The organism is Rossellomorea aquimaris, from assembly GCF_000935355.1.
GTDB classification, from domain to species: domain Bacteria; phylum Bacillota; class Bacilli; order Bacillales; family Bacillaceae_B; genus Rossellomorea; species Rossellomorea aquimaris_B.
Map to the genome: position 1 here is coordinate 113,838 of NZ_JXZC01000003.1, position 57,671 is coordinate 171,508.

Below are 57,671 nucleotides of genomic sequence, written 5' to 3' on the forward strand. Positions count from 1 at the left end.
TGGAGATATACGATTGGTCAAGATTGGTTTTTAGTACGTTTATCATTAGTTTACTTGTTATTTCGATTGTTTTATTGGTTCAGAGAAATTGGAACAGCATGGTGAATGGGTTTACCATTACTCTTTTTTCATGTATTTCTATTATTATTTCTGGAATCAATTTCATTATCATTGGGTACATAGCGGATGAATTAAATATGGCAGGAGACATTGCTTCTTTTTATATGTTTCTTGTGGTTTTAGGGCTGAGCATACTAAATTTGTTTATTTATTTTAAAAAGAAGAAGGATTCGGTTGAATAGAGGGTTTCAGGATGTCAGGTACTGCGGCCCAAAGGGATCCATGGTACCTGTCCCTTTGGTGCCTTAATGAACAATAAACCACAAAAGCTGAAGATCATAAGGCGATCTTCAGCTTCTTTTCATAAGGATACCTAATTCCTAGGTGCCCCTGGAGGATAATAGTACGGCGGGACCTTTAGCCAGCCTCTTTTGCGCATCGCGGTTTTCAGTTCGAATCCGAACACCATTTTTTCTGCCTGGAATCGTGCCCACATGAGACCGATATCATTGCGGATGCTTTGGCTAGTGTTGGTGGCACACATTACAATGTTCGTTGCAATTTTAATGGAGATAAAGTTTGCGATTTCTTCATCTGTCATTTTGGCCCCCAGGGGAATACTGTTTGGATCAGATTTAGGCCTTGGTTCTGACGTTTGCGAAAGGGGGATGCCTTCATCGACCATGAATTTTTGAAGTATTTTCAATTGGTGTTCCCCAAGGTCCTTTGATTTGTTGATTAGCTGGATCAATTCGTTGTCTGTCGTTGTATTTAATGCAGCTTCAAGGACGGGTACTTCTTCTGCAAGGGCAGTGTAATAGAGCCAACATCCCATTGCTTCACCGATATGTGGAGGTGTCTTTGGTTCTGTATCAAAAGTGGTTCTCAGGTAATCAAAAGCGGTTTCAAAGATATTCTGCATTCATTGTCATCCTTTTTTTAGTACCATTGTTGCCAATCTTCATCCTTTTAATCTGTTGGTCTGGATCTGAGTAAATGAAACAAAACCCGTCTTGGTGCATAAAAGGTAGCCGGTGCCTGTCCCCGAATAAAAGGAAGGGGGCTTATCTTGAAATGGATAAGCCTCTTTTCTTATCAAGACCGTTTTCTCGTCTTCCAAAACACCACCAAACCTAATAAAAACGGAAGAATGAATTGGATCGGAATATGAAGATAGTAGGGTACGAGCTTCAATCCCACGTATAGATGCTCGGCGATGTCACCGCTTCGATGGAGTGAGAACAGGTAGACTGATCCCATTAAGACGAGGACATGCCAATTCTTGTGCTTTATGTCGAATAATTGGGTGAGAACAACCCGTGCTGCGTAGATGAATACAGATACTTTTATAAAACCTCCTCCTAATAATAATAGGTAGGTGAAGATTTCCATATGCTCAATGACGTCTAAATAAGTGACCAGCTCCATTGCTTTCACAAAAGGGAAATAGTAGGTGTTGGCAAATGGAGCGTGAAGGATCCCGATCACGAGCTCCATGGTGATCATGATGATGAATCCGGCCGTGACAATCGGGATCCATACGACTTTGTGAATCTTTTCTCTATTGGCAATGAAAGGGAGCAGTACAAGAAATACCACGAGTTCTCCATACGGGAATGTCAGTCCTGTCGGGAAAATCATACTCTTGATCGGCTTCCATCCGTGGGAGAAGAGAGGCAGGAGGTACCTTGCCTGGAATTCTTCCGAGAAGAAACCGAGTAGCCATAATCCAACGAGTATGACAAAGGAAAAGAAGGTCATGATGACAGCGCTTCTGGCAATCGATTCAATCCCGAGCATCACACAATAACCGACAACAAGGAGAAACGGGATGGTGGCAATCCAGTTTGGGGCATCGGGATAAAGGATCTGTGTTGTGAAAAAGGCAAAGTCATTCGTTACCCTTGCTGCGATGTATAGAAAGTAAAAGCTGAAGATGATAGCCATGATCTTGGCCAAAAAGGAACCGAACCCCATCTCCAAAAGGGGAACAAATTCCTTCCATGAACTCTTCTTCACGATAAGGAGATAGAAGTAGAATAAGATGATGCCAAATACCATTTCTATTGAAACGGCCAATATGCTGTCTTCCATGGCGGCAAAGTTCAGACCGACCACGATGGTGCTCCCAGTCAGAAAGAGAAGCATCATGGAACATAATTCAAGCGTGGACATGGAAACCTTATTCATGTCTTCCACCCTCCTCTGTCTTATTGTTTAATGTGTCCGAACCGGACGAATTGGACATCGACATGTGTGTCCACGTTCACTTTCGATAGAAAATCCTTCTCATTGCGCTTCTCTTTCCAAACCTTAGGCTTCTGACGGTAGAGGGCATCCTTCAGCCCAAGCACGTCTGTACCGTCTTCCTGAGACTTATTGATGACGGCATGCATGTCGGCTTTGATTTTTTTCTCTATCTGAGATTCCAGTGATTTTTTAAAAGAGAGGTTTGTAAAATCCTTTCCGCACCCTATTTGCTCAAGGTTCCCTTTGATCTTCACCTTTAAGTGGAATGAAAGTGGATCCTTGGCTGTTTTTAGGGATGAGGAAGTAGTGATGGTTTCAATCGTGATTTCATTATCTGAATCTGCACATGGTGCCGAGATGTTGACGACCTGGTCCATTCCTTTCATAAGAGCCAATGTATTGCTTTCTTCATTCGTTAAGTAGGAATGAAGCTTCTCTCCTTTAAACGTCGCAAACCCTTCAAGGGAAATATGGGAGGCAGGGGAGAAACGTTCAATATTCCCCTTCGTCATCCCTTGCTCGATGTCGCCATGGATCTCTACATAAGGAATGATGATATCCGACGTATGGTCTGATAAATAACTTAGGATGCGCTCCGATGACGTGTTCACGAGATTTCCCCAGACGGCTTTTGAATTTCTCAGCATCGTATTGGTATACAGGGCGGTCAGTTTCTCCTGGGGTGTGAACAAGGTTAAAAAAGATTCGGGACTATCATCTTTGACGATGATGGTGTTAATGCTTGCCGGAACACGGGGATTGCGGACAAGGAAGTCCAATGTTTCATTCAAGCCCTCTCCTTTCACAAGCTTTTCGCCCAGGGTGACAACTTGCAGAGTATCAAGAATCGGTTCCTTCAAGCTTTCTTTTTTAATTTTTTCGATGGCTTCGGGTATGGTTTTGCCGTTCTGGGTGTAGGTGAAACCGCCTGTCGGATCCACCGAATTCTTCTGGTTGGCAGAAGGGTTAAAGATTTGCAAGGTAACGGCATATTGTCCATCTATTTGATCAATTCCAAGACCAGACACCAATTCAACTTCATTTAATTGGTTGGATTTGATATACCCGACGACAATCGTTCCCAATAAGATAAACAAAATCGAGATGAGACGCAGTTTGGATAGATTCACGAGTCATTCTCCTTTTTCGGCTGACCTTCCATATCTTCTTCTTTATGAAAACCAGGGATGTTATGGTTGATTTCAGGCATCGGCTTCCGGATGAAGACATCCTTATCCATGTCCTGACGTGAAAAGGGAGAAATCGGCGCAAAGTATGGAACCGAGAACGATCTCAGGTAGCAGAGATGGACCAAGAGTAGTAACGTGAATAAGGCGATCCCGTATAATCCAAGCAGGGCTCCGATCAAGATCAAACTGATTTTAATGATCCGGACAGAATAGTTTAAAGAAGCGATCGGGATGATACTTGAAAAGATGAACGATATACTGATGATGACCAGGGTGACAGGCTGAACAAGCTGTGCTTCCACTGATGCCTGACCGAAAACGATGGCACCAAACAGCGAGATGGTGATGACGAGGTTCTGTGGAAGACGGCTTGATCCTTCATAAATGGCGTCTGTCAAACTTAATACAAGTAGGGTCTCAAAAACGGTGGGAAACGGTACAGCTTGCTGCTGTGCAGTGAAACCCACCAATAAATTCACCGGTAAGAGACCTTTGTGGAAGGTCGTGAAGGCCACATATAAGCCGGGTATGTATAGAGATAACCAGAAGAAAATAAACCGCAATGGACGCACATATTTCGTCGCTTCGCTGCTCAAATAATAATCATCCGGCGACTGGAAGAACTGAATGAGCACAGCCGGCGCAATCAGAACGAACGGGGTTCCGTCCACCACGATGCACACCCTACCCTCGAGGATTTCCGCCGCCGCTACATCCGGCCTGTCAGAGTTCAAGATCAACGGGAAAAGCGATTTCGAATCTTTTGTCAGGTACTCGGTAATATAATTGGAACCGATGACAGAATCATAGGGCATTTCGTCCAGCTTGTTCTGAATGCTGGATAAAATGTCGGCATCGACCAAGTGCTCCAAGTACACAAGCGTGACAGACGTATTGGTGATCTTCCCGTAGGTTTGGGTCTGAACCTTCAGTGTCGGATTTTTAATGTATTTCCGAATCAGGGCCACATTTCCGCTGCGACTTTCGGTAAAGCCAATGTCCGGTCCCTGAACGGTCCGTTGTCCCTTCGGATTGGAAAGAGACCTTTCCTCCCATTTGGAGGTGTCTGCGGTGAGGACGTCAGCCTGTCCGTCGAAGAGGATGATGGTGGCCCCGTTCACCAGCTTATCGATGACTTTCCCTGTCTCTGTGACAATCTTCAAATCACTGACTTGAAGGACCTCTTGCACCAAAAAAGGAAAGAAACGGTCCTTTTCCTCAGGCACAGGTTTCTGGAGCATAGGCTCGATGATATGTTCCTGGATGGACATGGTATCCACGATGTTTTCTATGTATAGGAGGCAGGCAGACAGTTGGCCGTCACCAGGTAGCTTAATATACCGGGTTTTAACATCGGAGCTGTCTCCGAAGGATGCGAGAAGCTCAGAGACTCTGTTTTCTAAAGTATTCATTACGCTCACCCTTTTGGTAGTGTCAATAGGATAGTATGCGCGTAAAGGGGAGAGGTCATTCTTAAGGTGAACGAAATATGGGGTGGGGAGGGATTTCGACCGATAAAACCAAAATTTCGTCCATAAATGATTTCGACGCCAATAAATCCACATGAAAACGCATACCCAATCCCCCATTCGTGCACCCTTAGGACATATGTCCTTTCACAAATATCCGTCCTCCTATTTAATAGAACAAAGAATAGGAGGATGAACGATGAAAGGTGCTATATTTGCTCTGTTTGGTGGACTTTGTATCACCATGCAGGGGATTTTCAATGCCAGGATGAGTGACGCGATCGGCGGGTGGCATACGACTTCGATGGTTCACCTTGTGGCCTTTACGATTGCGATGACGATATATATGAAAGTAAGGGATGGAAAAGGAAAGAGCTTCAGGCAGGTGCCGTTCCTGTATCTGATCGGGGGATCGTTTGGTGTGATCGTCGTGTTCTCGGAACTGACGGCGATTCACATGATCGGCCCGGCAGCGGCGATTGCCATCCTGCTTGTGGCACAGATCGGGACAGCCTTCCTCATTGAATCACAGGGATGGTTCGGGGAGAAGAAAATCCCGGTTACGCCGAGGCAGGTTGTGGGGCTCTCGATGATGCTTGCAGGCGTCGTCCTTTTCCAATTGTAGAAAAAGGAGATGTACGATGAGAGAAATACAAGGGGGTTCTCCCAACCATTATATACATCAATTCGAGCTTGAGGAGTTATTCCCGGCGGATTTCAGAAAGCATATCAAGGTGTATGACTTTGAAAAAGGGGACAATCTTTTTTCCACGGGGGAAGAACTCGACGAACTGTACTTCCTCATGGAGGGGAAAATCAAGATCTTCACCCATACACCGGAAGGAAAACTGTTAATCAACCGGTTCAAGCGTCCCCTTGCCCTGATCGGGGATGTGGAATATTCGAAGGGTACGGCGGTCCTCAATTCGGTGGAAGCCGTGACGGACGGGGTGTTCCTATCGGTTCCGTTCACGGATCTCGCAAGGCTTGAGAAGGAGCATCCGGCGATCATGCGGTTCCTCTTTGATACAGTGGCGCACAAGTTTTACACGGAGTCCCATATCACGAGCATGCACATGCTGTATCCTGTCGAAGTACGCCTGGCAAGCTACTTGCTGTCCATTTCAGAAGCGGGTGAGGGGACCATGTTCCATCAGGAAATGCATACGTCCAACCTCATGGAGCTCGCTGAATGGATTGGAACGAGCTACCGCCATCTGAACCGGGTACTGAAGAAGATGGCGACGGATGATCTCATCGAACGGGTCAACGGATCCATCACCATCAAAGATCTTGATAAACTCAGCATCCTTGCGAAAGGAAACATCTATGAATAAGGAGGGTCTCATATGATCGGAATCGGACTCGCCATCATGGCAGGAATCCTGATCAGTTTACAAAATGTATTCAATGCACGCGTCAGTGAAAAAACAGGCCCATGGGCCACGACGAGCCTCGTCCTTGGCCTCGGTCTTGTCTGTTCACTGCCGGTTTTTTATACAATGGAAGACAAAAGCCTGCTGGACTTCAGCGGGGTCAATCCCGTCTTTCTGTTCAGCGGGGTATTCGGAGTCGGCATCGTGTTCTTCCTGATGAGGGGAGTCACGTTGATCGGACCGGCGTATGCGATCTCCATCGCGCTTATTTCTCAAATCACCATTGCATTCATTGTCAACACAGGTGGCTGGTTCGGTTTTGAACCTTCTGCCCTTTCCTGGGAGAAGATTCTTGGGATCGGATTGTTGATCGGCGGGGTGTTGGTTTATAAGTTGGAGAAGCGGACGGAAGAGAAAGCGGATGACATACGAGAGAGTGTGGGAGCGTGAAGGTTTACGCTTCAGAAAAGAGGTGACTCCTTAGACAAGGGAGTCACCTCTTTTTTATTTCTCAAAACAGGTTTAGAACCTATTCTAAGCCTGTTTTTTATAAAAGCTTTTTTATTCAGCACTGGTCAAATCGTTCATTTCTTGACATTCAGGATGTGATGGATCGATTCTTGGCACATCTTTTGATAATAATCGTGCAGGGTTTCATCATCCCTCATCAGCCATTGAATCAGGCTGCCGTCAATCATGGCACGGATACTTTTGGCTGCTTGTTGGATCTCCTCTACATGAAAGACATCTTCTTCGATTCCCTGTTGGATAATAGATTCGCCGATGGACCAGCAGTTTTCATAAAACCTCTGGTTGATTTCTTTGTAGCGGTCATCGTTCTTGATTTGAGATAGGAAGTCCAGGTACACCCGGTAGAATGTTTTATTTTCAGCGGGACTGATGAATACCTGATTGAGATAGGCATCCAGCTTCTCAAGGGCTGTATCTTTTTCCTGGATGGATTCAGCTTCTTTTTCATAGATTCTGGTTGTGAGCCATTCGAAAAGATTGGCGAATACATCCGCTTTATTTTTGAAATAGTAGTTGGTTACGCCTTTACTCACATCGGCGTAATCGGCGATATCCTGCAAGGTCACGGATTCATATCCTTTTTCCGTTGCGGCTTGAAAGGCGGCTTTTAGTATTTGTTTGCGTCGTTGCTCAGCTTTTTTAGCCATCGTAACATCGAACCTCCATTTGAATCTTGTCCTTATTATACTAAAGAAGAATGATTTTATAAACTGACCAGACAAAATAAATTGACCGGTCAGTATAAAATATACTATGATGAACGTAATCAAATCGAAAGGGGAATGATTCAAATGTCGAAATCATTTAAAGCTCTTGTTGTGAATAAAACCGAGGAAGACTTCTCAGTGAACGTTGAATCACTGTCAATGGATGACCTGCCGGAAGGAGATGTGACCATACGGGTCCATTATTCCAGTGTGAACTATAAAGACGGGTTAGCGAGCATTCCGAAGGGGAATATCGTGAAATCATATCCGTTTGTACCAGGGATTGACCTGGCCGGGGTTGTCACGTCATCAGGAGATCCCCGTTATAAAGAGGGTGACAAGGTGATTGTGACCAGCTATGAATTAGGTGTTTCCCATTACGGTGGTTACAGTGAATATGCAAGGGTCCCTGCAGATTGGGTGGTCCCATTGCCGGAACAGTTGACCATGAAGGAAGCCATGGCCTTCGGAACGGCAGGATTTACTGCAGCCCTTTCAATCCATCAATTAGAGAAGAACGGATTGACTCCTGAAGACGGTCCCGTTTTAGTGACCGGGGCGACAGGAGGCGTCGGAAGTATGGCGGTTTCCATACTTGCGAAACGGAATTATGACGTCATCGCCAGTACGGGGAAAGAATCCGAACATGAGTACCTAAGGAAATTGGGGGCGAAAGAAATCATTTCCCGTGAAGACGTCACGCCCGAGAAGATCCGTCCGATGGGAAAACAACGCTGGGCCGGGGCCGTCGATCCTGTAGGCGGTAAAACATTGGCAGCCGTATTGAGCCATACACAGTACGGAGGATCCGTCGCCGTCAGCGGATTGACCGGGGGAGGGGACGTTCCGACAACGGTATTCCCGTTCATATTGAGAGGCGTGAACTTATTGGGGATCGATTCGGTTTATTGCCCAAAAGACTTGAGAGTCACGTTATGGGATCGCATGGCCACAGACTTGAAGCCTGATGGATTAAATGACATTCAGAATGAAGTTTCATTCAATGAGCTTCCTCAGACCTTATCCGATATTCTTGCAGGGAAGGCAAGAGGGAGAACGGTTGTAAATATTTTAGAATAAGAAGTAATATGAATGATCTAGTGTTTCGATTTATTATGTAAGGGGCGGACCTCGCTGATACCGCGACATGTGTAAAGAAATTTTTAAAACGCCTCCTCCCTACAGGGAAGAGGCGTTTTCGTTTCGATTATGACAACCACGTTCCAATTTCTTCACCCATTTTGACGGGGCCAGTTTTACCGTTAAAGCTGAACGTAACTTTTGGAACGCAAAGCACCACTGTCGAGCCAAATGAGAAGTACCCATACGGATCTCCCCGATGAACGACATTTGCCTCATTCGTCCGTACGATCGAATTCACATTCAGAGCACCAACCATGACATGGGCAAGAGGGGATCCTGCCACATCGAAACGGGAGACGAGGCGGTAATTCCGGGTGAGGGGACGGAGACCATGCTTAAGTCCCAGTTCGTTCACGGGAGCGGCATCTTTTCCAAGCGTGTAGACTTCCTCCACTGTCGCATCGATCGGAACGTGGACCCGGTGGTAATCGGTCGGACTTAGGTAAAAGATGAGAACCTGACCGCCGGCATATGGTGCTGCTTTCTCTGATGATCCCAACAGTTCTTCCACCGTGTAATTCTGCCCCTTGACCATGAATGTGCTCTCCGAGGTCAAGTGGTCGACAACGGATAAATATCCGTCGCACGGACTGACGAATGCATTTGCTGCGTCAGGGATCGGACGCGCGCCAGGTTTCAATTCCCTTGTGAAAATGTCATGAAGGGTGCCGTAATCACGGAGCCCCCGGGTTGCTTCCTCCATGTTCAGCTTATACATTTTGGCAAAAGAGCCGATGAACGGTTTGCTCACCTTTGATTGAGCAAACCTCCGTAATCCTTTTGCGATGATGGGATGGCCATTTAATTCGAATACTTTTCTATAAAATTTAGTTCTAATCATTTATTTTCACTTCCTTAGGGTCTGGTATTAGCATTTGTATCAGAGAAATCCTATCGTTTTCTTCCGTCGGTCTGTTCGATTTGAATTTACTCAGAAGCTCGTTCATGCCTTCATTCAACTCTTTGAGCTCGTCGGGTGTCAGGTAAAGATCCAACTGATGATATCCGAACGAATCCACGGAGGGATCCTGATTATCCAGGAGATAGCTTCTGGCCTGTCCTGTAACGGAAGAAAGGAAGGTCATGAATAATTTTAAATGTTCTTCACCTGTCAGCTGCCCCAGCTCTTCCACGGACATATATGGGCTGTCTTCCTGTATGGCATAGGTTTTTTCCACTGCACCCCGAATCTTCCGCTCGTGGATGACATAGATGATCTCACTTTTCGTCAAACGATTTAAATGGCGGTAAAGTGTGGCCTGTGGGACATCCGCCATCCATTCCTTCAGCTCATGTACAGTGGCTGCCCCCTTAGATAGATGCTGTATAATCCGCATCCGGATGGGGTGAAGGATCAAGTCTGTATTTAGATTGGTCATTAGGTTCAATCCTTTTTATTATTGTTATTGATATTGATAATAATAGAATGAGGGTTGATTGTCAAATGAAGAATGGTAAAAATGGGGGTGGGGAATATACCCAAGGTGATAACCTCACTAATAAAAGTCCCACCCAAAACGTGTGAATCGTCTCGGGGGAGACCAGGTTATGATATGGGCTACCGAAAATCATGATGCATGAATGTCATGATTGGCCAATGTGATTTTCTTTGAGCCACTGCAGGATTTTCTCTGAAATGACCTCACTATTTTTGTCCAGCATCATAAGGTGGGAGTTGCCATCAATGCCTTCTTCCGTCAGTCGAATAAGCTCTGCCTTCCCCTTGTAGCCGCTGATTAAATCGACCGTTTCCTGCACTGCTTCCATTCTGGATACTTGATTGCGGGATTCAAGGTAGTCCCCGTATACGCCGAGATAAGGGATGTCAGCGAAAACTTCCTTCACTTCTTCCGGGTCCGTCGGAGATCCCACAGGCTCAATGGCGATGATGCCTTCGACCAGGTCCGGACGCTGTCTGGCCACTTCGTATCCAATTTCTCCCCCCATGGAATGAACAAGCAGGATGGATGGTCCGGTTCTTTCTAATAAGGCAATCATATTCCCGACTTCCTGCTGGTCGGCACGGGATCCTCCACCGGCTTTTACTCCTGTCGCTTCACCGGCAGATGTGTCTTTGATCTGCATCGGGATCGATTCATAGAATTCATGGAAATAGTCTGCCGGAAATTGTCCATCTGGATATGGGGTGGCAGGTGCAGAGCCGAGACCCCATCGTGGCCAGATGCTTTCTGAATCCCAGCGAGATAAGGATGCCAAAGCTTCTTCCTCCGTTAATCCAGCACTCGATAGATCATGTGTGTCGACGGTATAAACAGGATGGCCTGCGTCTGCGAAGGAATAGGCCCACCCGTTTTCACCATCCGGGGTGCTTTCATAGATGTTGGCTCCGAGGCCCAATCCAGGGATCATGACAACGGGGGCTTTCTTAGAATTCTTCGGGATGAAGGAGTGAATGTAGGATTGCTTGTCAACTTGATTTCCTGCGAAGAAATCGTTCATTTCCGCAAGCTGCAAAGATCCAGAGCTCATAGTCTCAGATGCTTGAGCTTCTTTTACCCTTTCTGTGACGGGATGAATGGCTGTCAGAAGTAGGACACCGGTCGCAAGTACTCCAATGGTTTTTTTCATTTTTATCTCCTCCAACTACTATTTGCTGCGCCGTTTTTTCGGCGAGTCATCATTATAGAGGAATAATATGGCTAAAGTATGAATGAAATTTTAACAAAAAATGAAGTCTCCTGCAGGGCCAAATAGTAAAGATGCGGGGGTATCTGCTATACTTAAATGGATTTTGTAAGAAGGGAAGCGATGATGGATGGCAACGATGAAGGATGTGGCCAAGAAGGCAGGAGTGGCGGTCGGTACTGTATCAAGATTTGTAAATAATAAAGGCGGTATCAAGGAATCGACGAGGAAGAAGGTTGAAAAGGCCATCGCTGAACTGAATTTTCAGCCAAATGAAGCGGCAAGGAATTTCAAGACTCAGCAGTCCAAGACGATTGCATTGATCATCCCTACTATCTGGCATCCCTTTTATTCAGAGTTTGCTTACCATGTGGAGAGGGAGTTTTCACAAAAGGGATATAAGACACTCCTTTGCAATTCACAAAATGATGCGGAACGTGAGATCAACTATATAACGATGCTGGAGAAAAATAAGATTGATGGGATTGTGGCGATCACGTATAGCAAGGTGATCGATCAATATATTTCCAGTACCTTGCCCCTTGTCAGTATCGACCGGCACTTTACGGAAGATGTAGTCACAATTTCCAGTGACAACTATGCAGGGGGACAGCTGGCAGCGCAAGTGCTTGTTGATAGAGGGTGTCAGCACTGCGCTTATATGGGAAGTGTTTCAGAGATAGAGAATGAATCCATGCTGAGGAGTAAAGGGTTTCAAGAATATTTAGAGAAACAGCGTACAAAGACTACTTTTTTAATATTGAATGAACCGGTAGAAGACCTGGAAAGAGAGATTCGACAATTTCTTGACGTTCATCCTTACATAGACGGGGTTTTTGCTATGAATGATAAATGGGCAGCTATTGTGATGAATGTACTGAAAGAAATGGGGCGTCAGGTGCCCGAAGATGTCCAAGTGATCGGATACGATGGGGCCAGAATGAGCAAGGATGCTCTCCTCACGCATTCTACGATCCGGCAGCCGATTGAAGAGATGGCCAAAAGGTCTGTGACAGAGCTTCTAAATATCATTGCCGGAAGTAAAGTCAATTCCAAAGTGGTTCTGCCTGTAAACTATTTTGAAGGTAATTCTACAAAAAAGCCTTGACTAAGAGATAAAACCATTTTAAAATAAGCATCAGAAAACGTTTTCATTTAAAATGCTTGTGAGAAGCATTTTAATTTTAGAACATTTTTGAAACGTTTCAAAAATGTTTGTTTACATGAATATATTTTTTATTATAAATTTGAAACGTTTCAAATTTAGATATTCGTTCATTTGGATGAGAAACATAGTAAAAAGGGGGAGAAAAAATGGCCAGGGATGTTAAAAAAGTAGCTGGAGAAGTGCTGAACGCATTAGGTGGAAAAGAGAATATTCAAAGCATGGCCCATTGTGCAACAAGACTGAGAGTAGTTCTAAAAGAGGATGATCACCTGCAGAAGGAGACAATCGAGAACATAGAAGGAGTGAATGGGTACTTTTATCAAAACGGGCAGCATCAAGTCATTCTCGGAACGGGGTTTGTCAATAAGGTATATGATGAGCTGACGAAGCAGGGGATTGAAGAAGGTGATTATAAAGAGGCAGCAAACAAGAAGCTCTCTCCACTTCAACAGGTGGTCCGCTCACTGGCGGATATTTTCATCCCGATTATTCCCGTATTGATTGCGACGGGTCTATTGATGGGGCTCAGAGGATTATTGATCAACGGTTTCGGGATGGAATTAACGGATGAATGGGTCATTTTATCTCAAGTCCTCACGGATACGGCATTTGTGTTTATTCCGGTATTGGTGACATGGTCAGCCATGAAGAAGTTTGGGGGGACACCGGTCATCGGGATTGTTCTCGGGTTGATGCTGGTTGCGCCGCAATTACCAGACAAGTGGGCCGTTTCCTTTGGGGATGTTGAACCATTAGTCCTTTCATTTTTTGGTTTGGACTTGACGATTACTGGGATGCAGAGTTCCATTCTGCCTGCTGTGTTCATCGGTTGGTTAGCTGCAAGGTTGGAGCGATTCTTTCGTAAATGGGTCCCTGAAATGCTCGATCTAATCGTGACTCCATTTTTGACATTACTTACTTCATTAATTCTCGGTCTTGTGTTAGTGGGTCCTTTTATCTTAACCGTCGAGAATATATTAACGGACATCATCATGTATTTCTTCGAGCTGCCCCTGGGATTGGGAGGTTTGATTTACGGGGGAGCAATACAATTCCTTGCCATTACAGGCATGCACCACACGATTGTACCTGTCACGGTTAAAATGGTTGCTGAAACAGGCTATGACATTATTAACCCGATTGGTACTGCAGCCATTGCGGGTCAAGCAGGAGCAGGTTTAGCGGTGGTTCTGTCCATTAAAGATCGCATCAAGCGCTCAACCATGCTGGGTTCTGTTTTTCCTGCATTCTTTGGCATCACGGAACCCGTCATGTTTGCTATTAATCTACCGAAGGGCTCACCATTCTTGTATGGATGTTTAGGTGGGGCAGTCGGTGGAGGACTCGCATCGATTTTAGGAATTGCAGCAGCCGGGACGGGATCTTCCATGATACCTGGGATGCTGCTTTATATCGGGGATGGACTGTTCCTCTATATCCTTGTCATGCTCGTGGCCTTATCGACCTCTTTCATTGTAACGAAATTCGCTTATCGAGAGAAAAAAGCAGAAACGAAATAAATAAAACGAAGGATGGGGGGAGGAATAAGACCCTTCCTTTCTTATTTTCATACTAAAGGAGTCAGTACAATCATGTTGGATTTTTCAAATAGAAGAAACAGATTCGTTAGGATGGATGAGGTATCGGATACCTTTCTGACAGAGCTTGACGCAATGGCTAAAGGAGATGCTTTTTATCCCAGGTATCATATCGCCCCTCACCACGGATTGCTCAATGATCCCAATGGATTATATCAGCATCAAGGAGAGCACCATTTCTTTTATCAATGGTTCCCTCTGGGTCCTGTCCATGGATTGAAGCATTGGTATCACGTGTCTACGAAGGATTTCGTTCATTATACGGATCATGGGGTCGCTCTCTATCCGGATCAGGACTATGATTCCCATGGCTGCTACTCTGGAAGCAGCTTTCAGCTCGATGATCAAGTCTACCTGTACTACACAGGGAATCGAATGGTGCAGGACGGGGTGTTCGAACAAACGCAATGCTACGCCACGGTGGAGAAAAATGGGGGAATCGTGAAAAAGGGCGTGATCGTCAATCGGGATCCCAAGAAGCATACCCACCATTTCCGCGACCCTATTCTTTTCAGCAGGGGCAGTGATCATTATATGCTGGTTGGTGCTGAAACCATTGAGGGAGATGGAACGATAGCAGTGTATCATGGGAAATCCCTCGAAGAATTCTCCTATGCTGGGGATGTAGAACTCGGATTGGGGATGCCCTTCGGTTATATGTGGGAGTGCCCGAATTATTATGAGACAGAAGACAAGGGCGTACTCATCTTTTCCCCGCAGGGTGTAACATCGGAAACTAAATATGATTTGAAAAATGTGTTCTCAGTCGTGTATATCGTTGGAGATCCACTGGATGTAACAGACATGACATTCCATCATAATGGGTTCATCGAGATGGATAAAGGGTTCGACTTTTATGCTCCTCAAACGTATTTAGATGATCAAGGGAGAAGGATCCTCCTGGGATGGTTGGGCAATTCGAAAAGCGAGTATCCAACCGACCGGAACGGATGGGCACATATGCTGACCATCCCGCGGGTCTTAACGATCCATGGCAATAAAGTTCGACAGGAGCCTGTCGAGGAGTTAAGAAGATTGAGGAGGTCTTCCCGAGAAGTGAAGGGATCAATGGAGTTAAACAGCTCGTCATTTGAACTGGAAGGGGACCTCGAAGACAGCTTTCAAATCATCATTTCGAATGATGAGGGTGATACATTGATGTTTTCTTCAGATGGTCAGGAGTACTGTCTTGATCGTTCCAATACAACGCATGTATATGCTGAAAAGTATGGAACGAAACGATATGCCCTCCGTCAAACCGGTCTATCCCAAAAAATCAGGATGTACGTAGACGCATCCAGTATCGAGATTTTCTGTGATGAGGGGGAAACGGTCTTTACCAGCAGGTTCTTTATCGACCAGATTACCAGCCTATCCGTTAGCGGGGTCATGGGGACACTTTACGACTTATCATCTATCAGTCTCGTTAAAAAGGGTGAAGCCAATGAGGACGGTGCTATGTATGAATAAGAAAGAAGGTGTCATATGTTTAGGAGAGTCACTGGTTGATTTCATTCCCATGGACAAGGAGAATACCATTTATCAAAAGTGCCCCGGTGGAGCTCCTGCCAATGTGGCGGTTGGAGTTTCGAGATTGGGTGGCAAATCCTCCTTCTTAGGGAAGGTCGGTGATGACCTCCTTGGAAGATTTTTACGGGACGTACTGAATGATTATCATGTTGAAACATCGTCGATGATTTTGACAAAAGAAGCGAGAACCGGTGCTGTATTCGTCACTCTTTCCGAGACTGGGGAGAGGAGTTTTGAATTCTATATTCAACCAAGTGCAGATCAATTGCTGAAAGACACCGAGGTTAATGAAGAGCCCTTTATGGAACATGCCATTCTCCATCTCGGCTCCATTTCCACGATTCACGAAACGGCCAGGAAGGCAACGATGAAAGCCGTACATTTGGCTAAAGACAATGGAATGCTCGTGTCCTATGACCCGAATCTACGGATGAACTTATGGGAAAGTGAGCAACAAGCACGTGACATCATTCATTCCATGCTGAATCATACGAATATACTGAAGATTTCCGAGGAAGAATTAGCATTTCTGACTGGCCGGGAAGAGGTCCTGGCTGGTATTGAAGCCCTAATGCAATATGAGATTGATCTTATCTTCGTCACCCTGGGATCTGATGGCAGCTATGTATTCCGGGGTAATGAATATGTAAAGGTCCCGGCGATGAGAATCGAGGTTGTTGATACAACGGGGGCGGGGGATGCGTATATGTCCGGAGTATTATATCAGTTGAATCAATGGGATAAGGACCTTGAAGCTCTTACCAAAGAGGATTTAGAGAGGATCGCCAGGTTTGCGAGTGTTTCGGGGGCGCTAGCAATCTCTACTAAAGGAGCGATGACGGCCCTGCCTGAGATCGGGGATATCGAGAGGTCTTTGAGTGAGGGGCATTAGAGCCTTTTTAAGGTATATGAAATGTATAGTTTAGAAGAGTTGTGTTTAAGCAGCTCGTTTGAAGCACGTTGAGTACCCACAACGGTTTATTGTTGTAAGGATATAGCGCTTGTTGAATGGATTACGAAACTTATGACCCTAAAAAAATTAATAAATGCTCCTTTCTCGAAAAATCTTTACAACTGTCACATCAAAAAGCACGCCTCACCCTTAAATGGAGAGGCGTGCTTTTTATATCTCTAGTTTCTTAAATCAAACCGATCCGCATCCATCACCTTCACCCAAGCGGCAACAAAGTCACGGACAAATTTCTCTTGATTATCATCCTGTGCATACACTTCTGCAACAGCACGAAGGACGGAGTTGGAACCGAACACGAGGTCAAAGCGTGAAGCTGTACGAACCACTTCACCCGTCTTGCGGTCGCGGCCTTCATATTGGTTGAATCCTGCCGGTTTCCATTCGATGCCCATATCCAGCAGGTTCACGAAGAAGTCGTTCGTCAATGCACCGACGCGTTCCGTGAAGATGCCGTGTTTCGAATCACCGTGGTTGGCGCCGAGGGCACGCATACCGCCTATAAGAACGGTCATCTCAGGGGCAGTCAGTCCTAACAGCTGTGATTTATCCACAAGCATTTCTTCCGGGCTGACGGCATATTCCTGTTTCTGATAGTTGCGGAATCCGTCTGACACCGGCTCGAGTACACCGAAGTTTTCAGCGTCGGTCTGCTCGGCGGTTGCATCCCCGCGGCCAGGTGAGAATGGAACGGTTACGTCAAAGCCTGCATCCTTGGCGGCTTTTTCTATGGCTGCGTTTCCACCTAACACAATCAGATCCGCAAGGCTGACTTTTTTATCAAGCTTGCTTTGAAGATCCTCGTACACTCCAAGAACTTTCTCAAGCTGCTGTGGTTCATTCGCTTCCCAATCTTTCTGAGGAGCAAGACGGATGCGTGCACCGTTCGCGCCACCGCGCATATCGGAACCGCGGTATGTGCTTGCGGATGCCCAAGCGGTTTTCACGAGCTCGCTCACGGTTAAGCCAGTCTCAAGGATCTTTTCTTTTAACGAAGCCACTTCGCTATCCGATAAATCATAATCCACCGCCGGAACTGGATCCTGCCAGATCAGGTCTTCTTGTGGAACTTCTGGACCCCAGTATCTCGCTTTCGGACCCATGTCACGGTGAAGGAGCTTGAACCAGGCACGGGAGAAGGCATCGGCGAACTCGTCCGGATTCTCATGGAAATGACGGGAAATCTTTTCATAGTCCGGGTCCATGCGGAGTGCCATGTCGGCCGTCGTCATCATCGTCTTCACTTTGATGGACGGGTCCTCGGCATCAGGTGCCATATGTTCTTCCGTCATGCCGACAGGTGCCCATTGGGATGCGCCTGCAGCACTCTTCGTTTTCTCCCACTCATAGCCGAACAGGAGGTCGAAGTAGCCGTTGTCCCATTTCGTTGGATTCGTCGTCCAGGCACCATCGACACCGCTCGAAATCGTGTCGCGGCCTTTTCCGCTTCCGTGTGAACTGATCCAGCCGAATCCTTGATTTTCAATGTCCGCGGCTTCCGGATCGTCACCTACAAGAGAAGCGTCGCCGGCTCCGTGGGCTTTCCCGAATGTGTGACCACCTGCAACAAGGGCCACCGTTTCATAGTCGTTCATCCCCATGCGTCCGAATGTATCGCGGATATCACGGGCACTTCCCAGTGGATCCGGCTCTCCGTTCGGTCCTTCAGGATTGACGTAGATGAGACCCATCTGAACGGCAGCGAGTGGATTTTCAAGCTCACGATCGCCGGAATAACGATTGTCGGCCAGCCACTCCTTCTCATTCCCCCAATACACATCTTCCTCAGGATGCCAGATATCTTCGCGTCCTGCACCGAATCCGAATGTCTTCAAGCCCATGGATTCAAGGGCGACGTTCCCTGTCAGGACAAGTAAGTCCGCCCATGAAATCTTGTTCCCATACTTTTGTTTGATCGGCCATAACAGGCGGCGGGCTTTATCAAGGTTGACGTTATCCGGCCAGCTGTTCAGCGGCGCAAAGCGTTGTGCACCTGACGAACCGCCTCCGCGACCGTCCGTTTCGCGGTATGTACCTGCTGCGTGCCAAGACATCCGGATGAAGAATGGACCATAGTGTCCGTAGTCCGCAGGCCACCAGTCCTGGCTGTCCGTCATCAGATTGTGAAGATCCTGCTTCAGGGCGTCATAATCAAGCTTCGAGAATTCTTCTTTATAGTTGAAGTCTTCTCCCATTGGGTTCGACTTCGTGTCATGCTGGCGAAGGATGTTCAAATTCAACATGTTCGGCCACCAGTCTTTGTTCGTCGTACCACCAGGAGCAGTCGTTGTTGTGATGGCGCTATCTTTGTGATGGGTGAAAGGACATTCTCCCGATGCTGCTGAGTGATCCTTTTGATCAGGGCGATTTTGGTTTTCCATTACGATTCACCTTCCTGTTTTCAAAGATTAGAGTGAAGAAATTATCACCAAAAATAGTGTGATAATTATAATAATTCTTAATTATCATTATAATAGATTGGAATTTTTATTGAAAGCGTGAAGCTTCTAAGAATGGTGAATTTTAACATCCAACTGTCCCAACTCTCTAATAACCAATAAAAGAAGGAAATAAGACAAAGTTGTCAAATCTATTGAGAAGCAAGATTTAATAGGAGGTCATTCGTTTTGAGTATCCCTTTTGAAGTAAAAAGAAGCTTTCATGTTTCAAAAGAAGAAGCATATACGGGTCTATTGGACCTTGATTCTGCTGAACACTGGATGAAAGGATTAGTAAGAATAGAGAGGATGGATGAAGGACCACTCCGTGAAGGCAGTGAGTGGAAGGAAACGAGAAAGATGTTCGGCAAAGAGGCCTCGGAACTTTTTGAGGTAGTGGAGCTTAGAGCACCTGATAAAATTGTTCTGCGATGCGACGGTACGAAGGGTACGACAGGCAAAGGAGAATTTGTATTCACCTATTTGCTTGCTTCAACAGGTGATCAAACGGAAGTGACGTTGCTTGGTGAAATCAAGGGGCTGACCGGCCTGTCAAAATGGTTCGGTAAATTGATGGCGGGTACATTCAAAAAGGCTTGCGCGAAGGATCTTGATTCCTTGAAGGATTATTTGGAGAAGTATAAAGTGGCAAGCTCCTGAAGCTTGGAATGTCCCAGTAAATCGACAGGTAGAAGTCCGTTCCCAAAGCTTACGAATCCCTGGCAGGCTACCAAAAAAACAATTGCGCGGGCAAGGGTCCTTTGCTATGATTATCTTACTTATACATGAAATGGAGGTTTTCCTGTTGACAGCATCAATCAGATTGCGTTTCCCGCTTTTCACTCGTTAATTGAATACGTTTGAAGGCTCTGCCTATGTCCAGAGCAATGGGATTGATCTGTCTATTTTTAAGAAAACCTGTATTTGTCGGTATTTTTAAAGAGGGGAGGAGTCTCCTCTTTTTTGTGTCTTAAAAATAACAAGTAGGCAAGGCTTATTTTTATAGTAATTATAATAGAAATGAGTTGGTGGGAAATGAATAAAGTAAATCAAAAGGAAGATTGGTTAAGGAATATCATTCTTTTTCTAAGCAGTCAGACGATCTCGTTATTCGGGTCGTCCCTGGTACAATACGCGATCATGTGGCATATCACGTTAGAGACGGAGTCCGGGTTGATGATGACGTTGTTCATCATTTGCGGATTTATCCCGACCTTCCTCCTGTCTCCGGTTGCGGGTGTCTGGGCGGATCGCTATAATCGGAAACTGCTGATTGTGTTATCGGATGGACTGATCGCGACTTCGACGCTGGTTCTCGCGATTCTTTTCTTAATGGGATACGATTCGATCTGGCTGCTGTTTGTCATGGCAGCGGTCCGTGCACTTGGAACCGGGATTCAGACTCCTGCTGTCGGTGCGATCTTGCCGCAGATCGTCCCGAAGGAAAAGCTGACGAAGGTGAACGGGGCAAATGGAAGCATTCAAGCTGTCATTATGTTTGTGTCCCCAATGGTCAGTGCGGCTTTACTTGGGATGGCATCAATTGAAATCATCTTCTTCATCGATGTCATTACAGCAGCGATTGCAATTATCACACTGCTGGCCTTCTTAAAAATCTCGGTGCATGAGAAGGCAGCAGAGAAACAAACAACAAGCTACTTCAGTGACTTCAAGCAAGGCTTGCAATATGTCAACAGCCATGGATTCCTGAAGAAGTTCTTCCTGTTCTTCTCCATTTTCTTTGTTCTGATGGCACCTGCGGCCTTTCTGACTCCGCTGCAGGTCACTCGGAGCTTCGGGGACGATATTTGGAGACTGACAGCCATCGAAATTGCCTTTTCCATCGGGATGATGGCAGGTGGAGCCATCATTGCTTCCTGGGGCGGGTTTAAAAATAAGATTGCCACGATGACATTCTCAAGTCTGATTATGGGATTCTGTACCTTTGCTCTTGGTATCGTTCCGGTCTTTTGGTTCTATCTCGTCTTCATGGCATTATTCGGAATCGCCATGCCGATTTTCAATACACCGACAATGGTGCTGCTGCAGGAGAAAATCGAAGAGAATTACTTGGGAAGAGTCTTTGGGGTCATGGGGATGATCTCCACTTCGATGATGCCGATTGGCATGCTGATATTCGGACCATTAGCCGATATCATCGCCATTGAATGGCTCCTCATCGGAACAGGCGTATTGACCATCCTGCTTTCTGTCATGCTGGGCCGCGACCAAGTGTTGATCGAAGCGGGGAAGCCTGCACCTGCCCTGGAGTAAATATTGTCTTAAAGAGCTGTCTTGTGGCAGCTCTTTTTTGTGCCTTGAAATAAAGGAACAGCACAATTTAGGGAGAATACTTATACTAAACAGAAGCATTCGATTTAGTTGTATTGCAAGATAAAAGAAAAGAAAGGGGATAGGGACATGACCAATAACTTAACACCAGAAAGTGAACTGCCTAAAATCAGTAAGCCCGCGAACCGTGGGCTTCATCAAGCCGGATTTTACCGCCTCGAGCAGTTTACCAGCGTGTCGGAATCCGATATCCTGAAGATTCATGGAGTAGGACCGAAAGCAGTGCGTATTCTGAATGAAAATCTGAAAGAAAAAGGGCTGTCTTTTGCAAAAAAACTCTAGGTTCCATGGGGACCGGTACCTTGGCCCCGAAAAAAAGGTGGCCTGTCCCTACGGCTCTTAAGGAGGTATGATGTACCATGCAAATAACCATTCAACCGCCTGTCAGCCTTGAACAGCTCTCCCGGTTTATTGAAAAGAAGAACAATCAATCACAGCATCATATAGGGTACTGCGGGGAGAAGGCAAGTGAGATTCTTGACTCATTAGAGACGGATTTTTCCGATTTGGGCGCATCCAAGTCCTTCCTTGTTGCATACCGGGATGAGCAAATGATTGGCGCACTGGGGTTTGATATCGACTTGGAAGATCAAAGTGCGGAAGCTTGGGGACCTTTCGTGGATGAAGAGGAAGATTGGATCAACATAGCCAGTGAACTTATGAAAAGGCTGCTTTCTTCACTTGAAAAACGATTAGAGAGAATCTATTTTTTTATTAATGAAGAAAATGAACAAGCCAAGGAGTTCCTTTATGATATAAAAGCCGTAGAGAAGGGTGAACATCTCATTCTTAAAGTAAAGCGAGAGCATCATAATTTATTCGATTCTTGTGAAGTTGAACCTTTTTCCCTTCATTTCAAGGAGTCCTTTTCAGAGCTTCATCATTCCGCCTTTCCGGGCGCATATTACAGTGCTGACGACATTCTAGGTTTACTTTCCGATCAACACAATCAACTTCTCATTATGAAGGATGGAAGTCAGCAAATAAAAGGCTATTCCTATATCGAGGCGAATCCAGAGCACGGAGAAGGAGATATTGAATTTATTGCGGTTTCCCCTTTGTACCGGAAACAGGGGATTGGGACACAACTAGTCAAAGCTTCTATCCAAAAGCTTTACCATCACGATGAAATTGCCGACATCACCCTTTGTGTCAGCAAGAAGAATCACCAGGCCATAAACCTGTATAGGGCTGCCGGTTTCGACGTTGTTCATGGGGTGGTCAGCTATGAGTGGATGGCGAAGAGTTAGAGAAGAGAGGTGAGTCAAGAAAGAGTGACTCACCTCTCTTTTTCATTGACTATCTATTGAATGGAGTGCGCATAGCTATCGTTTATTTTCTTCACAGGTCCCACTTCTTTTTTCTAAAACTTCCCAAGTCAACCCTCAAATACATTTATTAACAATTCCGCCACAATAAAATGTCCATTTTACAAATAAAGTAAAACATCCTATACATAATGCAAAGGATACCTTACATTTAAGGTAATAAATCCATAAAAGGAGAAAAATGGTAGATGCTAAATAATTCTGTTCGTGAATTGCGTGCCAGGTTCCGGTTTACCCAGCAGGATCTGGCTGACCGAATCGGCGTCACCAGACAGACGATCGGATTGATCGAAAAAGGGGATTATGCACCATCCATCACGCTGGCTCTGAAGATTGCACACGCATTTAATGTTCCGGTTGAAGAGATATTTCGCTTGGAAGAGGAGAGAGGTTCATGTTAAAGAAGATATTTCAGTCACCATTGTTCAATGCCGTTCTCATCATTGGCCTTGGGATCATCATGTTGGGAGATCATTATGCGGACCATATCCCGGATTGGCTCGTGGTGGATTCCATGGTGCTCGGGATTCCGATCCTCATCATGATGGCGATCATTCCAATATATAACAGACGGCATCCGGGAAATCGGATCAAACCGAGCGTGATCCCGATGGAGCTGCGGGAAGAAGATGAGGGGATGCAGTGGCTGACGTTCAAGGCGACGAGGAAAGTGTATATCTTCTTTGCCTTCGCGATTCCGATCGGCATTGCGCTTACCGCTTATTTACACCACATTCCTTATTTTCCTATCATTTTACTAATCGGAATGGGTGTCGTTCAATACCTCATTTATTGGTTCCAGATGAAGCGATTCAGCTAAAGGGGGAAACAGATGGATACTCAGTTGATCATCTCAATCATCATACTCATCACCCTGGCGGAAGTCGGTGCCGTCATCCTGTTTGTGAAATACAGAAGGGGGGACATGGACATCAACCCGTTCATGACCATCCTGAAAAAAGAGTGGATCATTCTTTTCTATGCCTTTTTCAGATGGAAGAGGAAGAATGGCAATGACAAAGGAATCCAGAGCTATTATTATCACAAAGGATCGAATTATTTCTGGCTGTTCATCGCGCTCCTTCATGAGCAGGTGATCGAAGGGATTGTCTTTCACATCTATTTAAAAGAAATCGATCCACTCAGGGCCAATATCCTGGTAGTGCTCCATGTGTACAGCATCCTCTACATGCTGGGAGATTATAACCTAGTCAGAAACTCGCCAATCCGGATAAAAGGAAACAAAGTCGTCATGAACGTCGGGGTGAGAAGATCATTGACCTTTCATATCAGGGATGTCGCAGTCATTCAACCGGCAAGGACGCAGTATAGCAAGGGCGGTGGCATCATCCATGAAAAAAATGCCTACCATGTCAGCATGCTTCCAAGGGTGTTCACCCGGGTATTCGGCATGATGGATGAATTGAAGTATGAAATCATCTTCAAGGAGCCCATTTATGCACGAGGCTATTTTGGCCAGAAAAAAGAAGTGAAGAAAGCTCTGCTATCGATGGACGATCCGGAGCCATTCATCATGGATCTTCAGGAAAAAGTGGAGTGCTATGATGAAAGTGAAGAAACGGAAGAACACCGGTTGGTCGCTGCCGCTCATGAAGGGAAAAGACCGAGTCTCATCAACTGGAAGGTCTATATCACGCTTCTCATCTTGAATATAGTGGGAGCTTTGGCCATCGCCCCTTATGCCATCGCACGTGAGAACCTTCATGAAGTCATGGGACTGAGCAAGCTGTCCTTCACCCTGTTCTACGTCATCCAAGTGCTATTGGAAGCCGGAATCCTGTTATTCATCGCTTTATGGCTCGCAAAGAAGGTGAAGCTCAAGGCCCCGATCATCGAAGCCTTTTTCAACAAGAACCAATCGCTTCATTCTTTTAGAAAGCCCGTCATTAAATCCGCCCTCTACGGTGTACTCGCAGGTGTGGCCATCAGCATCTTCAGCCTGATTGTATCGAAGCCGCTCGGAGTGGATAATTCCTCACTAAATGAACCCGCATGGTGGCTCGGGACATTGGGGTCATTCGGTGCAGCCGTGAATGAAGAGTCGATTTTCCGTCTCTTCCTGGTCACGGGGCTGATTTGGCTTCAGATGAAGGTATTCAAAGGAACGGCGACCAAAGCGAAGAAATGGACGGCCATCTTCATGGCCTCCCTCGTCTTCGGGATCATGCATTATGGCGTGGCGGCCTCGAATTTTGAGATGACACTGGCCCTATTCCTCAGCATGCTGGTCATTAATGGGATAGGTGGCCTCGTGTTCGGCGCACTCTTCGTCTTCATGGGACTTGAATTTGCCATGATCGCTCATTTTACAGCGGATATCGTGCTGCATGTGGTGGGGCCGCGGGTGGTGGAGTGAGCCATGGGGACAGGTCCCTTGGCCCCATTTTGATGCCAGCCCCGGTGCGTTAGTGTATAACGCACCGGGGCTGGCACTTTTTTTATAAAAATCAAGTGTTACTTAAAACAGTTAGTGGTAAAAGTACAATGATCGTATACCCTGATGCGTTTTTCCTCAATTAAAACAACATGCAAAAATTCTGCATAAATAGTGGGTAACAATAAAATATAGCAGATCTTTATCACAGAAAAGGAGATGATTACTTGTTAGAATTGATTGGCGAATCTGCGAAGACCTCACTGGGTTATTTCTGGAAATCCGGTTGGGCATTCGTACTCGGATACTTGATCAGTTCCATGATCCAGGCCTTTGTGCAGAAGGATAAAATGGTGAAGTATATGGGGAATCCAAGCTTGAAGTCTGTTGGGTTATCCACACTCTTCGGGGCGATCAGTTCCTCCTGTTCCTTTGCGGCACTGGCAGCAGGAAGGAATCTTTTCAAAAAAGGGGCTCATTTTATTCCTACCCTGGCCTTTTTATTTGCTTCTACCAATCTTGTGATTGAATTAGGCATTCTAATTTATATTTTTCTAGGCTGGCAGTTCGTGGTTGCTGAAATGATCGGGGGTATCGTCCTGATCTTCATTACTTGGATTCTTGTGAAAATCACTTATCCTAAGAAGCTGGTGGAGGAAGCGAAGGATCATGTGGAGGACGAAGAGGAAGGCGAAGAGCAATTCAATTGGAAGGACAAAATCAAAACCAAAGAGGGCTGGTATCAGGTAGGACATGAGTTTGTGATGAATTGGCAAATGGTGTGGAAGGAGATTACCATCGGGTTTACCATTGCGGGAATCATGGCCACATTCATATCTGAAGATACGTGGAAAATGTTCTTCCTTGCCGGTCAACCGGACTCATTTTGGAAGGTGCTGGAGAATGCATTGATCGGTCCGATTGTTGCCATGCTTACCTTCATCGGATCCATGGGGAACATTCCCATTGCCACAATCCTTGCTTCGAGCGGAGTGGCCTTTGCCGGGATCATGGCCTTCATTTATTCTGATCTAGTCGTACCACCGATTGTGGCGGTTCACAAAAAGTATTATGGATTGAAAACGGCATTATACATTGCAGGGATCTTCTATCTATCCATCATCCTGACAGCGATGGGAATGCATTATGCGTTTACGGCTATCGGGTTGATCCCGGAGAAGGCAAAACAAGTGATGAATGAATCACCCTTTCAAATCGATTATACCTTTTGGTTAAACATCGTATTTGCCATCGTTGCAATGCTATCCATCTATCTCAATAGACTGTTTATGAAGTCCGGTCATCACCATTCCATGATGAATATGGAAGGCGACTCGAAAGTGAAGACGATCGTTACGTATGTATGTATTGTTTATCTAGTGGTTGGAATGGTTGTGCATTTTGTATGATCCTTCAGTTAGGTTGCCCGTGACTTGCGGGCAGCCTTTTTGTGTGCCGGGCATGTGCCGACAAGGGATTCATTCCCCCACGTCGAACTTAACGTAAGAGATCATTTCTTTAACGTGTGCAAGATGTAGAAATGGAAGGTGAAACAGCCTGTCGTCTCATTTTCAAAGAAATCCATTGAGGAGGGAAGCGCATGAACTTTGAATTAAATGAAGCAATCGAGGTCTTGGAGAGAACTCCGAAGACCCTTGAATGTTTCCTTTCCGGTTTGTCAAAAGGATGGTTGGAGTGTGATGAAGGGGAGGGGACCTGGAATGCCACTGGAGTTGTGGAGCATTTAATCGAAGGGGAGAAACATAATTGGATACCAAGGTTGAAGATGATCTTTCAAGAGGGGGAAGGGGCGGTGTTCCCTGTTTTTGATCGTTTCTCCCATTTAGAAGAGGGTACTTCTAAAAGTCTTGAAGAGAAGATCCAGGAATTTGCTTCTCTCAGGGCTACGAATGTGGAAGAGTTAAAGGAGTTAGTGGCCCATCACCGATACTCCCTTGATGCGACGGGTATGCATCCTGCATTCGGCAAGGTCAGTGCCCGGGAACTCATCTCCACTTGGGTGGTGCATGATCTGACCCATTTTTCTCAAATTGTAAGGGTGTTTTCCAATCGTTATATGGAGGATGTGGGTCCCTGGAAAGAATACTTAGGGGTATTGAATTCTTAAATATGAGAATTCGTCAAAACATGGAGGGAATAGCATGAACAAAAAAATATCATTGATTCGGTCATCCCATTTAGCTGAAGTTGATTATGCATACGCTGCAAGAGTGCCTGCGGACATGGATCTCCTGTTTTTAGCCGGAGCTTGTCCTCTTAACAAGGAAGGGGAAGTTCCTCACGCCAATGATTACGATCTTCAAGCCAAACTGTGTGTCGAGAATATGAGGCTAGTACTGAAAGAGAGTGGGGCATCCTTGGAGGACGTCGTCTATACCCGGGTCCTTGTGGCTTCTCAAAATCAGTCCGATTTAGTGACGGCTTGGGATGCGATAAGAGAAGAGTTTGGGGATCATGACGTCCCAAGTACGTTATCAGGAGTGACTGTACTGGGATACACAAATCAATTGGTGGAAATCGAAGCCATTGCGGCAGTTGAAAAACGAGCAAATGGGGAAGAGCGGGAAGTCGATTGAAATGCTCTATCAGGGAGCAGATCCAGCCAGGGACAGAGCCCCGTTACACGAAAATGGTAGTGTAACGGGGGCTGTCCCTTTTTGGGATTATACAAGGGTGGTTGTCATTCACAGGTACGTTCGTTATGAAACGCCTTTATTTCAGCCAGTTTTTTTGGAAGATACAAGAAACCAAATCATGGCTGGAATAAGGACAAGTGAAACCACTCCTCCCCCTATCGAAAGGGCCGGGTAACTGGAGAAAGCCACGATGACTCCTGACAGCACTCCACCGGCAGCACCGGATAAGGCGACGAAGACGTCGACCGTTCCCTGGGTTTTGGCCCGGGTGAAAGGGTCTGTCGAATCGACAAGAATGGCTGTGCCGCTGATCAATCCAAAGTTCCAGCCAAGTCCGAGAAGGGCGAGTGCAAGTGCAAGGAACAGGATGGAATCAGTCGGTGCCATCGCTGCAAGGATGCCGGCAGCAAGAAGCGTCAGGGCAGATGCAACAACCATGGGCATGCGCCCGACCTTATCAACAAGTACCCCGGTCACAAGTGAGGGAAGGTACATCGCACCGATGTGAATGCCGATGATCAGACCGATGGCCGTCAACCCATGTCCATGATGCCCCATGTGGACAGGAGTCATGGTCATGACCGCGACCATGACGATTTGTGTCAGGATCATCACGGTCGCACCCAGGTAAATGCCCCGTTTGTTCCTTTCGGAAGAAGTGATTACTTCAGTGGCAATGCCGTCATCCCTTGTTTTCTGTGGTGTCGAAAGAGCTCTCGCCACGAAATAGGGATCCGGGCGCATCAAGATAAAGATGACGATCCCGGCCAGGGTGTAGGCAGCAGATGCCAGAATGAACGGTCCGCCTAGTGGTGGAATGCTGATTGATTCGGCAAAACGGCCCATCACATCAACCAGATTAGGACCGGCGACTGCACCGAATGTAGTCGAGACCATGGCGAAACTGACCGCAGTGGCCCGTTGTGAAGGCTTCGCCAAGTCTGTCCCTGCATAGCGCGTCTGCAAGTTAGTCGCAGTACCCGCACCATAGATCAGGAGAGATAAGAACAGAAGGGCAATCGAATCGGATACAGCGGCAGCGACAGCACCCATTGCACCGATTCCCCCGATCAAGAAACCGACAGAAAGGCCGATCCGTCTTCCATAACGCTGGGACAGCCGTCCAACAAAGAGGGCAGCCCCGGCCGAACCCAGGGTGAAGAGGGCAACCGGTACGCCTGAGAAGCTGTCCGTCCCCAGCATGTCCTGAGCGAGAAGCGCCCCTACCGTTATGCCGGCAGCGAGCCCTGCGCCCCCAAAGATTTGAGCGATCATGATAATGATCAATGTTCGTTTATATAGAACCTGTTGGTGTTCGGAAGAGTCCTTACACCTTGTAATGGCTTCTTCATCAGGTGAAAAGCTAGCATTCGTCTTCATCCGTTATCCATCCTATTCAGGGAGTTTAGTAAAAGTCGTTCTAATGAATACTTGGTTCGTCTATCCATCTCTTATTCTTCTAAAATCATATCCTTCATTATATACCTAATTGGGTATATAGGGAAGAGAGCGTAATCCGGCTTTGAACCGTGGTGAAGGGTCAGCGGTCCTAAACTTGGATAAGGTCCGTCCCTCACCGCGGTAAAGTTTTACCGTATTGAGGGACGGACCTTTGGCGGGTAGTTAACGTTTGTTGATGACAATGGATAGTTTGTAGTTTACATATTGCGTCAGTTGGGTGATGAAGTCATCCAGTTCATCGTGTGAGGGGAATTTGCATTCTAGGAGGTAGCAGCCTTCCCCGCTGATTTTATAGTTATGGATGACATATTCGGGAAACTCCTCAAGACAAGTGAGGTAAGGCTCATGATGAAGGCTTTTCGTATAAATATTGATATAGGCATGAACCGGGAATCCAGTCTTTCGGTCATTCACTTTGATGGTGTACCCTTCGATGATTCCTTCTTCTTCCAGTTTCAATACTCTGGTTGATGCTGCCTGTCCTGTCAAATGAACTTTGGCTCCCAGCTCTTTCATGGTGATCCGTCCGTTTTTGGACAGTTCTTCCAGAATCCTTTTATCCGTGGCATCCAACATCCCGACCCATCCTTTCACTATTCAAGTGGAATCCGATAAACACTTGATTTCTTCTATGTATCGATCTTTCTCCCTATTTTATACTATAGGTGAAGTCATTAGAAGGAGGAAAACGATGATGAATATACGACTGATACGAAATGCGACCCTGGTGGTAGAGTTCGCCGGAAAGAGATTTCTGATCGATCCTTTCTTCGCTGATAAAGAATCCATGCCCGCATTTCCGAATACACCAAATCAAGACCGTGCCAATCCGCTTGTAGGTCTTCCTATTGCGGTTGGAGAAGTGATGGATGTTGACGCGGTCATTGTGACGCACTTACATCCCGATCATTTCGATGAAGCGGCCATACATGCTCTGCCTAAGGAATTAAAGGTGTTTGCACAGAACGAGAAGGATGCAGGAACCATCCGTGAGAAAGGCTTTCTGGATGTGGAAGCGTTGGGAGAGCCGACCTTGTTTACGGAGATCGAACTTGTTAAAACAAGTGGCCAACATGGCAGGGGCGAAATCACTCAACTGACAGGAGAAGTGTCAGGGGTTGTTATGAAGCACTCTGATGAACAAAGCTTATACATCGCAGGTGATACGGTCTGGTGTGCTGACGTAGAAGCAGCGATCGCTACCCATCGACCCGAAGTGATAGTTGTCAATGCAGGAGCAGCCCAATTTCTGGAGGGGGGACCGATCACGATGACAAATGAAGATATCCTTCGTACACATCAGGCCGCTCCCGAAGCCAAAGTCATTGCGGTGCATATGGAGTCCTTGAATCATTGTTTGTTGACAAGAGATGAACTCTCGGAATTCCTTGAAGAAAATAATCTAAGTGGAATTATTTTAGTGCCGGAAGACGGGGAATCGTTGGAGTTTTAATCGAAATGGTGAGAAATAGGGGGATTGGTGAAGGAGTCAAAGGTTCCCTGGCCCTTGGAGCCATGGAACCTGTCCCTCTGGTCCCTTTAAGAAGCAAAGATTGCCCATTTGTTTTGTTCGGCAACCTTGATCATGTCTTCTTTTGGATTGACCACAATCGGATGGGTGGCATAGTTCAATAAGGGGATATCGCTTTCGCTATCCGCATATGCCCAGATTTCTGATGCATGATGATCCTCTAAGTGTTGATTGGAATCGATCCATTCAAGCAACTTCTCCACTTTTGTGCTGCCGTTGATGATCTTGCCCAGCTCTCCTGTACAGATTCCGTCTTCATCCCATACTAGTTCGGTACTTAAAATATGGACGTCGAGCTGTAACTCTTCAGTGAATATTTTTAGAAAAGGCTGAAGGGCTCCCGACAACAAAACGACGGTATCGCCATTTCGGTGGTGCTCGCGAATTTTTTCCACAAGGTCTTCATGAACATCTTTCTTTCCGCACTCTACAAGCTCCTGGAAAAATCCTTTCAATTCTTCATCTGTCCTGCCTTTGAAGGCTTTGGCAAATGCCTTGAAAAAGTCATGGCGGAACCGATTTTTGCCCTTGACCGCACCAACGGCAGCGGCCTTCGCCAATCCTTGTCCGACAACGGCCCACTGCTTCATGGTGAATCTTCTCTTACCGATTTCCATCATGATCGTAAAGGAATTTCCTTGATAAAGAGTCCCATCGAAATCAACGGTGACGATTGCCAAATGAACCACCTCTTTTTTTCGTAAGTATAGGATAGATCCAAGTTAATGTAACTATTAACCAGTTGCTTAAGGGATATTCTCGCATATAAAAAGTCTACTTATCTCTTATTCTAGGTTCTTTGCCCGAACACCTCCTAAGCATTTATCCTATGGGGAGAAAAAGCATAGAATCCATCACTCTTTAATTGTTATTAGAGATTGATTGAAGGACACGTCAGAAGCGAGTGAGGCCGGTTGGAGGATACAGGAAGGGAATGGATGGAAAGCAAATGGTGTCATGCTAACACCTTTATAAGCTTGGTTGAAGTAGTTTTTATAAATAAAGGGACAAGGCGAAGACCTTGTCCCTTTTGCTATGGATTGCTTTGGTGTAACACCATAAGGATTTTATGTCTTCGGAAACGTAAAGCCTTCCCCGAACACATCCCGCACATCGTGAACGACGACAAAGGCTTTCTCATCAATCTGCTGGATCGTCTTCTTTAAGAGGAAGAGTTCCTGTTTATTGATCACGACATACAGGATATCCTTCGATTCCTTTGAATAATGTCCTGTTGCATTGATGATGGTCACCCCGCGGTCCATTTCTTCGCTCACTTTCTCAGCAATGGAGACGGTGTGCTCTGAAATGATAGTGACGGCCTTTCTTGTATCGAAGCCATCAATCAGGTAATCAAGGATCTTCGTGCTGATGTAGATGGATATCCCCGTGTACATCGTATTCTCGATTCCGATGACAAACGACGAACCGAGGACGACAAGGATATCGAACACAAACATCGTGGTGCTGACCCCCCAGCCGAAATGCTGATTGAGCATGCGGGCAATGATGGTGGATCCCCCTGTCGTACCTCCTGACCTCAGCACAAGGCCGAGTCCGATCCCGATAAACACACCGGCAAAGACCGTTCCGAGCATGATGTCAACGGGATTGCCCATGCCCTCTGTCAAATGAATGAAGAGGGAGGTAAAGAAGATCGCGAGCATGGTGTAACATGTCACGCGTTTATTTAATACTTTATAACCGATCGCTAAGAGGACCCCGTTCATGACGAAGTTGGTGATACCCGGTGACCATCCCAACACATAATAGAGAGTCATGGATATACCGGTCACGCCGCCTTCCCCAAGTTCATTCGGGATGGCAAACCAGTTCACCCCGAGGGCGAAGAACAAGGAACCAATAATGATCAGTGTGATTTCTTTGGTTGTTGCATTCATATCATCACTCCGTTCCAATTTCATACTAGGATACTATATCATAAGGGGAAATCTTATGGAAAAAAATCTTGAAACTAAGTAAGATTTATAGTGATTAGCAGAAACATCAACACTCTCATTAACGTTTGGAAAGGTGGATCATGATGTATATTCCTAAAGACTTTAAAATCACGGATGAGTCGGTGGCGTTCGGGGTCATAAAAGAACACAGTTTTGCCACTCTATTTTCTTCACACGATGGAATGCCGGTCGCTACACATTTACCGCTCCTATTAGACGAAAAGAATACGTGTTTATATGGCCACTTTGCCCGTCCCAATCCTCAGTGGAAAGAGATCGAAAATCAAATCGTTCTGGCTGTTTTCCACGGTCCTCATTGTTATATCTCCCCGTCCTGGTATGAGACGGGTAAAGCAGTGCCGACATGGAATTACGTATCCGTTCATGTGTATGGAGAAGTCGAGCTTCTGGAGGGGGAAAAAGAGTTGATGGAATCCTTTCACCAAATGGTCATGAACTATGAAGCTCCTGACAGTCCATACAGATTACAGGATGCAGGTGAAAAGTATCTTGCTGGCCTGAGCAAGGGAGTTCAAGGTTTCAAAATAAAAATCAATAAAATAGAAGGAAAAGCGAAGCTAAGTCAAAACCATTCATCGGAGCGGCAAGAGCTGGTGATCAATCAACTAGAACAGATTCCATATACAGATGAGCAACAGATTGCTTCGTTGATGAGGGCCAATCTGAAAAAGTGATGGTGTAGGGGATCCACCGGGACAGGTACCGTGGTTCCTTTTTAATCCGGTGTGCCAAGGGACCTGTCCCCATGGCTCCCGAGAAAAAAACAACCGGCCCCGGCCGGTTGTTCATCACTTCTTAACTCTTCTGCGCATTCATCGCTTCCATTTCTTCCTTACTAGGTCCGTAGACGCCAGGAACCTTCAAGTCAGCTTGTCTCATGAGGACCGTCAATTGACCGCGATGGTGGGCCTGGTGCTGAATGAGCAGGCGGAACACGGCCTGAATCGGCATCTCCATGCCGAAAAGATTCACCATTTCGTTCATCTTCTCATCGGACACCTGTTCAGAAACGGCTTCTATCAGACGATCGCTGACCAACTTATACGTTTCACTGATTTCCGAGGCAGTTGCCGGTGCACTTTTCCGAAGATCCGGCACCTCGAATGTAATCCCGACTTGAGCAGGGAAGTAGTATGTAGCTCCCGTGATATGCCAGGCGACGCTTCCAATGCTGTATAAGTCAGGTGCCACTTCCTGCTTCAGTGATTCGTCCGTCAGTGCATCCATCACTTTTTGAGTGACTGCGGCTTCTTGTTTCCATTCTTGTAAGAAATCATTGACTGATGTGAACATAAATATTCCCTCCTTAAAAATAAATAAGCACTTTCTGTTTTATTGTATCATGGGGAGTTGGCACGAAGCTTCTTTGAAGATTGAATCAATGGAGAAAGATAGAGCCCACAGGGAGCCCTATCACACCCACTTACTTTAACTTCAGCTCAATCTCATACTCCTTCATCTCAGCTTCAAAATCATCCTCTGCTCCCTGATGCCCACTGAACTCCATCTTGATCCATTCAATGTCCTCTGCGTGGCCCCTTTCCAGGTACCAGATGATATTCCCTTCCTTGATGACCCCTTTATCGATCTCACCGCCGATGCTGTCTGAAACCCACATATCCGGCATATCAATTTGTTCCCCGGTGCTTGTGACAAGCACGGCCTGGTCCGGATAGAACGTGAACTTGCCATCGGTGGTGTTTTCTATTTTAAATTTCACTCCCACTGCTGACGTCTTTGCGTTTTCATCTTCCACCGTAGGGGCTTTATCGGTCACGACGGCTTTCTGGATTTCCAGCTTCAATCCGTTGTAATCATCCGCCCATGTAGCCTCATTGTAATACGTCCAAATATCTTCTTCTTGTGCTTTTTCCTCAGGTTTTTCTTCCTTGCTTGAATCACTTGCGGTCTTTGCCTCGGCTTTTTCTGTATCGTTCTGATCGAGTTCCTCGACAGCTGCATCCCCTCCGCAGCCTGCCAGCATGAGAGCCAGTGCACCAGTGAATAATAAATAAACCAACTTTTTCATAAAGCATTCCTCCTTGTGAAGTGGAAATGTGAAATATTTCCTTATGCATTTAGTGTAAAGGGTGACCTTCTTGAATTTTTGATAAGGGGAAGGTTCTATTTTAAAATTTAAGCTGAATGTATGTGTAGCATGTAAAGATTGGTATAATGGCGTAATATACTTTTTTAACGAAGGGGAAATGGATATGCGTCAAGAAACGGCCGTGGAAAAAGTGCTGGAGAGTTTAAAAAAGGATCCCAGTGTCCGGAGTGTCTTCCTAAAGGGGTCGATGGGACGGAAGGAACACGATGAACAATCGGATATCGACCTGTATTGTTTGGTGGAGGAAGGGAAAGAGGAGGAATTCCTGACCAGGCGCCTTGATCACTTGAGGGCATATCAGGATCTCCTTTTCCATGATGATATCTTCATCATTGCGCCGCAGATCATCGCCATCTATGAAGACTGGTTGCACATCGATCTTTTCACGGTGACAGAAAAGACGTTACAGGAGAAAGATTTCTTTACCGTGTTATATGATCCTGACCATCTCATGGGAAAATATGAATCTACTCAAAACCTCCTCCTCTCAAAAGAGCAGTTCAGGGATCACGTCCTTGACGCAGCCTGGTTCCTGTTTCAACATCAGAAAGCAGCCGCGAGAGGGAATCATACGTGGGCAGTGGAAATGCTGCGGCATTGTATGAGGAGCGTGACAATCATCCTGCTGGCAAGATATGCGAAGGAGCGGGCGGTTCTTGGATTGAAGACGATTCATAGGGATTTGCCACAGGAGTTACAGGATAGAGTAGTGGGGATTTATGAGGAGATGACGCCGTCCCGGCATGAGAAGGCTGCAAGGGAGATTGCGAGTCTTTTAGGGAGTGAGTTTGAGTGGATTCGGGAAGAGCTTGGGGAGGATGAAGGTCGGGTTGGTTCGTTCATGGGGTTGATGATTGGGAAGGTAAATGGCTGAGGTGGTTGTCCTGTTGTGGAATGATGATATAGGGTCATTTCGAGGATCTCTTTCTAAAAACCAGGCTATGTAAAAGGGACATTTGTTCACGGGATGAATGGGACAAGGGACATGTTCCTCTGTACCTGGTCATAAAGTCACGTTTAGAAAGGTGACAGGTTTTACTTATTGTCAATAGTGGTAAAAAAGAACGATGAATATTTTCCTTTTTTTGTCATGGGCTCATTTCGAAATAGAATGAGGAAGAAAAGGGTGGTACGATATCAGTAGCTATTGGGATTCAACAGGTATTTTAGCGGATCAATATGTAAGGGAGATGCCGATATGGGACTCTACAATGACTTGAATTACATTCAGAGTGTGATCCATTCCCGATCGAGCGATATTCAGGAAAAGATTTCGCGATTGAGGAATGCAAAGAACGCCATTCTGAGTGAACAAAGTCAACTACTAAATGAAATAAAGCAAATCGGGCAGCCGGAATTACATAATAATTGGATGGGTCCGAGGTCGGAAGATTATCATGCGGAACGGGATTCTGCCCTTCAGGCGATGAGGCAAATCGGACATGAAAACTATGACGAATACGTCAGTTCCATAGAATCAAAGATTCATTCCTTGGAAGCGCAGCAAGGGGTTATTAGCTTCTATGGCAATTTGGCCAATGATGCAGAATATTTACTTTCCAAAGGTGAAGATTTTTATGAGCAGGTCTCCCATAAACTCAGTGACTTGAAAGGGAGGTTATTTTAGATGAATGTGAGCTCGGGATCTGGCGGCGGATCAACGCAGCAAATAAAGCTCAATCACAGGGAGGTCATGGCGAAACTGAATGAAGCGCTCAACTCACTGGAACGGCTTCAGCTAAAGGCGCCCGCACAGGAGCAGTTGGGACGGAACAAGCTGAATTATACGGATGCATGGATTCAGCGCGAACAGAACATTCAACTGTTATTGAAGGAATATATCGCCACAGTGGAAAAGAATATTGAAGATACAAAAGCAAATGTAGAAGCTTTAAAACAACAGGATGAAGCCATAACAAGATCCTGATAGAAAGGCAGACGCGACCATTGAAAGTATATGAAGCCCCCACTTTACTCGACGCAATGTCATCACGTCGACATGAATACGAGACATTAAAAGATCAACTTCTTACACTGAAAAGTTCTTTTCAAGCCATTGTGGAACTTGACGATGAATTCCAGGGAAAGGGTGCCGATGCCATTAAAGGCTTCTACGGCGCTCAAATCGATGTCGTTGAGGTTTGGATTCAACTTGCTGAAAGCAACATCGCTTTTTTCAACGGTATTCAGGGTGACGCAGAAGGGCGAAACCTTGGCAGGGAAACAGTGGAACTCCCATTCCTGGAGGAAGATCTTCATCAAAGCGAGCGACGTTCAGGTGAAATGATCGCTGCACAGCAGCAGGAACTCCAAAGAATCCTCAATCGCATAAGCGACATCCATCTACTGAATGTCTTTTCAAGGGAACGATTCGATACCCATATGGAAGAGGCGAGGAGGCAGCGAGAGGATACACTTGACTCCGTCAATCGATTTGATGAAGAATTAAAAAGGGAATATCAACATTTAGAAGTCAGCGAACAAATACTCGCAGGGCTAATGCGGCAGTTAATGGAATCGTCCAGTCAAGGGAGTCACATCTCACCGCTCTATTTTAACGCGACAGCCTATTACTCCAGTGATGCCTATCAGCTGACAGACGACATCACAGCCCAGACTGACTCTTACTTGAAATTCAAGGAAGCACAGGAACAGGCAAGAGAGCCCAAACCGATCCCGGAAGAGGAAGTCAACGAAAACCCCATCACCGAATCCCTCAACAGTTTCAAAGAAATTGGCCAGGATCTCTGGGCCGGGATGGAGAAGAGAAATGAAGACAAATTTGACTCCGTCTATGATTTTGGAAACTATATTACGGCTGGGGCACCGGATTTAGTCAAGGGCTTTGCGAGTGGTCTGAATGAACGTGCTGAAGTAGCAACCGACTCAGGCTCTGACTTTATCAACTATCTGACAATGGGTGGAATGGATCTTTTCAATGGAGCAGTAAACCCAGATGATTCTTACTCAAAGGAACATTGGTTGAACAGCTTCGGACTGGCAGCACTCCTTGTCGGCGGTGCCAAACCAGGGCTCAACGTGAAAGGCGGCACGAACATATCAACTCCTGCACCTAAGACCGTTCCGAAAGTTTCATTGAATCATAGATGGGATCAGCTCCGATTAGGAATTAATGATCTTTATAACCGGCCTATGATGGTTGCTGATAATGGGATGTTGATTGGTGGAGAGCCTGGGTGGAGTCGGTTTTCTGTGGAGAGGACGGTTAAGGAGAGAGAGATAGGTACTGGTGATAGGGTTGGTACTAGGGATAAGGGTAGTAAGATAACTGAAGTAACAGGAGAAAATTTTGGAAAGCATATAATTAAAGGAAAGAATGGAAGGAAAGAACTTGCTTCGAATGTACGCTATATAACTGAGGAAAATTATAAGTATACAACTGATGAACTTGGTAGAATAGTAGATGTAAACGCAGAAGAATTAATAATTGGAAAAGGAAAAAGAAATACAGCAATGCAAGTGGCAGTAGGTCGAGAAGATAGGTTGTTTGATGATGATGGTGGCCATTTAATAGGAACTCAGTTTCGTGGTTCGGGAGATATTGATAATTTACTTGCTCAAAATAAATACATTAATCGCTCTGGTGGGGAGTGGTACAAGATGGAGACTGAGTGGGCAAACGCTCTGAAAGAGATTCCACCGAAAAAAGTATCTGTAAAAATTAAGCCAGTTTTCATTGGGACTTCATTAAGACCAGATTCATATAAAGTGATCTATCAAATAGAAGGTAAAGGTATATTTAAGAAAACTATTGAAAATAGGGCAGGAGGCTGAGTATGGAAAAGGAAATGAATAGGCTATATAGAGAGATAGCTGAAACGGTTAATGAAATGATTCCTGAAGGTTGGAATAAATTTTATTTTTATGCCCAAATATCAGAAAATGGAGGAGGAACATACTTTTTTTATAATACACTTGAAAATAAACAATATAAATATAGTTTAGAAATTCCCTTAGAATATCAAATTGATGAAGAGGAATTTGAGAGTAAAGAAGATCTTTTATATAAATTGAGTAAGGAACTTAGAAACGTTTTTAAGGCTAATGAACAAGAACTTTGGTACTCTTTTACAATGTCTTTAGAGAGTAGTGGGAAATTTAAGTTGCATTATGATTATACAAATTGGTTTGATACAGACTATAGTTTTAGTGACCAGATGATTATTTGGAAAAATAAATATTTAGGTGAGATACCAACTGATGAAAATTATAAAGGATTAATTGATAAGTATCATAATGAATTTCCAAATAATCCGATTTAATAAATTAAAGCACGGGGACAGTTCTCGTACTTTTTTACACTTAGAGGAAGCATCAGAACCGTCCCCGTGCTTCTCGAGATTTGGCATCAAAGTAGGAGGATAATAATGAGAAATCAGAGTCAATAATTATCCATACAAATTGAAGTGGTTTTAAAGCTATTAATAGAAAATTATAATGAAACTCAACTAAAAGGAGTGCTAGAGTTAATATATAAAAGGTATTACTTGAAAATGGTGAAAACGACAGAAAGAAATTTCATATCTCAGGTGGAGTAAGAGCATATCTTGATAGTTATAGTGACTATAGTAATCCATTGCTTAAGGAAATGCATAAAGCAGAAAAGCTAGTTGAAGAATTATTTAGTTAAAGATTTTTCACCAAACTACTTACTTATCTAAGGGTAATACTAAACCTTGATTTTCTTTTTACCTTTCAAGGTATTTTTTCGTTTAAAAGAAGGGGAAAGTAGATATGCCTAAGTGGAAATACTTGTTAATAGAAATTAAAAAAATTGAAGAAAAGTATGGAAGTTCACTTAGGAATCCAGCATCCGATTCAGAAATCATAAAAATGAATCATATCGTTCAGCAGAAGTTAGGAAACATCATAATACCCGAGCCATATATTGAATTTTTGAAGAAAGTAAATGGGTTAGACTTTAATGGATTAGTAATGTACGGTGTTGATGAAGATCTACTTGAAAAGGAAATAGACGAAGAAATTCATGGTTTTATTGAGACAAACGAACTCTGGTATGAAAATGATTGGCAAAAGCAATATATATTTTTGGGAGATTCTGATACAGCATGTTATGACACAAAAGAGAAGGTATATGTTGAACTAGATAAGCCCTCAGGAACTTTAATTCAATCATTTAAAAGTTTTGATGCCATGTTAAGTAATGCACTTGAAACAATTATTTAGTAACGAAATTCTTTGTATGAAATTTTTTGGTGAAGCACGTCTGGTGCTTCTTTTTACACTGATAGGAAGCATCAGAACCGTTCCCGTGTTATAAGGGGTGAGTATGTGAAGGTACTCGAGGATTTTTTCTCAGAAATACAAACAGACATGGTGGCAATTTGTTTAGAGTATGTCGATAATAAAGCAGATGAAATCTTTATTTATTGTTCATATGAACCCGAAATGTATGTTTTTGATTTTTTCTATAGAATTAATGGAAAGACTGTTCATAAACATCACCTGAATGAGGCTGCAAAAGAATCAAACAGTCGCCTAAATCAAGTTTATGATGTTTCTAGAGAAAGACAGAAGGCTGCACTAAGAATTGGCAATCAAAACTTAAAGTTTATTCATAAAAAATGTGAAGAGTTCAATAAAGAAATGCCTACAGAAATGAAATTATATTACAATGTAAAACAAAATAGTTTAAAAGGAAAATATAGATATGATTTAGTTTATTCAAATGATGACGAACTATTGCCTGATGATATTTTTGATATATGGTTCGAAGAAATGAAGTAAAATAATTTGTAAAAAAACCTTGATTGGCTATACGTCTTTCAAGGTTATTTTCTTTTGGGAGACATGATTATTTTGAACGGGTTAATGAGGGGGAAAGTGGGGACAATCCTGACTCTACTTCAAAGAAAACGCTCAGTAAATCACTGGGACATCTCTTGCTTTTTTATATTGGAAGCATCAGAGACGCCCCCTGCTTCTTTCTACGTTTATAGGAAGAAAAAAACCGTCCCCGTAATCCCTGGAAACTACGAAAATACGTAGAAGATTATTAAGTAACGAAGGGAAGATTTCCTTGAATACAAAACAGTTACTACATATTTGCAAAGAATTAGGTATTAAGCTAATTGTAGATAATGCATCAATAATAGAACAAACAGGATATTATGAAAATTATAATCAAATAGAGGCTAGTAATAAAGAATGGTATTATTCTGAGATGAACTTTGAAAATAGGCCATCCCCTGAAAGAGAAAAAATGAAAAAATTCCATTATAAAGAGGAAGCTATTAAATATTTCTTTTTAAAGACATTGAAGAAATTCTATTATAAAGAAATTCTTTTTCCGAATAATCCTATTAGAAATATGAGTACCTTTGAAGAAGCGAAAAAGTTCTTTGATTCTTTAGGAATTAGGGAGCAATGTTATAGTTTCAAGAAAATGAGACCTCAATCAATTTTTGCCGAGGTGCTAGATAGTAAGGTGGTAGTAAGTTATATTGATCAAAAAGACAAGCTTAGATTTTCTACGATGCCCTTAACTTTCGAAAGGGGTATTTTTGCAGTGTACAAACTGACATATTCTCTTCACCTAGTTAAAGTAGTTGAGAAGACATATATAGAAAATGGAGTGTTAGAAAAAGAATTTGACGATGATGATATAGAGATTTTTATTAAGTAAAGGGAATTGAAGGAGTGGTTGATGGCACGTGAAGCACATGGACGGATTTTGTGCTTCTTTTTACATTAAGATGAATTACCAGAACCGTCCCCGTGATTACCCTGATAAATATTGAACCAATGGAGGTAGAAAGTATGGAAAAAATACATCGTGGAGATGGCTTTGCCATTATAGAAAAAGATGGGGAATATCAAATATCTTGGGCGCAGGGACCATATAATGAGCCAGTTTTTTATTCTATTTCTAAACGAAATATGACAAAGCACTTAAATCAGATCAAGACGCTCATGAAGTAATGATTTACGCAGAAACGGGTCAATGGCCTTCAGGTGTGGAGGAATAAGGACGGGGACGGTTCTCGTGTTTCTTTTTACATTAATAGGAGGCATCAGGACCGACCTCATGCTTCCAAAAGATTAGGTTTGCTTAAGGAAATTAAATAGGAGGACAAACTATGAATATTAAAGAGGCAATAAGAATTATACATGATGAGAAATTACAAGATTATAATATGAATGTACTAAGGAATAATAGAGTAAATGAAGTTGTGTTAAGGCATGAAAATGATAAATGGATTGTTTATGTAACAGATGAAAGGGCGAGTAAGATTACAAATTCACAAGAAACCTATGCAGATGAGGAAGAAGCATTAGATGATTTTATTGATAGATTAAGGGCTGATAAAATATTAAGGGAGTTATAAAGTTTTTATGCTTCAACATGAAAGCCTAGAAAATACATGAACTTGTATAATATTATCTGTGAGAATTTCGACTTGTGGTGGAGGTTAAATGGGGACGGTTCTGACTCTACTCTCTCTACATAAAGAATAGACACTCCGCTTTGTAATATTAAGGGAGGAATAATACTTTGACTAGAATAGAGTATGAAAGCTTTATAGCAATGCAAAACATAGATGTAAATAAATTAAATCTAGTAATTGGAGAAAAGAAGGTAATTCCTTTTGTTACAGGGTGTTTTGAAGAAGATGGTGTATGGAAAATTTATATGGTAGGGGAACGTCAAGAATTTGATATTGTTAAAGAAGGAACAGAAGAGGAAATATTTAATGTTATGTGTAGCATCACTAAAAGCAGAGTTAAACGCAGTAAGCATTAATTTCTTACCATAAAATAAAATGAAAGGATTACAGTTCACAGATTATCACGCTCCCTTTTTATTTAGTGTGTAGATTCCAACTGCAAGATTAAGGAAACCCATAATAATAACAAGTGAATATGGAATGCCAATAGATGTAGATTGGTTTATTAGATAGGTTATTCCTAAGGCTAGTACAAATGACAGAGGGAATGATATCCAAAAACGTTTAACATTAAAAGAAATAAGACCAATGGAAATTACTAGTATAAGAAATAATAGAGAAAAATAAACCCACTCGGTAAGAGGAAGCGATGGTAACACCAATAAACAAATTGTAACTGCAACAAGCATTAAATAAATTAATTTCAAGTAAATCCTCCTCGAAAGTTAATATCTATCATTACCCTTTATTCCATATTTGGAACCATATGAAACTAAGAATGCACGGGGGCGGTTGTCGTGCTTTTTTTCATTAAAAGGAAGCAAAAGAAACGTCCCCATGCTTCAGAATCAAAAAACGTCCAGAGCAAAAAACCTCTAGACGTCTTTGTGTGATAAATATCAGCTGCCTGTCTGTTGCTTGTCCTTCTCCACAGCTTTCAGTCGTTGACCTTCGTCTGCAGAGCTACTCTTCTCTTGATCGTTTCCATTCATTAGATCACTGGTAGCACTTTTGAATTCTTTTAATGTGCTTCCGAAAGCACGTCCGATTTCTGGGAGTTTGGAAGGTCCGAAGATGATCAACGCGATGACCAGTACAAGGATTAATCCTGGGATTCCGATATTGGTTAGCATAATTTCCGCCTCCTGTTGGGTTTATAGAATGGGCATGCCGTGTCGTGCGAATGCAGCTGCTTCTAGGTCTGACATTCCCTGGACTTCGGCAAAGGCCGATAATGTGTCTGAAATTTTCGGTGCGTACGCGGCCGGCGGTGCAGCATGGCCCATGAGTCTTTTGCGGGATGCGTTTTTTCTGGCGAATGGTCCCCAGATCGCGAAGGTCATCCCGGGTGATTGAATATTGATGAAGAAGGTTCGGCCGTCTGTCGAGAACGTTGGTCCTGCAAGTTCTGAATTGTTCACTTTATTTTCTGCGAACACATACGTTTCGCCTTCTGGTGTCATTCCGATGATACGATCGACACCGTCCCCGTCTTCCGCGATCCACAGGTCTCCCCATGGAGTGATGCAGATATTATCAGGCATTTCCAGATCATTTTGCGCAGTAGATTCATAGAAGAGCTCCAGTGTGTTGGTGGCCGGGATATAACGGTACACACGGCCCAGATCTTTATCCCCGGCGGATGTATCGTCAAACCAGAACACGCCGCCTTCAAAATAAGCCCCCTCGAGACGGCTGAAGGCAATGCAGCCTTGTCTGCCTGCATCAAGGGTCGGTTTTTCCGGATTGACATCTTTCCATACAACCCCGAATTTCTGACCGGAATGGAATTGGCTGGTTTCGTCCTTGCTCATCTCTTCGATGGCTGCCGCCTGGAGCTTGCCGCCTTTTTGCAGGGCACCGACTCTTTGACTGCGGTCGTTCGGAAGGAAGCGATACAAGTAACTCGGCCCGGCGTCTTCGGTTAAATAGACGATCCCTGTTGCCGGGTCAATGGCCGTGGCTTCATGGGAAAAGGCACCCATGTCGCGGATCGGGGTTTTCGAAATATTGTTTTCTGGGTTGTTTGGATCCACTTCGAACACATAGCCATGACCTTCTTCGAGCGTTTCTTCACATGTGAGCCATGTGCCCCACGGAGTCGCTCCGCCTGCACAGTTACGGATCGTACCGGAAGAAGAGACGTATTCCTTCATGACTTGGCGGTTAGGACCGACGACCAAGGAGGTTGTCCCGCCGGATTCTTCACGGCGGTATGGATTTTTCCCGATCACGGGGTATTTGCTGTTTCCGCTCAACTCATGGTTCCTCACGAGGATGGTGGAATTATGGGGACCACTATAGGCGGCCATCCCATCGAACTTGGCAGGGACGGGTCTGCCATCGGATAGTGAATTTCCTTCCTCAGAAATGATCCGGTATTGGAAACCGCGGGGAAGGTCCATCACGCCGCCGGGGTCCTTGACAAGGGGACCATAGCCGCCGGTCGTTTTTCTGTTTTGGGATGTGCCGGCAAATGCTTTGTTTCCACCGAAAGACATCAATCCAGTGCTGCCGAGGGCAAGGGCAGCTGTACTGATCCCGCTCGCTTTCAGAAAGTCTCTTCTGTTCATATCGTGTTTATTCACGTCTCTTCACTCCTTAGAACTAAATTTTCTTGGCCTGCATGTGACTCCGTCGATTGGGAAGCGCGTTTCTTATACGCGATCGTTGAACATGTAATGCTGATTTCATATAAAAGGAGAAGCGGCAGGATGACGAGTACGTCCGACAGGAAATCCGGCGGCGTAATCAGAACGGAAATGACAATCAGCAAAAAATAGGCGATCCTTCTTGATTTCTTTAATTTGGCCGGGTCCAAAATGCCAAGTACCGTGAGAAAGACGATCACTAATGGCATTTCAAATAACAAGCCAAAAGGTAGAGTAAGGTGCAGCATAAATCGGAAGTACTTTTCCGCCGTGAACATCGTTTCAAATTGGCCTGCTGACAGGGTGGTCAAAAAATTCAGGACGATCGGAAAGAGTAAAAAGTAACCGAACCCAATGCCGGACATGAACAAAAAGAACAGGGCGGGTATAAAGCGTAAGGTGACTTTTCGTTCTGTCGGGCTCAGACCCGGTGAGACAAACCGCCAGATTTGGTAGGCAGCAACAGGAATGGTGGCAGCCAGTGAAAAGACGGCTGCGATCATCACGTACACCCAAAGAATCTCACTCGGTCCGAGAATCGCAAGCTTCATGTCTAAATCCCTGATCAGCCACCCGTAGATCGGTTTCATAAAGGCCATCCCCACGATCAGGAAACCAATGAAAGCGAGTACGGTTTTAATGGCCCGGCTCCTGAGCTCTTCCAAATGTCCGATCAGCTGCTGGTTGCGATCTTTCATGGCCTCAGCCTCCTTGGTGCTAATTCATTTGCATGTGTTTACCTTTTTGGGCCTGCTTTTTATGGGCCCGGTTGTGAGCTTCATGACGATCCTCTTCTACCTCAGAAGACGTCTGTTTCCCTTGGGGAACGGCTGCTGTCGAAACTTCCTTCAGTCCTTCTGAATCTTTTTCATACACGAATGAAGCTCTGGTAGAAATATCTGCCCCGGGACTCGAGACGAATGGAACCACACGATAATCGGTTCTCCACTCGGTCGGCGTGACATGACAGCGGACATACCCGCGATAATCGTTGAAGAATTTAATATGGTCGTTCTGGGCCAGAATACGGTCCGTGTCCGCGCGCTTATCCGCCCCGTCTCCACCTGATGTGATCGACGTACCGACGAACTCAGCTCCAAGCATGGGGGAAGACGGATCATCAAAGTCTGCCAGGATATTCGAAGCCCAGTTCGCGTGTACATCACCTGTCAGGACGATCAAGTTATCCATGTTCTCTTTACGGGCAAAATCCGTGATGCGCTCCCTCGCAGGTGTGTAGCCATCCCAGCTGTCCATGCTGTAACGAGGTTGATCAGGGCTTGGGCCATAATTTCGTTTGGCAAAGAAGATTTGCTGGGCAAGTACATTCCAGGAAGCAGCCGATTTGCCAAGGTGATCAAGGGCCCATCGTTCCTGCTCGCCACCCAGCAAGGTGCGTGAAGGATCCAGGGATTCTTCCGTCTGTGGAGAGCTTTTATCTCCATTCGCCTGATCAGAACGATACTGACGGGAATCGAGCACCATGAAATTCGCCAGGTTTCCGTATGAGAACTGACGGTAAAGCTGCATGTCCACTCCATGTGGCATCGATGATCGTCTTAATGGCATGTGTTCATAGTAGGCTTGATAGGCAGCCACACGTCGGTTCACGAACTCTTCCACAGACTGGCCTTTCTCCGGGATCATGTCAGCATAGTTGTTCTCCACTTCATGGTCGTCCCATGTGACAACCCAAGGGAAAGCAGCATGGGCAGCTTGCAGGTCTGTATCTGTCCGGTATTGAGCATGACGGTTCCGATAATCCTCCAACGAACGGATTTCAGGACCTTTATGGTGTCGGACATTTCCTGTACTTGCTACATACTCATCGGGACCGTATTCATAAATGTAGTCTCCAAGATGGAACACGAGATCAAGGTCTTCTTTCGCCATATGCTTATAGGCCGTGTAATAACCGTGCTCATATTGCTGACAGGAAGCAAAGGCAAACGTGAGGCTTGAGACGTCTGCATTCAGGGCAGGAAGAGTTTTCGTTTTTCCGATCGGACTGAAATCCTTCCCGACTTTGAACCGGTAATAGTACACCGTACCGGCTTCCAGGTTCCCAACTTCTGCATGAACGGAGTGAGCGAGGGACGGACTGGCCATTTCCGTACCGCGCTGAACAACCCGGCGGAAATGTTCATCTTTCGCGATTTCCCACTTCACAGGAATCTTGCGGTCAGGCATCCCGCCGCCATTGAGCGGGTCGGTGGCTAAACGTGTCCATAACACGACACTATCCGGCAGCGGATCGCCAGAAGCCACCCCAAGTAAAAACGGATAGTCTTCTAACCCGGCTTCTTCTGCAGAGACAGAGAAACCGCCCATGGATTGAGCAATCGCGACTCCTAACGAAATGCCGGCGACTTTCCCCGCACCTTGAAGGAAGCTGCGGCGGTCGACCCCTTTATGTAAGGTCTCTTCATTAAGCTTTTGAATCCAACTTTCCATCGATCTATCATTTGTCATGCGGATGTCTCCCTTCATGAATCTATTCAATCGAACAGTTCATAGTATAGGGGGCACGTTTTAACTTACTGTAAATGAATGTAAACAGAGGATAGAATAGGAGGGTAATCATGCCCGGGACAAAAGGATGTTTATTGATTGAATATTTCAACAAATAGGGAAGATTCAGCAGATTTCACCAATTTTCCATAGGAGGTCAGTCCCGTTTTTCTTAACATGGATGAAAAGAAAACTACATAATAAAATGAATAGAGGGAGAAGGAGATATACGGTCACTGAAATAAGGAGCAGAAATTCCTCCACATGTCTACAAAGGAAAAAATAAACAAATTACCCACTTGACCAACTACTTGTCCAGTTGCTATATTTATCTCAAGATCACTATTTTGGTGAAAAAAATGAATAAGACTCCAAAGGGGAGTAGCTTTCAAGTATGTCGTCATTTCGTGATGGGATTCCCGTCTCCGGCCTGCTTGGCAACCGCGATGTTGCTTGCGAGACCTTTGCCTACAAGGTAAAGGACCCCCTCTGTATAGATGCAGATGATAGACCTTTACCAATCGGTAGAGGTCTTTTTCTATTGGAAAAGGAGTGGTGTCAGGGGGATGCTGCAGCAAGTCGTTGAGTCGCTACAATGGGCCTGAATGTAAAAAATGGGAAAGAGGGATGAACATTGGAATGGTCTTTGTTATTGGAGTATGGTTGGGTCTTAATGATATTAATCGCGTTGGAAGGAATCCTGGCTGCTGATAATGCTTTGGTCATTGCGACGATGGTCCGGCACCTGCCGGAGGATAAGCGAAAGAAAGCATTGTTCTACGGCTTGGCGGGAGCGTTTGTATTCCGGTTTGGTTCCTTGTTCCTGATTTCGTATCTCGTCGACATCTGGCAGGTGCAAGCCATCGGGGCCGTGTATCTGCTTGGGATCGCGATCTACCATTTACTCAAGAAGCATGTGATCAAGAAACAGATTGAAAAAGTGAAGGATAACGAAGAGACAAAGGGATCCGGTTTCTGGTGGACCGTCGTCAAAGTGGAATTGGCGGATATCGCATTCGCGGTGGATGCCATCCTGGCAGCGGTGGCCCTGGCGGTGACGCTTCCCGAGACCAACCTTCCGGCCATCGGGGGACTTGACGGGGGGCATTTCATTGTCATCTTACTAGGGGGAATCATCGGCCTCGTCATCATGAGATTTGCCGCCTCTGCGTTTGTAAACCTGCTGGAGAAACGTCCAGGACTCGAGTCCGCTGCCTTCGTTGTCGTCGGCTGGGTCGGCGTGAAGCTTGCGGTTTACGCATTAGCCCATCCGTCCTTGGGGATCATCTCATATGAGTTTGCTAAGGGATCCGTTTGGAAAGGGATCTTCTGGACAGTACTGATCGGCATTGGAATTGTGGGTTGGGTCAAGTCGAAGCCGAAGGAGGATTCAAGCCAGGGTTCTCTGGCTAAATAAGTGTTAGAAGCACGGGGACGGTTGAGAAAAGTCTATCCGGATGGAGTCCCTTCCGATCATCCTGCTTATGCACGGAAGCATGACCGGGATAAGGATGACTGGGCGTGTGAGAGATAAAGAAAGAATATGAGCCATTCCTTTTGTGAGGGAATGGCTTTTTTTATTTGCAAAAATAGTGGAGAATGACTGGAACTTACCCCCATCTCAATCGTATATAAAGGAGAGAAGTAAAATGGGGGGCATTACGATGAAACAGCTTTACATCAAACAAAAAGTATTCAGTCTCAGCGAAAAATTCACCGTAAAGGACCAAGACGAGAAGGACGCCTATTATGTCGAAGGAAGCTTCATGAAGGTCCCGAAGACATTCTCCATCATGAACCAGGACCAGGATAAGGTGGCCCTGATCACGAAGAAGGTGTTGAGCTTTCTTCCGACGTTCTTCGTTGAGGTGAATGGCCAAGAGGTCGTGACGATCAAGAAGGAGTTGTCCTTTCTGAAAGCTAAGTATTCCATAGATGCGGCAGGCATTGAAGTAGAGGGAAACTGGATGGATATGGACTTTCATGTGTTACACGAGGGCAGAGTCGTAGGTGAAGTCGGTAAGGAATGGTTCAGTTGGGGAGACAGCTACAAGGTGCAGGTTTTGGAGGAAGAAATGGAGACTATTATTCTTGCACTTGTGATTGCGATTGATTGTGTGAAGGCTGATCAGGCGAATACGGCGACATTTTAAAGAAGCACGGGAATCGTCCCCGTGCTTCTATTTGTTACTTTCAAAGGTTAAACATCTTTTTAAATGTCTCCATCGTTTCTTCCTGCTCTCTTCTTGAACTTACAGGAGCTGTATCTTTGATGAATTTATTCATCAGGGCATTGTAACGGTTAAGCATCGTGCTTTGCTGCAGGGCCATATGAATATGAATATTGCGGACATTTTCAGCTTTCATCCTTAACCCGGAGTTGAAATTTTTGTTCGCCATGGATTCGGCACTAGTGGCCAGTTCTTTTAGAATATTCTCCTCGCTCATGCCGATATCGTTTTGTTGACAGCTAAATTGAACAGGTTCCCATTTATGGAGGTCTTCAATACTGATCGTTTCATTTTGAACAGGATCCATAAGAGCAATCATGACTTTCACATGGTTCTCCATGATCATGTACTGTTCTGTCGCTGCCCGCTTGATTTCTGAGTCTTGAATGGTACATATATACGAGGCTAACTTATCCAATTCAGCTTTATGAACAGGCAGGTGTTCAGCCATCAAACTCAAATCAATCATTTTAAGAATCATACTGGTCATTCCTCCTCCCCTTCATATGTATTCATATGGGGTGGGATAGTGACCTAAGAAAGAGGTGGCTGTTCATTACGGGAACTCAGGAGTATTTTATAGATAACTAGGAGGACCATCTCTCAAAAATTAGAGGCTGGCAGAAGAACTGGGAAGTACGGGGACGGTTCCCGTGCTTCTTTTTACATTGAGTGGAAGCATCAGAATCGTCCCTGTGTTACCGGTAGCGAGTGCATCCGAAGGGAATCTCAATTTTAGAGTTAGTCCAATCCTAGGATTATAAAGTTTTTGAATAAGTATATTGACAGTACATGAAAATATTGTCATAATACAAAGTAATTTGATAGACATACTCTTATTAAGAGCAGGTGGAGGGAATTAGCCCTATGAAACCCGGCAACCATTCGTACTGAATAGCCAGTAGGAAACGGTGCTAAATCTAACAGCGAACGCTGAGAGATGAGAGGAAATCGGATCTTTTCGGAAGCCTTCTTTCTCATGTATGAGTTCAGAAGGCTTTTTGTTATCTGCCTCTTGTAGAGATTCTGTCAAAAAATCTGGAGGAGGAATTATATTGAAAAGAAAATTTTTGTTAAGTACAGCGCTAGTCACGGGGTTAACAGTTTCATCCCTATTACCAGCTGCCTATGCACACGATGAACTAGGGGACATTAACATTGAAAAAGGAGAGCGTAACCCAGATGAGATTAGCTCTGTTCCTGTGACAGAAGGAAGTAAGAACGTAAGGTATTTACACGAAACGGCAGCTGTCCCTTTGAAAGAAATTAGAGAAGGTGTAAAGAACAGCACGGCTGACGTGTATGCACATAAAGGATTTGCTTACACAGGAACACATACTGCTGGAGGTGGAAACGGCGGAGTTCGTGTGTTTGACTTGAAAGACCCATCCAACCCTAAAGAGGTTGCTGTTTTCGCAGATCAGGATATTCCTGGAACCTGGCAGGAAAAGGTAATTGTTAAAACGGTAAATACGAAATCTTTTAAAGGAGATTTAGCTGTTGTTTCTGTTCAGCAACTAAATGTAAACAACCCGGATTCTAAGGGTGGATTTCTTTTATACGACGTAACCAACCCATATGAACCTAAGAAGCTAGGATTCTATGAAGTAACCAAGAAAACAAGAGGAACACATGAATTATACTTAACAACACAAGGAAATCGCGTGTTGGTCCTCGCTGCAAATCCATACGCAGACTACAATTCTCATGGAAAAGAGAAGGACTTCCAGCTTGTTGATGTGACAAATCCAGCTGAGCCGAAGAAACTTTACGAGTTTGATCCACGTTCACTGCCAGAAGTAAGTGAAGACTTTGACGGATACAACTGGAACGCGCCAGACGGCAAGAAGCGACCTGTCTTCAACCATAGCACTTTTGCAGATGAAACAGGAAAAACAGCTTTCCTTTCTTTCTGGGACCTTGGAACCATCATTTTAGATATCTCCAATCCTGAAAACGTGAAGTATGCGGGAAGAACAACTTTCGCATCTGACCAACAAGGTTCAGCACACTCGGCTGCACTAGCAAAAGGCGGCACGGTACTTGTTGAAACAAGAGAGGTATATGCGCCAATCAAATCAGGTTACGAACAATCATATGGTTACACAAGAATCTTTGACATTAAGGATGTAACAAATCCAACACTATTGAGTGAATTTAAAACAGATCTGACAGAAGATATTCCAGAAGATCCGACTAAGCAAGTAACGTTTGGAAAAACAGTCCACGATCCGAAAGTACAAGGAAATACATTGTACCTTTCTCATTACGCAGGCGGAGTGAGAGCCGTGGACATTGCAAACCCAAGTCAACCCGTTCAGATTGGCAAATATGTTCCTGCGAATGCAAACATTTGGGGAGTTTTCGTAGACCAGAATTATGTTCTCGCATCTGATATGGGAACAGGGTTAAAAGTTTTACAGAAAAATAATAAGTAAAGTTGGAGGGTTGTTCGAAAAGTAGAAATACTTTTCGGGCAGCCTTTTTGTATATTTATGGCTTACAGCTACTTCGACAAAATTTCCGCACAATCATCTCGATCTGCCCCGGTGAAAGATCAGTGATGGTTCTCCTGCTTCTAATCATATTAAGAGGAAGCATCAGAACCGTCCCCATGCTTGCCCCTATTCTTCCCGGCTTAAGCACCCTTTGATGGTGAGTATATGTATATTTTTTTGAATATTCAGTACATAGTATAAGGAATGTGTTAGACTACTATTGTTAACGCTTTCATTTTTAGCTGTATTTCTTGTTTTTAGTAGCAGTGAGGATAAGGGTTCTTACATAAAGGGGAAGCAAGACAGGCGGCAGTCACTGCATGAAGGATGATGTTCCATTGTATGAAGAATTCCAGATTGACAGTACGGAGAGGGATCCGGACGGTTCCATGAGACAGTATCAAAGAATATGAGTGGAGGCTAGGATAGGATGAGAAAGGTTGTAATGACGGCTGTGATGTCTTTGTGTATGTTCACGACTCTATCAATGGGAACAAGCCATGCAAATGCTGAAACCACAGGGAGTTTCTTAGTGGAGGAAGGAGTGCCCCCTCTTGGAGCGAACGACCCCTCGTGCCGACCGGATGATGCCCGACCTGTTCCGGTGGTGCTTGTTCCCGGGACTTTTGAATCCATGGCCCAAAACTGGGTGGAGCTTGCCCCGATCCTAAAGAAAAAGGGGTATTGCGTCTATTCTTTAAACTATGGGGTGACAACGGCGGGCTACAGTACCGGGCCGATAGAGGAATCAGCCATGGAATTGAAGATCTTCATTGATCAGGTGCTTGCCCACACGGGTGCCGAGAAAGTGTCCATCGTCGGTCACAGCCAGGGAGGGATGATGCCCCGGTATTATCTGAAGTTCCTGGGCGGTGCTGATAAAGTAGATGACCTGATCGGCCTGGCACCTTCCCATCACGGCACAGAGGGACTCGCAGGATTGGGATACGCAACAGGGGTGGGGGCTGAGATTCTAAAGGAATGCACCGCCTGCCGTCAGCAGCTTGTTGGTTCAGCATTCCTCGAAAACTTGAATGCAGGGGACGAGACTCCAGGAAAGGTTTCTTACACCAACGTAGCCACTAAGATAGATGAAGTCATCGTTCCATACACTTCGTCTTTCCTGACAGAATCGAAGGACGTGTCGAACATCACCTTACAGGATTATTATCCCTTTGATCTTGCGGGGCACACGGTGCTGGCCCATGACCTGAATGCATTTCAGTTCGTGTATGATGCCCTGGGCTACAGTGGACCTGCGGATCCGGAAAGAGCGGTGGGGGGCTGGTGGTAGGGAGAGGAACCACGGGGACCCCGGGGATAGGTACCGTGGTTCTTTTTTTGAGGGTGAGCCACCAAACCCTTCCCTAAGGTAGGTTGGATTGCACATCATACGTACCATCGGATATGAACCTTGACGATTCTTCCATCGCCTTGACCACGCAAAAAGTCAGGACGGCGAGGCACTAGGACGGTTCTCGTGCTTCTTTTTACATTGAGTGAAAGCATCAGAGAACCGTCCCAGTGATACCTAGGATTCTATGGCAACGGGTGCAGCCTCAGGGGTTGATAATCTCGATTCTCTTATCCTTATGAACATCTTCCGTACCCGCTTCCAATGCGGTCTTATAGTAACTGCATTTATGGTCGATGACTTCCATTGTTTGCTGAAGTTCTTTGATCTTTGCTTCTACGGTGGCTTTTCTTTCCAAGAACATATCATATCGATTTTGCAGGGTGGCATCGCCTTCTGCACACCAGTCGATGAAATGTTTGATCTCCTTGATCGGCATCCCGGTGGATTTGAGGCATTCGATAATGTGTAAAGCGGCAATATCCGATTCTTTAAATAAACGTGTGCCAGCTTCTGACCGTTCGACAAAAGGCATGAGGCCTTCCTTGTCGTAGTATCTCAGGGTATAGATTGAGAGATTCAACTTCTTTGCCACTTCGCCAATTGAATAGGTCTTCATCTTCGCTCTCCCTTTCTATTAATCTAGACGTCGAGTTAACTCTATGTTTGTGGAAAAATCGTAGCACGGTTTTCCTTCGCTGTCAAAGCAGATTCGCTAATGGTTATCTCTTGACCTAGAGTGAACTCTAGGGATTACCATGAATGTAACAAGAGTTCATCAGGTTTGTTCACCTGTCTCTTGAAAGCTACTATTACAGGAGGTTTTTATTCATGGTAATTGCTAAAGCACGAGCTGTTGACGGTCCTGACAAATCTTTCAGAGAGGCGGAAATCGAGAGACGCGATCTGGATCAGCATGATGTTCTGATTGAAATTAAATATGCGGGAATCTGTCACTCTGATATCCATACGGCACACGGAGACTGGGGAGAAGTGAAGTATCCGCTCGTACCTGGACACGAAATTGCGGGAATCGTCACAGAAGTCGGTTCCGGGGTTACGAAGTACAAAGCCGGCGACCGGGTAGGGGTAGGCTGCATGGTTGATTCCTGTGGTGAATGTAAGAACTGCCATGACGGAGAGGAGCAGTACTGCCTCAAAGGAAACGTACCGACCTACGCAGGTGTGGACAAATATGGCGAGCCGACACAAGGCGGTTATTCCACCCATATCGTGGTAACAGAAGATTTCGTCCTCCGCATCCCTGACAACATCGAGCTTGACGCTGCGGCACCTCTGTTATGTGCCGGGATTACGACGTATTCTCCATTGAACCATTGGAATGCAGGCCCAGGGAAGAAAGTAGCCGTTGTCGGTATGGGTGGACTCGGTCATATGGCGGTCAAGATCGCACATGCCATGGGAGCTGAGGTATCGGTTCTTTCACGTACGTTGAACAAAAAAGAAGATGGTCTTGAATTCGGGGCAGAAGCTTATTATGCCACCACTGAACCGGAAACGTTCGAGAAACTTGCCGGCACATTCGATCTGATCATCAACACGGTCAGTGCCAAGATTGATATCAGTGCGTATCTCTCCCTCTTGACGCTTGATGGCGCTATGGTCAACGTCGGCGCACCGGCAGAGCCACTGGAAGTCAATGTGTTCTCCCTGATTGGTCACCGCCGTTCCTTTGCCGGTTCCATGATCGGAGGCATCCACGAGACCCAGGAAATGCTCGATTTCTGCGGGGAACATGGAATCGTTCCTAAGATCGAAGTGATTTCGGCTGATTACATTGATGAAGCGTACGAACGGGTATTGAATTCTGATGTGAAGTATCGTTTCGTCATTGATACGAGCACGATCTGATTACAGACAAGGCAGGTGACAAGATTATGGATATGGAGAAGTTCCTCGAGTTTTGCAGGGAAGGCAACCCAATTTCAGGTGAAGATAAAGAACTTCATGGCCTGCTGACTCAATGCAGCTACGAAGCACAAAGGATCACGATGGAATTGAATACTTCTTATCATTCCAAGGAAGAAATCGTCGAGATCTTCAGCGAACTGACCGGTACCGAAGTGGATTCGTCGTTCATGTGCTTCCCGCCATTCTATACGGACTTTGGAAAGAACATCCACATCGGGAAGAACGCGTTCTTCAACACAGGGTGTTCCTTCCAAGACAGAGGGGGCATTCACATCGGAGACGGTTCACTGATCGGTATGAATGTAACGATTGCGACACTGAATCACGGATTACCTCTGGAGACTCGAAATACCACATTCGTCTCCCCGGTCACGATCGGGAAGAACGTATGGATCGGCTCCAATGCCACCATCCTGCCTGGCGTCACCATCGGGGACAACTCCGTCATTGCGGCAGGAGCTGTCGTGACGAAGGACGTTCCGGAAAATGTGGTGGTTGCAGGGGTTCCGGCGAAAATGGTGAAAGGGATTGATGAGTGAAGGAAAGAAGCAAGGGGTCCCCTTGCTTCTTTTTTTATGAGTTGGCAGTAGTAATCCTCTATACTATTAAGTCTTTTGAATGAAAATGATTGGGTTAATCCGGCATGGAGTTTATGTTGATTTGTGTCGTTTTTTGCACATATAAGGGATGGTGCCTATACCCAAGGTACCTGCAATAACCCAATTGCTTTATGACAGAATAACGGAAATAATTTAATATGAACGGTTAGTAAAAATATAGTTTGATAGGGGAGAGAAAACACGGAATGAAAAAAAAGCTGCAAAAAGCGACCATCATTGCGTTAGGGGCAGGGCTCATTTCTGGAAGTCTGCCAGTATCGTATTCTGGTCTGCCTTCAGAAGCACAGGCTGCTTCTAAGATACCGGATGTTTTAATCCAAGACTCGGTGAAGGGAGAGGCTCAACCAGGTTCTTCACCCACTGAGCAGGCACTTCAAGAATTGTCTCCAGAACAAAGGGAAGCCCTTGTGAAGCTGCAATCGATCAATCAAACAGGTTTGCATCTGGCACCGGAGATAGATCAGGATAGTACGGAAGAAATTTCTGTTATCGTAGAATTTAAACAGAGTCCGCCCAAAGTGGCAGTCATAAAAGCCAAAGCAGAAGGAAAAGACTTGTCTGAAGCACAAGCCAAAGCTCAAGTCGAGAAAGAACATGATGCATTTAATAAAGACCTGGATAAGATATTGGATGGAAAAGGGAAGGGCAAAAACGCTGGATACATAGTAAAACGATCGTATAAAAAAGCCTTTAACGGTGTTTCTATGAAACTCCCGGCCAATCAAGCGAAAGAATTATTGCAATCCAATGCCGTTAAAGCTGTGTACAGTGATGCTGAAGTTCAAGTAGAACCACTTGTTCAAGCAGCAGATATCAATGCGGAACACACCGGGATCGGCATGTCAGATGAACGTTCCTACCTACAAGTGGACAAGCTCCATGAAGAAGGATTCACAGGGAAAGGCACGAAAGTGGGAGTGCTTGATACAGGTATCGACTATAACCATCCTGATTTGAAAGCGGCTTATAAAGGTGGATATGACTTTGTCGATAATGATGAAGATCCAATGGAAACCACCTATGAGGACTGGAAGGATTCAGGAAGGCCGGAAGTTTCGGGTGGCAGAGTCTATTATACAAGTCATGGTACCCATGTGTCAGGGACGGTTGCCGGTCAAGGGACGAATCAGAGTAAATTCGCCACAAAAGGGATTGCACCCGATGCTGAATTGCATGCTTACCGTGTGTTGGGCCCATATGGATCTGGAACGTTTGAAAATGTGATGGCAGGGATTGAACAAGGGATTGAGGACGGCATGGATGTAATGAACCTGTCACTCAGCGGTGCCTTGAATGATCCGATGAACCCTGTGAGCATGGCTGTAAACCATGCCGTATTAAGCGGGGTAACAATGGTGCTTTCTGCCGGGAATTCAGGGAATGCCATGTATACGCTGGGTACTCCGAGTGCAGCTGCACTGGCGCTCACGGTAGGGGCAAACGATGTACCTGTGACGCTCTCTACGTCTACAGGATCATTGGATGCATTGTCTGTAGACTTGCGTCTCATGGCAATAGGATACGGGGATGATCTTGACCAGCTAGAGAAAGA

Annotated in this window: 63 protein-coding genes and 1 riboswitch (2 of these 64 cut by a window edge); of the genes, 41 read left to right on the plus strand and 22 right to left on the minus strand. The window is 45.1% G+C overall.

Annotation, left to right across the window (positions count from 1 at the left end; all coding sequences use genetic code 11):
- Positions 1-302, plus strand: the 3' portion of a protein-coding gene (locus tag TV75_RS10110) for a hypothetical protein (RefSeq protein WP_253275508.1). It extends 1 nt beyond the left edge of the window; the window shows 302 of its 303 coding nt (coding positions 2-303); the start codon is cut by the window's left edge — 2 of its three bases fall inside, at positions 1-2; it ends in the stop codon at positions 300-302.
- A 131-nt stretch (positions 303-433) separates the two neighbouring features.
- Here TV75_RS10110 and TV75_RS10115 read toward each other — a convergent pair whose 3' ends face one another.
- From TV75_RS10115 to TV75_RS10130, 4 genes are all read right to left on the minus strand, one after another.
- Positions 434-982: a DUF3231 family protein gene (locus tag TV75_RS10115; protein WP_044338636.1), complete on the minus strand. Its 549-nt coding sequence runs from the start codon at positions 980-982 to the stop codon at positions 434-436.
- Between the two features lie 173 nt (positions 983-1,155).
- Positions 1,156-2,250 (minus strand): GerAB/ArcD/ProY family transporter, encoded by a 1,095-nt coding sequence (locus TV75_RS10120; protein WP_044338637.1) that lies wholly within the window; start codon positions 2,248-2,250, stop codon positions 1,156-1,158.
- A 20-nt stretch (positions 2,251-2,270) separates the two neighbouring features.
- Positions 2,271-3,440, minus strand: coding sequence for a Ger(x)C family spore germination protein (locus tag TV75_RS10125; RefSeq protein ID WP_044338638.1), 1,170 nt, complete (start codon positions 3,438-3,440; stop codon positions 2,271-2,273).
- A complete protein-coding gene (locus TV75_RS10130) occupies positions 3,437-4,912 on the minus strand; it encodes a spore germination protein (protein ID WP_044338639.1) in 1,476 nt (491 codons plus the stop codon). Before TV75_RS10130 ends, TV75_RS10125 begins: the two co-directional genes overlap by 4 nt.
- A 256-nt stretch (positions 4,913-5,168) precedes the next feature.
- Between TV75_RS10130 and TV75_RS10135 the strand changes: the two genes are divergently transcribed.
- The 3 genes from TV75_RS10135 to TV75_RS10145 are packed head-to-tail and all read left to right on the plus strand — an operon-like array spanning position 5,169 to position 6,795.
- Positions 5,169-5,594 carry a DMT family transporter gene (locus TV75_RS10135; protein ID WP_044338640.1) on the plus strand — a complete coding sequence of 142 codons (426 nt, stop codon included), beginning with the start codon at positions 5,169-5,171 and terminating at the stop codon, positions 5,592-5,594.
- Positions 5,595-5,610: 16 nt separating this feature from the next.
- Positions 5,611-6,306, plus strand: a complete 696-nt coding sequence (locus tag TV75_RS10140) for a Crp/Fnr family transcriptional regulator (protein WP_044338641.1) — start codon at positions 5,611-5,613, stop codon at positions 6,304-6,306.
- Positions 6,307-6,318: 12 nt separating this feature from the next.
- Complete coding sequence (locus tag TV75_RS10145; protein ID WP_044338642.1) at positions 6,319-6,795, plus strand: DMT family transporter; 477 nt, start codon at positions 6,319-6,321, stop codon at positions 6,793-6,795.
- 134 nt (positions 6,796-6,929) lie between these two features.
- On the opposite strand, the gene TV75_RS10150 is transcribed toward TV75_RS10145, so the two are convergent.
- On the minus strand, positions 6,930-7,523 hold the full coding sequence (locus tag TV75_RS10150; RefSeq protein WP_044338643.1) for a TetR/AcrR family transcriptional regulator: 594 nt from the start codon (positions 7,521-7,523) through the stop codon (positions 6,930-6,932).
- Between the two features lie 144 nt (positions 7,524-7,667).
- On the opposite strand from TV75_RS10150, the gene TV75_RS10155 reads away from it, so the two are divergent.
- Entirely contained in the window at positions 7,668-8,663 is a 996-nt protein-coding gene (locus TV75_RS10155) for an NADPH:quinone oxidoreductase family protein (protein ID WP_044338644.1), read from the plus strand.
- Between the two features lie 127 nt (positions 8,664-8,790).
- Here TV75_RS10155 and TV75_RS10160 read toward each other — a convergent pair whose 3' ends face one another.
- From TV75_RS10160 to TV75_RS10170, 3 genes are all read right to left on the minus strand, one after another.
- The gene (locus TV75_RS10160; RefSeq protein ID WP_082051235.1) at positions 8,791-9,567 is read right to left on the minus strand and encodes a phosphatidylserine decarboxylase; all 777 of its coding nucleotides are present in this window, start codon (positions 9,565-9,567) and stop codon (positions 8,791-8,793) included.
- Positions 9,560-10,105, minus strand: a complete 546-nt coding sequence (locus TV75_RS10165; protein WP_052504516.1) for a helix-turn-helix domain-containing protein — start codon at positions 10,103-10,105, stop codon at positions 9,560-9,562. The genes TV75_RS10160 and TV75_RS10165 overlap by 8 nt, the downstream gene beginning before the upstream one ends.
- Before the next feature lie 205 nt (positions 10,106-10,310).
- Positions 10,311-11,315 carry a hypothetical protein gene (locus TV75_RS10170; protein WP_052504517.1) on the minus strand — a complete coding sequence of 335 codons (1,005 nt, stop codon included), beginning with the start codon at positions 11,313-11,315 and terminating at the stop codon, positions 10,311-10,313.
- A gap of 187 nt (positions 11,316-11,502) precedes the next feature.
- Here TV75_RS10170 and TV75_RS10175 point away from each other — a divergent pair, with 187 nt between their 5' ends.
- From TV75_RS10175 to TV75_RS10190, 4 genes are all read left to right on the plus strand, one after another.
- Complete coding sequence (locus tag TV75_RS10175; RefSeq protein ID WP_044338645.1) at positions 11,503-12,480, plus strand: LacI family DNA-binding transcriptional regulator; 978 nt, start codon at positions 11,503-11,505, stop codon at positions 12,478-12,480.
- A 206-nt stretch (positions 12,481-12,686) separates the two neighbouring features.
- Positions 12,687-14,060: a PTS transporter subunit EIIC gene (locus TV75_RS10180; protein WP_044338646.1), complete on the plus strand. Its 1,374-nt coding sequence runs from the start codon at positions 12,687-12,689 to the stop codon at positions 14,058-14,060.
- Positions 14,061-14,132: 72 nt separating this feature from the next.
- On the plus strand, positions 14,133-15,608 hold the full coding sequence (locus TV75_RS10185; RefSeq protein ID WP_253275509.1) for a sucrose-6-phosphate hydrolase: 1,476 nt from the start codon (positions 14,133-14,135) through the stop codon (positions 15,606-15,608).
- The gene (locus tag TV75_RS10190) at positions 15,601-16,560 is read left to right on the plus strand and encodes an aminoimidazole riboside kinase (RefSeq protein ID WP_044338647.1); all 960 of its coding nucleotides are present in this window, start codon (positions 15,601-15,603) and stop codon (positions 16,558-16,560) included. Before TV75_RS10185 ends, TV75_RS10190 begins: the two co-directional genes overlap by 8 nt.
- Before the next feature lie 239 nt (positions 16,561-16,799).
- Here TV75_RS10190 and katG read toward each other — a convergent pair whose 3' ends face one another.
- Positions 16,800-19,019, minus strand: a complete 2,220-nt coding sequence (katG, locus tag TV75_RS10195; RefSeq protein ID WP_044338648.1) for a catalase/peroxidase HPI — start codon at positions 19,017-19,019, stop codon at positions 16,800-16,802.
- A 246-nt stretch (positions 19,020-19,265) separates the two neighbouring features.
- On the opposite strand from katG, the gene TV75_RS10200 reads away from it, so the two are divergent.
- From TV75_RS10200 to TV75_RS10245, 10 genes are all read left to right on the plus strand, one after another.
- On the plus strand, positions 19,266-19,736 hold the full coding sequence (locus TV75_RS10200; RefSeq protein ID WP_044338649.1) for an SRPBCC family protein: 471 nt from the start codon (positions 19,266-19,268) through the stop codon (positions 19,734-19,736).
- A 375-nt stretch (positions 19,737-20,111) separates the two neighbouring features.
- Complete coding sequence (locus TV75_RS10205; protein WP_044338650.1) at positions 20,112-21,350, plus strand: MFS transporter; 1,239 nt, start codon at positions 20,112-20,114, stop codon at positions 21,348-21,350.
- Between the two features lie 147 nt (positions 21,351-21,497).
- Positions 21,498-21,710, plus strand: coding sequence for a hypothetical protein (locus TV75_RS10210; RefSeq protein WP_044338651.1), 213 nt, complete (start codon positions 21,498-21,500; stop codon positions 21,708-21,710).
- Between the two features lie 77 nt (positions 21,711-21,787).
- On the plus strand, positions 21,788-22,678 hold the full coding sequence (locus tag TV75_RS10215; protein ID WP_044338652.1) for a GNAT family N-acetyltransferase: 891 nt from the start codon (positions 21,788-21,790) through the stop codon (positions 22,676-22,678).
- A 266-nt stretch (positions 22,679-22,944) separates the two neighbouring features.
- Entirely contained in the window at positions 22,945-23,157 is a 213-nt protein-coding gene (locus TV75_RS10220; RefSeq protein WP_044338653.1) for a helix-turn-helix transcriptional regulator, read from the plus strand.
- Positions 23,151-23,576, plus strand: coding sequence for a hypothetical protein (locus tag TV75_RS10225; protein ID WP_044338654.1), 426 nt, complete (start codon positions 23,151-23,153; stop codon positions 23,574-23,576). The genes TV75_RS10220 and TV75_RS10225 overlap by 7 nt, the downstream gene beginning before the upstream one ends.
- A gap of 12 nt (positions 23,577-23,588) precedes the next feature.
- A complete protein-coding gene (locus TV75_RS10230) occupies positions 23,589-25,133 on the plus strand; it encodes a CPBP family intramembrane glutamic endopeptidase (RefSeq protein ID WP_044338655.1) in 1,545 nt (514 codons plus the stop codon).
- A 245-nt stretch (positions 25,134-25,378) separates the two neighbouring features.
- Positions 25,379-26,560, plus strand: a complete 1,182-nt coding sequence (locus TV75_RS10235; RefSeq protein ID WP_044338656.1) for a permease — start codon at positions 25,379-25,381, stop codon at positions 26,558-26,560.
- 191 nt (positions 26,561-26,751) lie between these two features.
- Positions 26,752-27,279 carry a DinB family protein gene (locus TV75_RS10240; protein ID WP_044338657.1) on the plus strand — a complete coding sequence of 176 codons (528 nt, stop codon included), beginning with the start codon at positions 26,752-26,754 and terminating at the stop codon, positions 27,277-27,279.
- A gap of 34 nt (positions 27,280-27,313) precedes the next feature.
- Positions 27,314-27,748, plus strand: a complete 435-nt coding sequence (locus TV75_RS10245) for a RidA family protein (protein ID WP_044338658.1) — start codon at positions 27,314-27,316, stop codon at positions 27,746-27,748.
- Positions 27,749-27,889: 141 nt separating this feature from the next.
- Here the strand turns inward: TV75_RS10245 and TV75_RS10250 are convergent, their stop codons facing one another.
- A complete protein-coding gene (locus TV75_RS10250; protein WP_044338659.1) occupies positions 27,890-29,188 on the minus strand; it encodes an MFS transporter in 1,299 nt (432 codons plus the stop codon).
- Between the two features lie 243 nt (positions 29,189-29,431).
- Positions 29,432-29,845 carry an Lrp/AsnC family transcriptional regulator gene (locus TV75_RS10255; RefSeq protein ID WP_044338660.1) on the minus strand — a complete coding sequence of 138 codons (414 nt, stop codon included), beginning with the start codon at positions 29,843-29,845 and terminating at the stop codon, positions 29,432-29,434.
- 118 nt (positions 29,846-29,963) lie between these two features.
- Here TV75_RS10255 and TV75_RS10260 point away from each other — a divergent pair, with 118 nt between their 5' ends.
- Positions 29,964-30,722 (plus strand): MBL fold metallo-hydrolase, encoded by a 759-nt coding sequence (locus TV75_RS10260; protein WP_044338958.1) that lies wholly within the window; start codon positions 29,964-29,966, stop codon positions 30,720-30,722.
- Between the two features lie 86 nt (positions 30,723-30,808).
- Here TV75_RS10260 and TV75_RS10265 read toward each other — a convergent pair whose 3' ends face one another.
- Both TV75_RS10265 and TV75_RS10270 read right to left on the minus strand, forming a co-directional pair.
- Positions 30,809-31,480 (minus strand): HAD-IB family hydrolase, encoded by a 672-nt coding sequence (locus TV75_RS10265; RefSeq protein WP_044338661.1) that lies wholly within the window; start codon positions 31,478-31,480, stop codon positions 30,809-30,811.
- Between the two features lie 387 nt (positions 31,481-31,867).
- Positions 31,868-32,701, minus strand: a complete 834-nt coding sequence (locus TV75_RS10270; protein WP_044338662.1) for a YitT family protein — start codon at positions 32,699-32,701, stop codon at positions 31,868-31,870.
- A gap of 143 nt (positions 32,702-32,844) precedes the next feature.
- Between TV75_RS10270 and TV75_RS10275 the strand changes: the two genes are divergently transcribed.
- Positions 32,845-33,456 (plus strand): FMN-binding negative transcriptional regulator, encoded by a 612-nt coding sequence (locus tag TV75_RS10275; RefSeq protein WP_044338663.1) that lies wholly within the window; start codon positions 32,845-32,847, stop codon positions 33,454-33,456.
- 121 nt (positions 33,457-33,577) lie between these two features.
- On the opposite strand, the gene TV75_RS10280 is transcribed toward TV75_RS10275, so the two are convergent.
- Positions 33,578-34,075 carry a DinB family protein gene (locus TV75_RS10280; RefSeq protein WP_044338664.1) on the minus strand — a complete coding sequence of 166 codons (498 nt, stop codon included), beginning with the start codon at positions 34,073-34,075 and terminating at the stop codon, positions 33,578-33,580.
- A gap of 130 nt (positions 34,076-34,205) precedes the next feature.
- On the minus strand, positions 34,206-34,811 hold the full coding sequence (locus tag TV75_RS10285) for a hypothetical protein (RefSeq protein WP_044338665.1): 606 nt from the start codon (positions 34,809-34,811) through the stop codon (positions 34,206-34,208).
- 184 nt (positions 34,812-34,995) lie between these two features.
- Between TV75_RS10285 and TV75_RS10290 the strand changes: the two genes are divergently transcribed.
- From TV75_RS10290 to TV75_RS10340, 11 genes are all read left to right on the plus strand, one after another.
- On the plus strand, positions 34,996-35,766 hold the full coding sequence (locus tag TV75_RS10290; protein ID WP_044338666.1) for a nucleotidyltransferase domain-containing protein: 771 nt from the start codon (positions 34,996-34,998) through the stop codon (positions 35,764-35,766).
- Between the two features lie 324 nt (positions 35,767-36,090).
- On the plus strand, positions 36,091-36,519 hold the full coding sequence (locus TV75_RS10295) for a YwqH-like family protein (protein ID WP_044338667.1): 429 nt from the start codon (positions 36,091-36,093) through the stop codon (positions 36,517-36,519).
- Positions 36,520-36,819 carry a DUF5344 family protein gene (locus tag TV75_RS10300; protein WP_044338668.1) on the plus strand — a complete coding sequence of 100 codons (300 nt, stop codon included), beginning with the start codon at positions 36,520-36,522 and terminating at the stop codon, positions 36,817-36,819.
- A 20-nt stretch (positions 36,820-36,839) separates the two neighbouring features.
- Positions 36,840-38,687 carry a T7SS effector LXG polymorphic toxin gene (locus TV75_RS21480; protein WP_082051236.1) on the plus strand — a complete coding sequence of 616 codons (1,848 nt, stop codon included), beginning with the start codon at positions 36,840-36,842 and terminating at the stop codon, positions 38,685-38,687.
- 2 nt (positions 38,688-38,689) lie between these two features.
- Positions 38,690-39,175 (plus strand): antitoxin YezG family protein, encoded by a 486-nt coding sequence (locus TV75_RS10310; RefSeq protein WP_044338669.1) that lies wholly within the window; start codon positions 38,690-38,692, stop codon positions 39,173-39,175.
- A 472-nt stretch (positions 39,176-39,647) separates the two neighbouring features.
- The gene (locus TV75_RS10315) at positions 39,648-40,100 is read left to right on the plus strand and encodes a YrhA family protein (RefSeq protein WP_044338670.1); all 453 of its coding nucleotides are present in this window, start codon (positions 39,648-39,650) and stop codon (positions 40,098-40,100) included.
- 105 nt (positions 40,101-40,205) lie between these two features.
- Positions 40,206-40,661, plus strand: coding sequence for a DUF600 domain-containing protein (locus TV75_RS10320; RefSeq protein WP_082051237.1), 456 nt, complete (start codon positions 40,206-40,208; stop codon positions 40,659-40,661).
- Positions 40,662-40,953: 292 nt separating this feature from the next.
- Positions 40,954-41,559: a hypothetical protein gene (locus TV75_RS10325; protein WP_044338671.1), complete on the plus strand. Its 606-nt coding sequence runs from the start codon at positions 40,954-40,956 to the stop codon at positions 41,557-41,559.
- A 134-nt stretch (positions 41,560-41,693) separates the two neighbouring features.
- A complete protein-coding gene (locus tag TV75_RS21830) occupies positions 41,694-41,855 on the plus strand; it encodes a hypothetical protein (RefSeq protein WP_156142387.1) in 162 nt (53 codons plus the stop codon).
- A 158-nt stretch (positions 41,856-42,013) separates the two neighbouring features.
- Complete coding sequence (locus tag TV75_RS10335; protein WP_044338672.1) at positions 42,014-42,262, plus strand: Imm59 family immunity protein; 249 nt, start codon at positions 42,014-42,016, stop codon at positions 42,260-42,262.
- A 167-nt stretch (positions 42,263-42,429) separates the two neighbouring features.
- On the plus strand, positions 42,430-42,678 hold the full coding sequence (locus TV75_RS10340) for a hypothetical protein (protein ID WP_052504518.1): 249 nt from the start codon (positions 42,430-42,432) through the stop codon (positions 42,676-42,678).
- Positions 42,679-42,723: 45 nt separating this feature from the next.
- On the opposite strand, the gene TV75_RS10345 is transcribed toward TV75_RS10340, so the two are convergent.
- From TV75_RS10345 to TV75_RS10365, 5 genes are all read right to left on the minus strand, one after another.
- Positions 42,724-43,029, minus strand: a complete 306-nt coding sequence (locus TV75_RS10345; protein ID WP_044338673.1) for a hypothetical protein — start codon at positions 43,027-43,029, stop codon at positions 42,724-42,726.
- A gap of 192 nt (positions 43,030-43,221) precedes the next feature.
- The gene (locus TV75_RS10350; protein WP_044338674.1) at positions 43,222-43,455 is read right to left on the minus strand and encodes a twin-arginine translocase TatA/TatE family subunit; all 234 of its coding nucleotides are present in this window, start codon (positions 43,453-43,455) and stop codon (positions 43,222-43,224) included.
- 21 nt (positions 43,456-43,476) lie between these two features.
- The gene (locus TV75_RS10355) at positions 43,477-44,910 is read right to left on the minus strand and encodes an alkaline phosphatase PhoX (protein ID WP_044338675.1); all 1,434 of its coding nucleotides are present in this window, start codon (positions 44,908-44,910) and stop codon (positions 43,477-43,479) included.
- A complete protein-coding gene (gene tatC / locus TV75_RS10360; protein ID WP_044338676.1) occupies positions 44,907-45,671 on the minus strand; it encodes a twin-arginine translocase subunit TatC in 765 nt (254 codons plus the stop codon). Before tatC ends, TV75_RS10355 begins: the two co-directional genes overlap by 4 nt.
- Before the next feature lie 19 nt (positions 45,672-45,690).
- Positions 45,691-47,445, minus strand: coding sequence for an alkaline phosphatase D family protein (locus TV75_RS10365; RefSeq protein ID WP_044338677.1), 1,755 nt, complete (start codon positions 47,443-47,445; stop codon positions 45,691-45,693).
- Between the two features lie 433 nt (positions 47,446-47,878).
- On the opposite strand from TV75_RS10365, the gene TV75_RS10370 reads away from it, so the two are divergent.
- From TV75_RS10370 to TV75_RS10380, 4 genes are all read left to right on the plus strand, one after another.
- Entirely contained in the window at positions 47,879-48,070 is a 192-nt protein-coding gene (locus TV75_RS10370) for a hypothetical protein (RefSeq protein WP_044338678.1), read from the plus strand.
- Positions 48,071-48,118: 48 nt separating this feature from the next.
- Entirely contained in the window at positions 48,119-48,901 is a 783-nt protein-coding gene (locus tag TV75_RS10375) for a TerC family protein (protein WP_044338679.1), read from the plus strand.
- Positions 48,902-49,018: an excalibur calcium-binding domain-containing protein gene (locus tag TV75_RS21490; RefSeq protein WP_437176709.1), complete on the plus strand. Its 117-nt coding sequence runs from the start codon at positions 48,902-48,904 to the stop codon at positions 49,016-49,018.
- A gap of 130 nt (positions 49,019-49,148) precedes the next feature.
- On the plus strand, positions 49,149-49,637 hold the full coding sequence (locus TV75_RS10380) for an LURP-one-related/scramblase family protein (RefSeq protein WP_044338962.1): 489 nt from the start codon (positions 49,149-49,151) through the stop codon (positions 49,635-49,637).
- 40 nt (positions 49,638-49,677) lie between these two features.
- Here TV75_RS10380 and TV75_RS10385 read toward each other — a convergent pair whose 3' ends face one another.
- Positions 49,678-50,205 carry a hypothetical protein gene (locus tag TV75_RS10385; RefSeq protein WP_156142389.1) on the minus strand — a complete coding sequence of 176 codons (528 nt, stop codon included), beginning with the start codon at positions 50,203-50,205 and terminating at the stop codon, positions 49,678-49,680.
- A 343-nt stretch (positions 50,206-50,548) separates the two neighbouring features.
- Positions 50,549-50,662, plus strand: a riboswitch (SAM riboswitch).
- 108 nt (positions 50,663-50,770) lie between these two features.
- Here TV75_RS10385 and TV75_RS10390 point away from each other — a divergent pair.
- Together TV75_RS10390 and TV75_RS10395 are read left to right on the plus strand one after the other, a co-directional pair.
- A complete protein-coding gene (locus TV75_RS10390; protein WP_044338681.1) occupies positions 50,771-52,153 on the plus strand; it encodes an LVIVD repeat-containing protein in 1,383 nt (460 codons plus the stop codon).
- Positions 52,154-52,643: 490 nt separating this feature from the next.
- Positions 52,644-53,507 carry an esterase/lipase family protein gene (locus TV75_RS10395; RefSeq protein WP_156142391.1) on the plus strand — a complete coding sequence of 288 codons (864 nt, stop codon included), beginning with the start codon at positions 52,644-52,646 and terminating at the stop codon, positions 53,505-53,507.
- Between the two features lie 265 nt (positions 53,508-53,772).
- On the opposite strand, the gene TV75_RS10400 is transcribed toward TV75_RS10395, so the two are convergent.
- Entirely contained in the window at positions 53,773-54,186 is a 414-nt protein-coding gene (locus TV75_RS10400) for a MerR family transcriptional regulator (protein ID WP_044338682.1), read from the minus strand.
- Positions 54,187-54,398: 212 nt separating this feature from the next.
- On the opposite strand from TV75_RS10400, the gene TV75_RS10405 reads away from it, so the two are divergent.
- The 3 genes from TV75_RS10405 to TV75_RS10415 all read left to right on the plus strand — a co-directional run.
- Positions 54,399-55,439, plus strand: a complete 1,041-nt coding sequence (locus TV75_RS10405; protein ID WP_044338683.1) for an NAD(P)-dependent alcohol dehydrogenase — start codon at positions 54,399-54,401, stop codon at positions 55,437-55,439.
- Between the two features lie 26 nt (positions 55,440-55,465).
- Positions 55,466-56,038, plus strand: a complete 573-nt coding sequence (locus tag TV75_RS10410; protein ID WP_044338684.1) for a sugar O-acetyltransferase — start codon at positions 55,466-55,468, stop codon at positions 56,036-56,038.
- 266 nt (positions 56,039-56,304) lie between these two features.
- Positions 56,305-57,671 carry the 5' end (the start) of a S8 family serine peptidase gene (locus tag TV75_RS10415; RefSeq protein ID WP_052504519.1) on the plus strand. The gene runs 2,869 nt beyond the window's last position, so 1,367 of the gene's 4,236 nt are visible here — the first part of the coding sequence; the start codon lies at positions 56,305-56,307; the stop codon falls past the right edge of the window.

Bases quoted from the DNA above. Each gene is read 5' to 3' on its own strand.
- TV75_RS10115 (WP_044338636.1), bottom strand. From the start codon at position 982: ATGCAGAATATCTTTGAAACCGCTTTTGATTACCTGAGAACCACTTTT.
- TV75_RS10120 (WP_044338637.1), bottom strand. From the start codon at position 2,250: ATGAATAAGGTTTCCATGTCCACGCTTGAATTATGTTCCATGATGCTT.
- TV75_RS10130 (WP_044338639.1), bottom strand. From the start codon at position 4,912: ATGAATACTTTAGAAAACAGAGTCTCTGAGCTTCTCGCATCCTTCGGA.
- TV75_RS10135 (WP_044338640.1), top strand. From the start codon at position 5,169: ATGAAAGGTGCTATATTTGCTCTGTTTGGTGGACTTTGTATCACCATG.
- TV75_RS10140 (WP_044338641.1), top strand. From the start codon at position 5,611: ATGAGAGAAATACAAGGGGGTTCTCCCAACCATTATATACATCAATTC.
- TV75_RS10145 (WP_044338642.1), top strand. From the start codon at position 6,319: ATGATCGGAATCGGACTCGCCATCATGGCAGGAATCCTGATCAGTTTA.
- TV75_RS10150 (WP_044338643.1), bottom strand. From the start codon at position 7,523: ATGGCTAAAAAAGCTGAGCAACGACGCAAACAAATACTAAAAGCCGCC.
- TV75_RS10155 (WP_044338644.1), top strand. From the start codon at position 7,668: ATGTCGAAATCATTTAAAGCTCTTGTTGTGAATAAAACCGAGGAAGAC.
- TV75_RS10160 (WP_082051235.1), bottom strand. From the start codon at position 9,567: ATGATTAGAACTAAATTTTATAGAAAAGTATTCGAATTAAATGGCCAT.
- TV75_RS10165 (WP_052504516.1), bottom strand. From the start codon at position 10,105: ATGACCAATCTAAATACAGACTTGATCCTTCACCCCATCCGGATGCGG.
- TV75_RS10170 (WP_052504517.1), bottom strand. From the start codon at position 11,315: ATGAAAAAAACCATTGGAGTACTTGCGACCGGTGTCCTACTTCTGACA.
- TV75_RS10175 (WP_044338645.1), top strand. From the start codon at position 11,503: ATGGCAACGATGAAGGATGTGGCCAAGAAGGCAGGAGTGGCGGTCGGT.
- TV75_RS10180 (WP_044338646.1), top strand. From the start codon at position 12,687: ATGGCCAGGGATGTTAAAAAAGTAGCTGGAGAAGTGCTGAACGCATTA.
- TV75_RS10185 (WP_253275509.1), top strand. From the start codon at position 14,133: ATGTTGGATTTTTCAAATAGAAGAAACAGATTCGTTAGGATGGATGAG.
- TV75_RS10190 (WP_044338647.1), top strand. From the start codon at position 15,601: ATGAATAAGAAAGAAGGTGTCATATGTTTAGGAGAGTCACTGGTTGAT.
- katG (WP_044338648.1), bottom strand. From the start codon at position 19,019: ATGGAAAACCAAAATCGCCCTGATCAAAAGGATCACTCAGCAGCATCG.
- TV75_RS10205 (WP_044338650.1), top strand. From the start codon at position 20,112: ATGAATAAAGTAAATCAAAAGGAAGATTGGTTAAGGAATATCATTCTT.
- TV75_RS10210 (WP_044338651.1), top strand. From the start codon at position 21,498: ATGACCAATAACTTAACACCAGAAAGTGAACTGCCTAAAATCAGTAAG.
- TV75_RS10215 (WP_044338652.1), top strand. From the start codon at position 21,788: ATGCAAATAACCATTCAACCGCCTGTCAGCCTTGAACAGCTCTCCCGG.
- TV75_RS10220 (WP_044338653.1), top strand. From the start codon at position 22,945: ATGCTAAATAATTCTGTTCGTGAATTGCGTGCCAGGTTCCGGTTTACC.
- TV75_RS10225 (WP_044338654.1), top strand. From the start codon at position 23,151: ATGTTAAAGAAGATATTTCAGTCACCATTGTTCAATGCCGTTCTCATC.
- TV75_RS10230 (WP_044338655.1), top strand. From the start codon at position 23,589: ATGGATACTCAGTTGATCATCTCAATCATCATACTCATCACCCTGGCG.
- TV75_RS10240 (WP_044338657.1), top strand. From the start codon at position 26,752: ATGAACTTTGAATTAAATGAAGCAATCGAGGTCTTGGAGAGAACTCCG.
- TV75_RS10245 (WP_044338658.1), top strand. From the start codon at position 27,314: ATGAACAAAAAAATATCATTGATTCGGTCATCCCATTTAGCTGAAGTT.
- TV75_RS10250 (WP_044338659.1), bottom strand. From the start codon at position 29,188: ATGAAGACGAATGCTAGCTTTTCACCTGATGAAGAAGCCATTACAAGG.
- TV75_RS10255 (WP_044338660.1), bottom strand. From the start codon at position 29,845: ATGTTGGATGCCACGGATAAAAGGATTCTGGAAGAACTGTCCAAAAAC.
- TV75_RS10260 (WP_044338958.1), top strand. From the start codon at position 29,964: ATGAATATACGACTGATACGAAATGCGACCCTGGTGGTAGAGTTCGCC.
- TV75_RS10270 (WP_044338662.1), bottom strand. From the start codon at position 32,701: ATGAATGCAACAACCAAAGAAATCACACTGATCATTATTGGTTCCTTG.
- TV75_RS10275 (WP_044338663.1), top strand. From the start codon at position 32,845: ATGTATATTCCTAAAGACTTTAAAATCACGGATGAGTCGGTGGCGTTC.
- TV75_RS10280 (WP_044338664.1), bottom strand. From the start codon at position 34,075: ATGTTCACATCAGTCAATGATTTCTTACAAGAATGGAAACAAGAAGCC.
- TV75_RS10285 (WP_044338665.1), bottom strand. From the start codon at position 34,811: ATGAAAAAGTTGGTTTATTTATTATTCACTGGTGCACTGGCTCTCATG.
- TV75_RS10290 (WP_044338666.1), top strand. From the start codon at position 34,996: ATGCGTCAAGAAACGGCCGTGGAAAAAGTGCTGGAGAGTTTAAAAAAG.
- TV75_RS10295 (WP_044338667.1), top strand. From the start codon at position 36,091: ATGGGACTCTACAATGACTTGAATTACATTCAGAGTGTGATCCATTCC.
- TV75_RS10300 (WP_044338668.1), top strand. From the start codon at position 36,520: ATGAATGTGAGCTCGGGATCTGGCGGCGGATCAACGCAGCAAATAAAG.
- TV75_RS10310 (WP_044338669.1), top strand. From the start codon at position 38,690: ATGGAAAAGGAAATGAATAGGCTATATAGAGAGATAGCTGAAACGGTT.
- TV75_RS10315 (WP_044338670.1), top strand. From the start codon at position 39,648: ATGCCTAAGTGGAAATACTTGTTAATAGAAATTAAAAAAATTGAAGAA.
- TV75_RS21830 (WP_156142387.1), top strand. From the start codon at position 41,694: ATGGAAAAAATACATCGTGGAGATGGCTTTGCCATTATAGAAAAAGAT.
- TV75_RS10335 (WP_044338672.1), top strand. From the start codon at position 42,014: ATGAATATTAAAGAGGCAATAAGAATTATACATGATGAGAAATTACAA.
- TV75_RS10350 (WP_044338674.1), bottom strand. From the start codon at position 43,455: ATGCTAACCAATATCGGAATCCCAGGATTAATCCTTGTACTGGTCATC.
- tatC (WP_044338676.1), bottom strand. From the start codon at position 45,671: ATGAAAGATCGCAACCAGCAGCTGATCGGACATTTGGAAGAGCTCAGG.
- TV75_RS10365 (WP_044338677.1), bottom strand. From the start codon at position 47,445: ATGACAAATGATAGATCGATGGAAAGTTGGATTCAAAAGCTTAATGAA.
- TV75_RS10370 (WP_044338678.1), top strand. From the start codon at position 47,879: ATGTCGTCATTTCGTGATGGGATTCCCGTCTCCGGCCTGCTTGGCAAC.
- TV75_RS10380 (WP_044338962.1), top strand. From the start codon at position 49,149: ATGAAACAGCTTTACATCAAACAAAAAGTATTCAGTCTCAGCGAAAAA.
- TV75_RS10385 (WP_156142389.1), bottom strand. From the start codon at position 50,205: ATGACCAGTATGATTCTTAAAATGATTGATTTGAGTTTGATGGCTGAA.
- TV75_RS10395 (WP_156142391.1), top strand. From the start codon at position 52,644: ATGAGAAAGGTTGTAATGACGGCTGTGATGTCTTTGTGTATGTTCACG.
- TV75_RS10400 (WP_044338682.1), bottom strand. From the start codon at position 54,186: ATGAAGACCTATTCAATTGGCGAAGTGGCAAAGAAGTTGAATCTCTCA.
- TV75_RS10405 (WP_044338683.1), top strand. From the start codon at position 54,399: ATGGTAATTGCTAAAGCACGAGCTGTTGACGGTCCTGACAAATCTTTC.
- TV75_RS10410 (WP_044338684.1), top strand. From the start codon at position 55,466: ATGGATATGGAGAAGTTCCTCGAGTTTTGCAGGGAAGGCAACCCAATT.